Source organism: Maribacter algicola, assembly GCF_003933245.1.
GTDB lineage: Bacteria > Bacteroidota > Bacteroidia > Flavobacteriales > Flavobacteriaceae > Maribacter > Maribacter algicola.
Window position 1 is genome coordinate 691,789 of sequence record NZ_QUSX01000001.1, and the last position, 57,671, is coordinate 749,459.

Below are 57,671 nucleotides of genomic sequence, written 5' to 3' on the forward strand. Positions count from 1 at the left end.
CGGCGAATTTCAGATACTGTTCTATATATGGCAGTGCAGGGAATGTACCTCTTGGTCCACACACGTCTATAGTTTCAGATACCGGAAAAAAGCCTTTGAATTGGTGGCCTATTATGAAAATAAGGCCCAACGCGTATCAGCTGAGGATATAGCTTATGATATCGATTTTGAAAACAAAACAATGCATATCAGTACTAGCACAGTCAATGATGAAACAGATGAACAGGTACTGGAGACACAACCAACCATTAAATTTGAACTTAAAAAATTAAAGACCTTAAAATCATTGGTAAAACCCTTTGAATGGGAATTTCTTCGATTGCGCATTTAAGACCATTTCCCAATTAAAATCAGCCCAAAACAGTTGTTTTGATGATAGAATACGGGGAATTTAACTCTTTGGCGGTGCCAATAAATCCAAACTATTTCGGCATTTTATCCATTTCCATGTGCAGCATGCTCCAACGGTGCCCGTCCCTATCGATAAACCCCATGGCGTACATCCAACCATCTACTTCGGCGGGTTCGGCGAATATCCTTCCCCCTGCCTCTTTTACGCGTATCCTCATTTCATCTACCTCCGTTCTGGATTGTGCATCTATATTGATCAACACCTCAGAACCCTTAGTTGTATCTGAAATAACCGTCTGGGCGAAATGCTGAAAGGCATTTTCTGGAAAAAGCATTAAAACAAAGTCGTTTTCACCAATCAAAAAACTTCCTATATGATCGGCATGGGCATGCATGGGATTCTCCCTAAACCCAATTTGTTTAAAAAAAGTCTTGGAAACTTCAATATCCTTAACCGGTAAATTTAGCCATATTGATTTCATATTATTTAAAGTTAGGTGGTCATATCAAATATAAACAACATAAGGAAATGCAGGGGGCCATGGAGAAACAAGAATAGTTCCGACAAACATGATTACCCAAATTCTTAGAATTGACCATCAATATTCGCAAACAATTGGTCAAATAAATTGTGGAAGGCGCAAAAAATTTACCTATAAACTTCATTAATCACTTTTCTATCGATTTTTACATTTTTTTAACAAGCACATTTTGTAAGCAGTATTTTCTTGATATAATTTCGCCTCCCAAATGAAACAAAGTTTTTTTAAATATTCCTTGCCTTTTATGCTCACCTTGTTGTGCGGGCTTTGCTTTGTTCATTCCAATTTAAAGTTAGAGGATTCCATAAAACTGGATTCTAAGGAAACCTTTTCCCAATTCAAAGATGTAGACCAGCAAGCCCAGGTTGCCATCAACACATTATCCAGTGACAAAAAACTTGCGATCGAGGTTGCAGAAACCGAAGAGCAAGAGGAAGAGGTAAGACATTCAGATTCATCCAAAGAAAACAACAAACAGTTAGCGAACATCACCTATTCCTTTTTGCTACTGTCCCATATCCTGTGGTCCTTTCTCTACAGATCAAAAAAATCCAATGCCTTATCGAGTGCATTGGAAGCAACACTTCCATTTAGAAGATACATCAGGTATCAGGTATTTAGGCTATAGAATTTTTACCGTCAATAATTATAGGTATTGACATTCTTCAAAAAATCCATTCAACGGGGTTCCTAAAATAGGTTTATCCAATTGTTGGTTGACATCAAAATTCTAAGTTTAAATTATTTTCTAAATAAAAAATTATGAGGAGAATTCCCATGATTATAGGTCTTCTGGTTGTTTTAGGCCTATCTAGCTGTAACTCCAAAAAAGAAACCCACGAGGACCACACCAAATTTTTGGTTACCAGTCCCATAAAAAAAGACACTTCCATTACCAAAGATTATGTAGCGCAAATTCACTCCATTCGACATATTGAATTGAGAGCCCTTGAAAAAGGGTACTTAAAGGAAATTCATGTAGATGAAGGCCAGTTCGTAAAAAAAGGACAAAAGATGTTCAACATCATGCCCAATGTTTATCAAGCCGATTTACAAAAGGCAGAGGCCGAAGCCAAAATTGCCGAAATAGAGCTAAATAACACCCAATTACTGGCCGATGGCAATGTGGTCTCCGCCAATGAGCTTGCCATGGCCAAAGCGACTTTGGAAAAAGCAAAAGCAGAGGTAGCATTGGCCCAGACACATCTTGGATTTACAGATGTTCGCGCACCTTTTGATGGTATCATGGACCACCTTCACGTTCGGGAAGGTAGTTTACTTGATGAAGGGGAGCTATTGACCACCCTATCCGATAATTCCGAGATGTGGGTATACTTTAACGTACCGGAAGCCGAATACCTTGACTATATCATGAGCAAGGATAAAGGCGATAAAAAATCCGTAGGCCTTTTGTTGGCTAACAACAAACAGTTCAATCAAAAGGGTATCGTGCAGACCATTGAAGCCGAATTTAACAATGAAACAGGAAATATCGCCTTTAGGGCCACTTTTCCCAATCCTGATAGAATTCTTAGACATGGTGAGACCGGAAGCATTCTCATGACCATCCCTTTTAAAGATGCTATCATTATTCCCCAAAAGGCCACTTTTGAGATCCTGGACAAAAAATATGTTTTTGTAATCGACGAAGATAACGTGGTACATCAGACTGAAATTACCGTTGCAGCAGAACTTCCACACTTATTTGTTGTTAGTAAAGGCGTAAGTCCAAAAGATAAAATTTTACTGGATGGCATACGAATGGTCAAGAACAAGGAAAAAATCAATACCGAGTTTGCGGAGCCGAACGAGGTGATTTCCAAGTTGGCTGTTTATGCCGAATAATCAGAATTAATATAAATTATTATGTTCAGTAAATTTATCAAGAGACCGGTCTTGGCTATTGTCATATCGGTAATAATCGTATTTGTAGGCTTGCTTTCCATAAAGCAATTGCCTATTTCACAGTTCCCAGAAATTGCCCCTACCACGGTAAATATTTTCATTGCCTATCCAGGTTCCAGTGCGGACGTTCTGGTAAAGTCCACACTAATCCCCTTGGAAACGGCCATAAATGGGGTACAGGGTATGCGGTATATCGCTTCCGATGCTACCAGTGCCGGTGAGGCGACCATACGGATTATCTTTGAACCGGGCACAGATCCCGATCAAGCTGTTGTGCGGGTAAAGACCCGTGTGGACCAAGTGATGCCTAACCTGCCCGACCTCGTGCAAAGGGAAGGGGTTATCATAACTCCAATACAGCCCAGTATGCTTATGTACGTTAACCTTTACAGTGATAACGTGGATGACCATGAGCTCTTCCTCTACAACTACGCATATACCAAGATGATTCCAGAGATACAAAGAATTGACGGTATTGCGAGTGCGCAAATATTGGGTAGCCGTAAATACGCGATGCGTGTTTGGTTAAAGCCGGACCGTATGCGGGCATACAATGTTTCTGCCGAGGAAATCCTCACCGCAATGGAGGAACAAAGTATTTTGGCCAGACCGGGTAGGATCGGACAGAGCTCGGGTAAGACCTCGCAATCCTTGGAGTATGTGTTGATGTATCAAGACCGATATAACGAACCCCAACAATACGAGGAAATTATCATCAAGGCCAACGAAGAGGGAGAAATCTTGAAACTTGGTGATTTGGCCGATGTAGAGCTGGGAAGTGAATTTTTCGATATTTATTCCAATCTAGATGGTAAACCATCGGCATCCATAGTTTTGAAACAGACTTTTGGAAGTAATGCCAGTGATGTTATCGATGCCGTAAAGGACAAACTTACCGAACTGGAGAAGGACCTCCCTTCCGGCCTAGATTATAAAATCAGTTACGACGTATCCAGTTTCTTGAATGCTTCCATAGAACAGGTACTGCATACACTAAGGGATGCCTTTATCCTGGTGGCCATTGTGGTATTCCTATTCCTGGGCGATTGGCGTTCCACCTTAATACCCATTATTGCGGTTCCCGTATCCCTCATAGGTGCGTTTTTCGTAATGCAGCTATTTGGTCTGTCCATAAACCTGATAACCTTATTTGCCTTGGTTTTGGCCATTGGTATTGTGGTGGATGACGCCATTGTGGTCGTGGAGGCCGTCCATGCCAAAATGGAAGAAAAACATGTTGGCCCATTCGAGGCCGTTAAGGTGGTCGTCAATGAAATTGGGGGCGCTATCATCGCTATTACCTTGGTAATGGTTTCCGTATTTATCCCCATTGCCTTTATGACCGGACCAGTAGGCGTATTCTATCGCCAGTTTTCCATTACCATGGCAGGATCTATCGTCATTTCCGCAGTAGTGGCCCTTACATTGACACCCGTTCTTTGCGCCATGATCTTAAAAAACAACCATGGAAAGGAAAGAAAGAAATCCCCGCTGGACAAATTTATAGATTGGTTCAACCGTGGATTCGAAAAATTGACCGGTAAATATGGGAAGGTATTGGACCGTATCGTAGCCAGAAGGGTATTGACCTTTGGTATCCTTATTGCATTTTGTGTAGGTATATTTTTCACGAACAAAACCTTGCCCTCCGGATTTATACCCAATGAAGATCAAGGTATGATCTATGCGATTATCCAAACACCTCCAGGATCAACATTGGAACGTACCAATGATGTTGCCAGAAAATTGCAACAGATATGTGAGGAAACAGAGGGTGTGGAGTCGGTTTCATCCCTAGCAGGTTATGAGATTATGACAGAGGGCCGTGGTTCCAATGCGGGTACCTGTTTGATCAACTTAAAACCATGGTCGGAACGGCACCATTCCGTTCATGAAATCATGGAGGAACTGGAAGAGGAAACCAAGGATTTGGGAGCGGTAATCGAATACTTTGAACCACCTGCCGTTCCCGGATTTGGATCTTCCGGGGGGTTTTCCCTTCGTCTTTTGGATAAAACGGACGGAACCGATTACCATGAGTTTGAACGTATCAACAATGACTTCATGGAAGCCCTATCGGAAAGGAAGGAGATTATCGGACTTTTCACTTTCTACTCTGCCAACTATCCGCAATATGAATTGAAGATCAACAACAAAATTGCTATGCAGAAGGGAGTGAGTATAGACAAGGCCATGGAAAACCTGAACATTTTGATCGGGAGTACCTATGAGCAAGGTTTTATTCGTTTTGGAAGGTTCTTCAAGGTATACACCCAAGCCGCTCCCGAGTACAGAGCGTTGCCATCCGATCTGGAAAAATTGTTCGTAAAGAACGAGGAAGGCGAAATGGTACCCTACTCTGCGTTTATGACGATGGAAAAACGTTTGGGACCCAATGAAATTACCCGGTACAACCTTTACAATTCGGCATCCATCAGAGGACTTCCTGCAAAAGGATTTACAAGTGGCGATGCCATTGAAGCGATCAAGGAGGTAGCGGAAAAAACGCTTCCACGCGGATATGATGTAGATTGGGAGGGTCTATCCTATGATGAATCAAGAAGAGGAAATGAATCGCTTTATGTATTCATAGTAGTTTTAATTTTCGTCTATTTTGTTCTCGCTGCCCAATACGAGAGTTTCCTTTTACCTTTTGCAATTTTACTCTCACTGCCCGTAGGTATTTTTGGGTCCTTTGTAATGCTCAAGGCGATGGGACTTGCCAATGACGTCTATGCCCAAATAGGACTTATCATGTTGGTAGGTCTACTTGGAAAAAACGCGGTGCTGATCGTGGAGTTCGCCGTTCAGAAAAGGCGGCAGGGGAGTACTATTTTGGCCTCCGCCATTGAAGGGGCCAAAGTTCGGTTTAGACCCATTCTTATGACTTCCTTCGCCTTCATCGCCGGACTTATACCTTTGGTCATCGCACACGGAGCGGGCGCTATAGGTAACAGGACCATTGGAGGTTCTGCCATGGGCGGAATGCTGATGGGAACCCTCTTCGGTGTACTGATCATTCCTGGTCTTTACTATATTTTCGCCAAAATGGCGGATGGCCGAAGTCTCATTAAAGGTGAATCCAGCGAACCTGTTTCTGAGGAGTTCATGAGAATTTCTGAAGAAGAAAGCAGGACCAAAACGGCCCTAAGGGAAATGAAAAAACTCTTGAAAAAACTAACAAAAAGAAACGACGATGAATAACTGCAGAATACCTAAAATCAAAAGCTCTAGTTCGCTTTTCGTCTGTATAGTATTATTGGGCCTTTTACATTCCTGTGTTCCCAGCAGATCATTAAAGCAGGAGGACAAAAGCCTTCCAAAAACCTATCGCTCTTTGTCCAATGACACCTTGAACACCGCAAAAACAAAGTGGCGGGAATTCTTTTCCGATCCCTACCTTGTATCGTTGATCGATACTGCCTTGGTAAACAACCAAGAGCTGAATATTATGCTGCAACAGATCGATGTTGCACAAAATGAAGTGAAGGCAAGAAAGGGGGAATACCTACCTTTTGTTGATGTCAAAGCAGGTGCTGAAGTCGAAAAAGTGGGGGAATACACCCGAAACGGTGCGGTTGAAAAAAACCTGAACATTCGGGAGGATGAGAAATTTCCAGAGCCTTTGACAAATTATTCCACCGGGATTTTCGCTTCTTGGGAACTGGATGTTTGGAAAAAGTTACGAAACTCAAAAAAGGCAGCGGTCATGGAGTATTTGGCTACCGTAGAGGGCAAAAACTTTATGGTCACAAGTCTCATTGCAGAGATAGCCGATTCCTATTACGAGCTGATCGCTTTGGACAATCAATTGGCCATTATTGAGCAAAACCTTGAAATACAAGGAAATGCCTTAAGGATGGTACGTCTTCAAAAGCAGGCGGCAAGGGCAACCGAACTTGCGGTACGTAGGTTTGAGGCCGAAGTCCTAAAGAACCAAAGCCATAAATTTGAGGTGCAGCAGCAGATCGTAGAGACGGAGAACAAACTGAATTTTCTTATCGGTAGGTCACCCCAACGAATCGAAAGAAATTCCGAGGGATTCATAGAAAGTCCGATCGACCCGATTAATGCCGGTATACCTGCACAATTGCTTCAGAACAGGCCCGATATCCGCAAGGCGGAATTTGAGTTGGAGGCTGCCAAACTGGACATTAAGGTGGCGAGAGCCAATTTTTATCCTTCGATTGGGATAAAAGCCGGGGTGGGACTTCAGGCATTTAAACCCAAATACCTGACAGAAACCCCGCAGTCCCTTTTATATTCGGCGGTGGGCGATTTGGTTGCCCCCTTGATAAACCGAAATGCCATCAAGGCCGAATACAATACGGCGAATGCCAGACAGGTACAGGCGGTCTATGAATATGAAAAATCGATTCTTCAAGGCTACATTGAGGTTGCGAATCAATTATCCAACATTGAAAACCTCAAAAAAACCTATGATTTAAAGGCCCAGCAGGTAGAGGCCTTAACGGAATCCATAAACCTTTCAACCCAATTGTTCCAATCGGCAAGAATTGAATACATAGAGGTTTTGTTTACCCAAAGGGAGGCGCTTGAATCCAAAATGGAACTGGTGGAAACCAAAAGGGACCAGTTGGTGGCACGTGTAGATATCTACAAGGCCCTAGGTGGTGGATGGAATTAGCTGTCACCCCGAAACCATTAAAAAAGCCTCCGAATATCGGAGGCTTTTTCATTCAATCCCTCCATTTGCAGTCTTTACTTGCCCCATTCAAGTTAAACAACATATTAAAGAGCCTGTTGCCGCTGGCTCTTTTTTATTGATTTTTTGATTTTCGCTCAAAAGCAATCCTTTACAAGAACGAGGTACGTTACCCCTACTTTATGATTAGTTTAATTTAAAATGAGGTATGTGACCATCCATCCACACTTTTTGGTGTCCCAAAGAAGGAAAAATGGTTTTTACCGATTATTTCCCTCTGGTGTTCGAAGAGTTTGCCTAGAATGCGTCTGTTGTACCTACTTTAGTGGCATACTTAAACAAACACCAAATCCAATACATTATGAAAAAGTGTTTCATCCTTCTTGCCATTTATACTTTGTTACTTCTTTTTTACTAGAAGCGTTTCATTCCTATTTGTACTTTCTCTATTCCGGCTTCAGTTCCGAATGAGTAATTGAGTTCTTTTTTTCGGAAAAAACCCTATTGCTCGTTTTCATGTCCGCATAGCGCGGATCGGGAATGTAATCCTCCTTTCGCATCTTGACCACCTCGATGCTCAAAAAATCGAACTCGCTCACCACCTTTCCGTAAAAGCGATAAATGCCCCTACCCCTAAAAAAGTACTTGGCCGCTACGGGCGGAAAAAGGACCGTATCGAAAACCATCCCCTGCTGATCCACCAATGTGGCAAAATGCATGCGCTTTCCTGTATGGGTACTCGTATTTTTCACCGTAACCAAATACCCATAAATGTCTATATAACCGTTTACATAATTCATTAAATCTTTACTCCCGTTGGTGTTTTTTGGAGGTTCCGCCAAGAGTTCGAACGGACTGCACAGACAAAAACCCAACAGTTCCAATTGGGTAAAGGCGTCCTCTTGATTACTGGTATGCAATTGAGGAATCTTAAAATTTTGATGTACGGCCGGAAAAAGCTTTGGATGTTCCAACTTTGTTCCTTTGTTCAAAAACAAATGGGCCTTCCACAATAATTGATGCTTGTTGATTCCCGTAAACCGGAATGCATCGATCCGTATGAGAATACTTATCTGTTCTATGGATATGACCACACGATCCAAAAAATCCTCCAAGGAGGCAAACTTCCCTTCCCGAGTCCTTTCCCTTAGGATACGTTCCGCAACCCTGCTTTCCAAATCCCGCAAATAGCCCAGTCCCAAGTAAATAGATTTGCCATAAATAACATTGTTATGGTTGCTTTTATTAACACACGGTGGATGAATTGTCGCCCCCAGCATCCGGGCTTCGTGCACATAGAATTCCGCACGGTAGAAACCTCCTCCGTTATTGAGAACCGCCACCATATACTCCAACGGATAATAGGCCCTTAAAAACAGGGTTTGATAGCTTTCCACTGCGTATGAGGCAGAATGCCCTTTTGCAAAGGCATAGCCGGCAAAACTGGCTATCTGCTCCCAAACCTCAAAAATAACACTATCCGGTTCTCCCTTTTTTCGGCAATTTTCGATAAATTTTAAACGTACCTTTTCAAATTCTTCCCGCGAGCGAAACTTTCCGCTCATCCCTCGTCGTAACACATCGGCTTCGCCCAAATCAAGGTCGGCAAAATAATGGGCTACTTTGATTACATCTTCCTGATACACCATGACCCCGTAGGTCTCCGGCATAATATTTAGCATCACGGGATGTGCCTTCTCTGCTGTTCTCCCCTTTTCCCTATGCCTGAGTATATATTCACGCATCATACCGCTTTTGGCTACCCCGGGCCTAATGATGGAACTGGCGGCCACAAGGCCCAGATAATTATCCACCTCCAATTTTTTCAATAACATTCGCATGGCGGGGGATTCTACATAAAAACATCCCATGCATTGGGCCGTCTTGATAAGGTTGTTGATTCTGGGGTCCTTTTTGAACTTTTTGACATCGTGGATGTCGATTTCTTCGGTATTGCCAATACGGTTATAGGCGATGATCTCCAAGGACTCCTTGATCTTTGACAATCCCCTTTGACCCAAAATATCGAACTTATACAATCCTACATCCTCAGCTATGACCATATCAAACTGTGTGGTAGGAAACCCTTTAGGGGGCAAATGCGTGGCCGAAAACCAATGTATGGGCCTTTCACTGATCAAAATACCTCCAGCGTGAATGCTTAGATAATTGGGCATTCCCATGATCAACCTACCATATTTCAACACCAACCGTGCCACCTCATCAAGCTTTCCCGGATCGAACCTTCCTTCGGCGAGAAAATCGATTTCGTTTTTAGGAAGTCCAAATACCTTCCCCAACTCACGGATAACGCCCCTTTCCTTAAAAGTAACGTAGGTACCCAAAAGGGCCACATGCTCAAAACGGTCAAATATATATTGGGTCATCACCGGTCGATCATGGTGTGAAAAATCGATATCAAAATCCGGGGGGTTGGTTCGATAGAGGTTTATGAAGCGCTCAAAATATAGGTCGAGTTCCATGGGGTCCACATCGGTAATCCGCAATAAATAAGCTACAATACTATTCGCGCCACTACCCCTGCCCACATAAAAGAATCCGCGTTTTCGTGCATAGGAAACAATATCCCAATTGATCAGGAAATAGGAAACAAAACCTTTTTCCTTGATCAGCCCCAACTCCTTCTTCAAACGCTCCATGATTTCCTCCCCCACTTCCTGGTAACGATACGGCAAGCCTTCGAGACACAAGCGCTCGATCATCCGCTCGTCCTCTTCCTTGGAACCCGTGTAGGTTTGTAGGTTCTGGGAAATTCGTTCCTTGGAAAAATCAAAAGAGATGGAACAGGTATTCAACAACTTTTCCGTGTTTTCAAGAATAAAGGAGTATTCAGAAAAGGCCGCTACTAAATTTTTAATAGGATACATTTTTTCATCCTCGTTGCCTTCCTCCGTTTTGTCCAATTTGCTTAACAGCATATTATTGTCAATGGCCCTTAACAATCTATGGGCATTGAAATCGCCCTTATTCCGGAAGGTCACCGGTTGTTGCACCACCAACTTGTCCCTCAATTCCCTTATCCTCGAAAATGGCAACTTCCGTAAGTCGGCAATCGATATTCCTATAAACTCGTGTGCCTCAAAATGTACTAGTTCATTGAGCAGGACCTTTTCAAAAGGATATACCACATAGGCATTTTGAAAGCGTGGGGCCCGGAAGGGAAATTCCTTTTCCTCATGAAGATGTTTGGATAGGAAATTGTTCAATTCCAAATAACCTTCGTTGTTTTTGGCAATACCTATAAAACAATAATCCACACCATTCCTAAAATCAACCCCCAATAGGGGACTCACATCGTATTCAGGGGCCTTACGTACAAAATTCAGCGCAGCGGACGTGTTGTTGATATCTGTGAGCACCAATTTTGTTACCCCGTTCTTTTGGGCCAGGTCCAATAGTTCCTCCTCGGAAAAGGTTCCGTAGCGCAAACTGTAATATGTGTGACAGTTTAAATAGATAGTTGTTCGTTTTTCGTTGTTTGTTGTTGGTTGTTGGTTGTTGGTTGTTGGTTGTTGGTTGTTGGTAATCAATAACATTTATTTCTAAAAACTAACAACTAAAAACCAATAACTAATTTTTACTGTTTCCTGTGTGCCAGTACAATCGGTGGCCGGCCATCAAACGGATTGTGCATACGCCCAATGGTATTCTTTCCCATGGCGGAGGCACGGATGACACTTTTTTCCCCAAAGCGATTTCGAATATGGTCCATGGCATGGTACAAGTTCAACCGCTCCTCGGTATCGTCAAAAAGATTGATCTGATAATTGCCCGATACCAAATGACTGAACCGAATGCCAATAAGCCTCACCAATAACCTTCGGTTATACAATACCCTGAACAACTCCAAAATTTTGGGAATCAAAATGTGATCGGCACTGGTATAGGGTATCCGTAACTGTTTGGAGTAGGTGTTAAAATCGGAATAACGAATCTTTACCGTAATACAGGCCGTTAATTTTTCTCCCCTACGAAGCTGGTAGGCCAAATTCTCCGTCATGGCAATAAGGATACCCTTCAGCTTTGCCACGTCAATGGTATCCTGATCAAAGGTACGTTCAGTAGAAATAGACTTTCGCTCACAAAAGGGAACCACTGGGGAATGATCTATTCCGTTGGCCCTTTTCCAAATGACACGGCCGTTTTTTCCCAACACCCTCTGCATAACATCCATAGGCATTTCCTGTATGGTCCGTACCTTTCGCAACCCAAGGTTTCGAAGGGTCTGATACGTCTTATCCCCTACCATGGGAATCTTTTTTATGGAGAGCGGCGCCAAAAAAGGCTTTTCCAGTCCATAATCTATTTTTAATTGATTGTTGGGCTTCGCCTCGTTGGTCGCCACTTTGGAAACCACCTTGTTCACGGATAGGCCAAAGGAAATAGGAAGCCCTGTTTCTTTCGTAATCCTATGCCTCAATTCCGATGCATATTTATAGGCACCAAAAAAACGGTCCATCCCTGTAAGATCCGCATAGAATTCATCGATACTGGACTTTTCAAAAAGGGGCACACTCTCCTTGATAATATCAGTGACCACATCTGAAAATTGACTGTAGGTGCCTGCGTTTCCCCTAATCTGCACCGCTTCGGGGCAAAGTTCCTTGGCCATTTTCATGGGCATGCCGGAATGTACACCATATCCACGGGTCTCATAACTACATGCCGCTACCACGCCACGGTCACTCAGCCCGCCCACAAGAATGGGTTTCTTCAGCAGTTTACTGTCAAGCCTGCGCTCTACGGACACAAAAAACGTATCCAAATCCAAATGTAAAATCGTCTTGTCCATCATCAATCAAAAAGGAAAACTAATTTATGGATTAAATCCATATTATTGGAAATATTCCATAAATTATTTTTGTAGCTAGCGATAGATTATTGCTACATTTAAAATCAAATACTGAAACACAATGAAGTACATAATCAACCTTATTAAAACACTCTCATTTATAGGCCTGGTTTTTCTAACAAGCTGTAAGGAGAAAAAAGAGGAAAATGGAACTATGCAGCCTGAGGATGCCCAAAACCAATGGATACCTATTTTCAATGGTGAAGACCTCAACGGTTGGACCATGAAGATAAGCGGATATCCATTAGGAAAAAATTTCGGGAATACTTTTAGGGTGGAGGACAGTATCTTAAAAATACGCTATAACGCATACGGCCCCGAATTTGGCGAGCGCTTCGGTGCACTTTTCTATGATAAGGAATTGTCCAATTACCGGTTAAAAGTAGAATATCGGTTTGTGGGCGAAACCGCTCCCGGTGCCCCGGAATGGGGCTATAGGGACAGTGGGGTACAAATACACACCCAACCGCCCAGCACCGTTGAATTGAACCAAGGTTTTCCCATTTGTCTGGAGTACAATCTGCACGGGGGCAATGGTACCGATGAACGGCCCTTAGGCGCTATTTGCGGTATAGGTATGAAGGTAGAGATAGATGGGAAACGAAGCGACCTGTTCTGCAACCCGGCCAAAGTGGCCAAAACCTTCCACGGAGATCAATGGATAACGGTTGAAATTGATGTACAAGACGGAAAAATGAAGCATTTTGTGAACGGGGAGGAAATCATGAGCTATACAAATCCCGTATATGATCCAGAAAACGAATTTGCAAGGGCCTTTATCAAGGAAGGTGATTCCACGGTAAAAAGTGGCTATATTTCCCTGCAATCCAACAGTCACCCCATCGATTTTAGAAAAATAGAACTTTTACCATACAACTAGCCCAAAAACTACCGTCATGAAAGTATTGGTTTCCTTGAACTTTCCTCCCTTGGGTATAGACATGCTAAAAAAAGAAGGTTTGGATGTTACTGTTTGGATGAATGACATCCCCATGACCAGGGAACAACTCATCCAAGCCACCCAGAAACACGATGTATTATTGTCCTCAAGTATTTATACGTTGGATGCCGATTTTCTAGAACGGAACAAACATTTAAAGCTCATTTCACAGTTTGCCGTGGGCTATAACAATATCGATATAAAGAAAGCGGCAGAATTGGGCATTCCGGTTACCAATACGCCAAATGCCATGACCGATGCCACGGCCGACATCGCTTTTGGTCTGATGATGGCCGTCTCCAGAAAAATGTTCTATATGCATAAAAAAATCATATCAGGGGATTGGGGACATTTTAGGCCACAAGCCAATTTAGGCATAGAACTAAAGGGAAAAACAGTGGGCATTTTGGGGATGGGACGAATAGGAAGTGCATTTGCCAAACGTTGCCATGGAGCTTATGACATGAATGTCATCTATCATAACAGGACACCCAACCCGGAGATGGAAAAAGAGCTAGATGCTAGTTATGTATCCTTTGAGGAATTATTGAAAGAAAGCGATGTACTATCCGTTCATGCCGGGCTTTCAAATGAAACAAAAGGACTTTTTAATGCCGATGCCTTTTCAAAAATGAAACCATCGGCCATTTTTATAAATACGGCCAGAGGAGGTCTTCACGATGAGAAAAGTCTCATCGACGCTTTGCAAAATCATGTCATCTGGGGCGCCGGTCTCGATGTTACCAACCCAGAGCCCATGAAGAAAAACAATCCCCTATTGCATATGGAAAATGTGGCGATCACTCCCCACATCGGTTCCGCAACCATAGAAGCTCGCAACGAAATGTCACGATTGGCAGCTTTGAACATCATTCAATTTTCAAAGGGAGAACCGTTGACCAATCTAGTTAACCCTGAAATATAAATTCTGATTGATACCTCTCTTTTATGGGACCGGAAATAAATTTTAAATTTCGACCATAACTTTATCCCCACTTTTTGCCGCCTTAAAAATGGCATCGATGATTTTCATGTCCTTCACCCCTTCTTCCCCATCAACTGGCACTATAGGTTGTTTTCCCTCAAAAATAAGTTCCGCCATACCGTCCATTTGTAACGTTTGATGGGTATAGTGCGGCTGGTCCAGTTCACCCTTGTGAGTGCGTCCTTGAATGGGCCCGTACCCGGTGGATGGCTTCATTTCCATCCAGCCCTTGGTTCCAGTCATGAAGAATCGGTCCAAATTGTTCATGTTATAAGTAGACAAACAATTGGCAACCGCCCCACTTGGAAAACCCATTTGAAACTGAATCGTCTCATCTACCCCTTCCTTAAACTTCACCGGATCGGTCTTGGTTTCCTGTGCGGTCACCCAGATAGGGTCTTCACCAAGGATATACCTTGCCCCATTAATGGAGTAAATTCCAATATCCATCATGGCACCGCCACCGGCAAGCTCCTTATTTAATCGCCATTGTGTGGGGTCTCCGATCACAAATCCGGACTGACCTTGAAAAAACTTTGGCTGACCAAATTCGCCATCCTTCCGCATTTGGATAACATGCACCGTCTTGGGTTCAAAATGCATCCTATAACCGATCAACAATTTTACGTTGGCCGCCTTACAGGCATCCACCATTCTTTGTCCTTCCTCGGCATTCACTCCCATCGGTTTTTCGCAAATAACGTGCTTTCCAGCCTTTGCCACCCGAATGGTCTGTTCACAATGAAGACCGTTCGGTGTAATTACATAGACTGCATCTATATCGTCATTATCTATTATGGCGTCAAAATTTTCGTAATTGTAACAGTTCTTTTTAGGGATACCGTATTTGGACTGCCAATCGGTAATTTTTGACGGCGTACCGCTAATCACACCCACCAATTTCGCCTTTTTACAATCACGCATGGCTTCCGCGACCCTGGTTCCATAACTACCCAACCCCATAATGGCCACTCTTAAAACGGGACCATCATAATATTCTTTGGACGAAGCGAAAAGTTTTGTTGGATTACTCAGTAACGAAACGCCAAGGGATGAAACCGCTATATTTTCTATGAATTTTCTTCTTGTAGTCATTGTAAGGATGTTTATTTCTATGTCCCATAAAAATAGTGTTTTAAAAAATACAAGGCCATTATCCCCTCTCCAATATTTCCAACTGACAATAGACCAAACCTTTTAGGTTTAACCTGACCCAACATTTTTGAGGAATTGGCGTTATACTTACGACCAGATGTTTTTATAGCTTTATTCAACATAACAAAGTGCTACTATTTTGATTTTCAGATTATACATGAAATCCTTTCTAATTACATTATTGTTTTGTTTCAATTGTACTATTGGCAATTCACAGGAAGGCAAATCCAGCATTCAGATAACGAACCCAGACCAAAGCACGGTTTGGTCCATACCGCAGGAGGTTTCCTTGGAATGGATTACCCAAAATATTGGTCAGGATAAGTCCATTCGGTTTTTTCTAGTACGTAACGAAATGGTGGTACAGGAACTGGGGTCCTTTAAAAACACGGGTATGGCCAGCGGAATAGGACTGGCAAAGAATATTGGATCCGGAAACCAATATCAAGTAGTGGGCATTGAACTGTTTCCAGACGACAAATACAACATTGCCAAGTTCGTAACCCCATTTTTTTCAATTACTAATAAAGCATCGGACGAGCGGAATAAAAAGCGGGAAGAAGCGCAAGAGACAAAGCGGGAATTGACCCGAAAGGAAAAACGAGAACTTAGAAAAAAACAAAGGGATAAAAGAGATAAGATCCAGGCGATTTCCTCCAATACGACGAGTAATCCGCCTAAAAAGGAAAATCCGGTTAGGGCCGAGTTCGAGGGCAGGAAAATTTCCTACACTGAAGAGCTTTCCTTTGACAGTGAGGATATTACCATAAAAATTTGGGACCATGGAAGACAGGATGGGGACATTGTATCCATATACCTAAATGGTTCACCGGTCGTATCCAAACACTATTTGACCTATTACAAGCGCGAATTTAAGGTGAAGCTTAATCCGAATAAATCCAATGATTTGTTCCTTTATGCGCACAATTTGGGCGATGCCCCTCCCAATACGGTTTCCGTGGAAATTTCGGATGGGTCAAAATCCGAAAACTTAATTTTGAACTCGGACCTCCAGAGTTGTGAAGCTGTGATGATCAGCGTGAACAAGTAAAGCCAACTCTAACCCTTTATTCCCCTTTACAAACAAAACAAGTAAGGTTTCCTGTTTGGTGTAATTAAAATGTACTTTTATAAAAGGTACATAATACAGATTACCATGAAAGAAAACCTGAAATTTTGGGCAATATTGAAATTAGGGCCATTTCATAGTATTTTGACATCCCTTTTTGCTATGCTCTTTTGTACAGCAATACACTCCCAAAGGCAAAAGGACTCTTTAGAAATAATAAAACTCTTGGAAAAGGAAGGACTCACATGGCGACTGGGGGACAGGGAAGGACATGCAGAATGCTGGGAAGCTACTCCCAATGCCATCAATGTCATGTCCAGACCGGATGGCAGCTTTATTGATATTCCCGTATCTGTAATGATAGATCCGCCTTCAAATATGATGGGCAATGGAGGGTTTGCTTTTCACAGCAACCACAGAATACGTATTGATGGGAATTCTGCAACAGTAGGACATAATGAAGTTTCGGTGGACGTTCAAGGTAAAGAAAGCCTTTCCTATGAAGTCCGTTTTTTAGAAAAGTTCGATGGTGAATGGAAGATGGTTGGCCAGTCCATGCATTTCTACGATCATCCACCTGAAAACAAAATAGATACGACCAGCTACATACAAACCGTAGACATTGAAACGGGTCTCATCGAAACCGTATTGAGCATAAACAACCATTTTGAGGCTCCAAATTGGCATCCGGATGGCCATCTCATAGTAAATAGCAAAGGATTGCTATACACCTTGGATTTAAAAACAACGGATTTAAAAAAATTAGATACCGGTTTTGCCGATAAATGCAACAATGACCATGGCATTTCGCCAGATAATAAGTGGTTGGCCCTAAGCCACAACGACAAAGAAAACCCTTCCTCCAAATCCTATAAATCGGCCATCTTCATCATGCCCATAAAGGGCGGGGAACCAAAGCGCATAACCGCTAACGTTCCTTCTTATTGGCATGGCTGGTCACCAAACGGAAAAACACTTGCCTATTGTGCGGAACGTAATGGCAATTATGACGTATATACTATTGGTGTCAATGGCGGCAAGGAAAAAAGACTTACCACTGCAGAGGGATTGGACGATGGCCCAGAGTATTCCCCAGATGGAAAGTATATCTACTTTAATTCCTACAGAACAGGACACATGCAAATTTGGAGGATGTTGGCCAATGGTAAAAGACCGGAACAGTTGACATTCGATGAAAATTCTAATTGGTTCCCGCACCCATCACCGGATGGAAAATGGATTGTCTATATCGCCTATACTACCGACCAAAAACAAAGTCACCTGTTTGGAAAACAGGTCAAACTCAGACTTATGGACTTGAAAACCAAGGAAATTCGAGATATTACCCCCGTTTTCTTTGGAGGCCAAGGAACCATTAATGTTCCATCTTGGAGTCCGGACAGTAAAAAGTTGGCCTTTGTGAGCTATTCGGTCAATTAAAATCTTTGCTTTATCCTTCTATAATAAACTATTGCGCAAACACCTTATATCTTATGCGACCGTTCCTATTGTGCCAAAGGTATGGTGAAATTAAAAGTCGGCACTAATAGACTATGCTGTCCGATGCCACGGGTGGCAAGGTATAATTACCATACTCCAAAATTGTTTTTCCTTCCCCAAGGGTAAGTGTGCCGGTTTTATCCGCCACGGTATTGAACAAAAACACTTTTTTCAATTGCCCGAAATTACCTAGTTTGGGCAAATGTTCTTCCTCAAAGCTTGTATGGGAGATATTAAGGCTTTTTAGATGTGGCAAGGATGCCAATAGCCCTATTTGGTCTCCAGTTATAAGGGTATTGTCTAGCTTTAAAATGGTAAGGTTGGGTAGGGACGCTAGTTTATTGAAAATAGCGTCCGAAATTTGAGTGCCTCCCAAATCCAACACTGCAATCTGCTCCTTAATGGGCAATAGATATTCAAAATTGGAATCCTCGAAACTTGGTAGGTTCAACGCCGACACTTTCAAATAATTGGTAATCCCACTGATGGCTTCCACATGTAGTCCGGTTTCTTTGACTTTTAAAATACTGTCCCTATGGGCTTCTTCAACGGTTGTATCCGGATAATCGAACTCCTTCGTTTTGGGAAAAAAGGATGCAAACAGCGATTTTTCCAAACCCATTTCCCCAATGGTCTTGTCAAAGGACATGCCGTTTTCAATCCAAACTCCGATCAAAGCCACTTCTTCCTTGGTCGGTTGTCTTTTTCCGTCGGGGGGCATATGCTTGTCGTCTTCCTTTGGTAGTTCCATCCTTTTAAAAAGATCGCTGCTTTCTGGGTGGTTGGCCTTTACTACAGGGGCATTTTCACCACTTGTCTCAATGCCCTCCCGCGTATTCAAAAGCAGATCGCCCTTTGCCTTTTTGGGGTTATGGCAACTCACGCAATTGTTGTTCAAAATGGGTTGTACAACATCGGTATAGAGTATGGCATTTTGCCAATCCTCTTCGGATAGTACAATTTCCTTTTCCTCGAAAACTTCGTACCCAAGGGCAGCTTTTAGGGAATTGGGCAAAGGTTCTATCAAATAATCTTCTCCATGGGTAATGTTACCGCCCTGATGCCCGGTAAAGGATATCAGGATAAAAATAAGTCCGGCAAATGCGGCCGTAGGGATGTTTCCCAAGCGCTTAGCCAACGGAATTTCCCCAAGTCTCAGCCACATGATAAAACAAAATAGCGCAGTGGCGACACCGGACCAAAGATGCCATGCGACCGATTCGTACGAAAAGCCTTCGCCCTGATATTGTAAATACCCGGTAAGGCAGGCCATCACAGCGGCAAAACCGGCCCATAAATAGATGGTGGCAATGACTTTTCCCAATTGCTTACGTTTACGGTCATAGACCTGAAGAAGTAGGCCAAGAATGATGAAACCGATTGGCAAGTGTACTATGAGCGGATGTAGCCTTCCCAGAAGTTGTTTTAATATATCCATTCTTTATCTACCGAAGCCCCAATCGCTCCTTGATTATTTTCATCATATATAAATTCGCCTGCCATTGATCGGACACAGGTATTTTTGTATAAGGCAAGGTGGGCATATAGTTTGGAGGCCCAAACTCCGTTGTAAGCGTAAACGAATCGTGCGTTTTCCAATGCTTTCGAATCAACTCCTCCCAAATATCCAAATGTCTCTCCACGGCCAATTTCCATTCGGGTGCCCTGGGGTCGTTGACCTGCGGTCCTTCGGCATGGCCCACCCTAGCATGCAAGTGACCTGAACGTGATATCACCTCCTTTAAATCCTCCCCGTTGTTTTCCAACAACGACTCATGGACGACCATCCAGTGGCTGATATCAAGGTTCAATTTTAGTTCTGGGATTTGGGAAAGATAGTTTTGGGTATCGGGCAGGTTAAAACTGAATCGACCCCGGTGGGTTTCATGGTAAATTGGAATATCGTGCTTCTTGGAAATTTTATTCGCTACCTCTATAAAGGCCTTGTTCTGTTCAAATGAAAAAAAGTCGCTCCCAGTATGGCAATTGATGTACATAGGGGACAAAGCGACCAATTTTTCAAGATGATTTTCATACGCTTTTAGGCTTTCTTCAAATGGCAGGGACTTATTGGTTCCGTTCAGGAAACCAACCAGCAGCCCATGTTTGCTAAGGGCTTCCATAAGCTCCTTTTGTTCCTTTTCGGTACCCGGCAGCCAAACTTCTATTCCGTCATAGCCCGCCGCTTTTGTCCTTTCACAGAATGCATCCATGGTATCAGTGCGGCCCCAATCGGTTTGGAAGAAAAGTACCTTTTTTTCAACTTGGGCCATACCTTTCATACTAAGCAGCGATGATATTGCTAAAATTATGGCCAAGTAACGTGAAGCGTTCATAAACTCTAATTTATTGATTCCGAAATTTTCATTATCAGGCCAGGATTTGATGGATGACCTCGCCCTCCACATCCGTCAACCGGAAAGGCCTTCCTTGAAAATCGAAGGTAAACTGTTCGTGGTCGAAGCCCAATAGGTGCAAAATAGTGGCATGCACATCGTGCACCGATACCCTACCGTCCACACCAGAGAATCCAATTGCATCGGTCTGCCCGTGCGACGCCCCTTTTTTGATTCCGCCACCTGCCATCCACATGGTAAAGGCGTCGCCATGATGGTCCCTTCCTTTAAAGCCCATGGTCTTTCCTTCCCTGTTTTCCTGCATCGGCGTCCTCCCAAATTCACCGCCCCAAACGACCAAGGTGTCCTCCAACAAACCTCGTTGTTTCAGGTCCAACAACAACGCGCTCATCGGCCTGTCTATCTCCCTACACTTGTTTTTCAATCCTAGGTCCACGGCGGTACTTGGGTCCGTGCCATGGGCGTCCCAGCCCCAATCGAACAACTGGACGAAACGAACACCGTCCTCCACCAGTTTTCTTGCCAAAAGGCAATTGTTCGCAAAGGATTCCTTACCGGGTTCCACACCGTACATTTCCTTGATATAATCGGGCTCATTGTTTATGTTCATAACCTCCGGAACGGCAATTTGCATTCTGTAGGCCATTTCATATTGGTTGATACGGGCCAGAATTTCAGGGTCGGCATATTTGGCGTATTCCTTTTTATTGATCTCGTTGATGGCCTGTAGGGTCTTCTTCTTTAGGTCACGCGTGATTCCATCAGGATCTTCTATATACAGCACCGGGTCTCCTTTGGACCGGCATTGCACCCCTTGGTATACCGATGGCAAAAAGCCGCTTCCCCAAACACTTTTTCCAGCACTTGGTGCTTTTCCTCCCGAAGTAAGCACTACAAAACCGGGAAGGTTCTGGTTTTCCGAACCGAGACCATAGGTGACCCATGAACCGATACTGGGCCTACCCAACCTTGGACTGCCGGTATGCATGAACAATTGCGCCGGACCGTGATTGAACTGGTCCGTATGCACGGCCTTCAAAAAAGCGACCTCGTCAACTACCTTCTTAAAATGGGGCAGGTTGTCCGATACCCAATTCCCGGATTCTCCCTCCTGCTTGAAAGTTGCCTGTGGCCCCAATAATTTTGGGGTACCGCGGATGAAGGCAAATTTCTTTCCTTCCAAAAGCGATTGGGGACATTCTTGATTGTTCAATTTGGCCAGTTCCGGTTTGTAGTCGAACATCTCCAATTGGGAAGGGGCCCCGGCCATGTGCAAATAAATAACGTTCTTCACACGGGGCGAAAAAGGTGGTGGCAACGTAGCCAAGGGATTTAGATCACGTTCTGTGAAACCGGAGGCTGCGCCCGATGCTTTTTTTGGAGGGCCCAAGGGATCGCATCCCATAAAAATGGAGCCAAGGGCGAGACCGCCCATACCGGTGGCGCATTGTTTAATGAAATGGCGTCTTGTCTTGACCTCCAGTTCCCGTTGAATCTTTTCTGCTATAAGTCTATCGATATTGGGCTTCATATTCCTACTGATACATTTTAATTATGCCTTGGTCAAAAATTCGTCCAGGTTCATGATGGCATTGGCCACTACGGTCAAGGCCGCTATTCTGTTTGACGGTCTTTCGCTCAGGCCCAAAAAATTTAGTTCCGTTTCCATTCCCGATTCAAAATCCATCAGGGCATCGTCATAAAGAGTTTTCAGCACGACCAGTTTTTCTTGATCGATCTTGGAGAGGGTCGCCTTTTCAAATCCCCATGCAATTCCTTCTTCCACATTGTCCCTGTCCATCATTTTGGCAAATTCAAAGGCCGCTTCCAAATAAACGGGGTCGTTCATGGTGACCAAGGCCTGTAAGGGGGTATTGGTGACGGTTCTGCGGATGGTGCAGACCTCCCGGCTACCGGCATCAAAGGTTATAAAGGAAGGATACGGGCTGGTCCTTTTCAGATAGGTATAAATGGCCCTTCTATACCTGTCCTCGCCCTTGCTTTCCACCCAACTTTCATTGCTGTAAACGGATTGCCAGACACCATCGGGTTGCGGGGGCATGACACCCGGGCCGTACATCTTGTCGCTCAACAGGCCAGAAACCGCCAATGCCTGATCTCGTATCTGTTCTGCCGATAACCGTATCCTGGGGCCGCGGGCATACAATTCATTGTGGGGATCCTTTTGGTACATATCCGGTGTCGCAACGGAACTTTGTCTGTATGTACCTGACATTACGATTTCCTTGACGAGCAATTTGATATGCCACTCTTGTTCGTTCATAAAACGTAAGGACAGCCAATCCAGCAATGCCGGATGGCTTGGTGGATCGGACTGGGTTCCCATATCTTCCAGGGAAACAACGATCCCCCTTCCAAAAATCTGATGCCACACCCTGTTTACCAAGGTTCTGGCGGTCAAAGGATTCTCCTTGCTGACCAACCACTTGGACATCCCCAAACGGTTCTCAGGCCATTCCGGTGAAAACGGGTTCAAGGATTTGGGCGTTCCCGGTCGCACCGTATCGCCAAGGGTCATCCAACTGCCCCGCTCAAAGATCTGTGTCGCCCTCGCCATTTGTTCGTTATTTTCGACCATAATGGGCAGTTTATCGGTTTTGGCATTCAACAGATCCAAAAAGGTTTCGTTCACTTGGTCATGGCCGGGCTTGTTCGATCCGGGTATATCTTCCAAAAAGGCGAACCAAGTTATGAAGCTGGTGGAAACCTGCTCCTTTATGTTATCGTTCGTTGCCTCGATGTATAGATCGACCGGCCCATCGATTGGTTTGAAAGGTATCCTTCGGATAGACCTGCCCTCCATTTTATCGATTTTGAACCGGGCCAGTATTTGGCCCTGGGCATCGTTCTGCCGTACGGTCATTACAGTACCGTTCAAAGGGGCACTGTATTCCATATACATATAGGATGCCCCGTTGGTATGGATGTTTTTAAGTTCACAGGAACCGTCTTTCCAAAGGGCAAGATATTTGGTGTCCGCAAGCTCCCCCTTCACAAAGTTCTTGGCATTGTGCGCCAAATATTTAGGTTCCTTAAAAAGAAGAAAGTCGGCATACTTTTGGGCCGTTCTTTGGTTGCCGTACTCCTGTATCCAAGAAAGGACCTCCTCCCTGCTTTTTAATTGTGCTTCATCAAAAAAGCGGATGTTAGGACTTTCGTCCGGGGTATCCTCGTCCCGTGTATTGTTAAAAAAGGCGAGACTTTTATAATATTCCTCAAATTTGAAGGGGTCATAGGGATGGGAGTGACATTGTACGCACTCCATCGTAGTACTTTGCCAAACGGAATAGGTAGTGTTCACACGGTCCATTACCGCGGCCACTCGAAACTCCTCGTCGTCCGTACCGCCCTCATCATTGTTCATAGTGTTCCTGTGAAACGCCGTGGCGATCAATTGGTCCACGGAAGGATCTGGCAATAGGTCGCCCGCCAACTGCTCTATGGTAAACTGATCATAGGGCATATCTTTGTTGAAGGCGTCTATGACCCAATCCCTGTAGCGCCACATGGTTCTTCCATTGTCCTTTTCATAGCCCTTTGTATCCGCATACCTGGCCAGGTCCAGCCACCAGCTAGCCCATTTTTCGCCAAAGGTCTTTTGGGACAACAAGGTGTCCACCACATTCTCATAGCTAAGTTTTCCATCGATAAAATCGCTATATAGTTTTTCCGAAGGTGGCAGGCCCGTAATGTCAAAGGCCAGTCTTCTTATCAGGACATGTTCGTCGGCAGGGACATTTGGTGAAATTCCTTTATTTTCCAACCGGGCCAACACAAAGTTGTCGATCTCGTTTTGTAAAAAACCGTCCACGCCTTCGTCTACCATACCCGCTTTTTGCGTAATTGGCGGTACAGCCACTTCCTTTGGTAAGGAGTACGCCCAGTGCTCCCCCCATTTGGCACCTTGGTCTATCCATTTTGAAAGTAGTTCGATTTCCTCCTCCGTCAATCTTGGTTTCTCATAGGGCATCCTAAGTTCAGGGTCCTCTTCCTTCAACCGTTTGATAAATTCACTGCCGGAGGCATCCCCGGGGATTATGGCAGGTTTCCCGGATTCCGTAGCGGCAAAGGCCTCTTCCTCAAAAAGTAGGCTGAAACCCCCACTTTTCTTGACCCCACCATGACAGGTGATACACTTGGTGTTCAAGATGGGTTTTATCTGCGTGCTGAAATCAACCTGATCGGAAGCAGTATTACAGGAATACAAAAGACCACTAAGGATGCATAAAAATAACGCCCTTAACCCTTTATTGTATATACTTTGATTATGCATGTCTTAATCCGGTTAATTTACTAAAAGATACTAAAACTGTCGTTTAAACCTGTTTCAAAATCCAAGGTTAATATTACCAAATTATTCAAAAAAAAATATGGATAAATCAACTGCATGTATGGATAAGATGTAACCTATATAATTTAACCTGTTATATTTGACACCCAAAAAAATCCTTTTATTGTATTCAGCAATAAAATTAGCTCGTACCAATTGTATAAAGCCTATTTACTTAACTGCCTTAACTAAAATAGCCACATTTATTGTTATTCTTTACGAATAAAAGGTGAGCGACAAAAAAATATTAAGAAGTCATTGTAAATCCATTTTGGATACCCTCTAATAAAAAAAATTATCTGTTTGCGACTATATGGGTTAATATAAAAGCGAGTTTTGTTAACTAAAACTAACAAACTCCTACTTCAGGTACAACATTATTTCTAATAATGGATTTGTTATGCTGATAGTAAGCGCAAACAAAAAAGCCGAGACATAAATCTCGGCTTTTCCCTTGTACTCGAGGTGGGAAAATCAACTTCATACCATATGAAACCATATTGATACAAATTCTTGTAAATCAATATTTTAAAATGTTAAAAATTTGTTTCTCTTTACCTTTTACACCTATTTTTAGATGAAAACCGTCACTTTTATGTCTGTACATTTAATAAGTAGGAAGCTAAAATCTGGAGAACAAAGTTTGTATTGAGATTACATCACAATTGAGAATGATGGCGAGAATTTCTCAAAATACGATTATCGCCAAAAGATGCTGACAGATTTGAAAAGAATAGATTGGCCGACAAAATAAGAGCAAATCGGGAGTTAGAAATTCTATCAGACAAAACAGGTCATGTTACCCAACATCTTAAAAACCAAAATTTCAATTTATTCGCTGAACACTACATCAAAACACATAAGTTTAAAGACATACGAATTGTGGCCAGTGCTGTTGAAAAATTTAAACTTACAATAGACAACCCAAGGTTGAAAATTTCGAAGATTAACCCAACTATAATGGAAACTTTCAAAGACTATTTGTTACATGATGCGGGACTTGCTGGAGAAACGGCTCATAATTACTTTATACGATTCAAAAAAGTACTCAAATCAGCTAAAATTCAAGGATACTTGAAATTTATGCCTACGGATGATATCCAGTTTTCGAATCCAAATAAAGATGATTCCTTAAGGAAACAAGTTCTAGATGCAGAAGAATTGTGAATTCTTGCCAAAACACGCTGCGGTAATCCGGAAGTAAAAAAAGCCTTTTTATTCGCCTGTTATACTTCCTTGGGCTTCGCAGAAATATGAGAGTTAACTTAGGCAAATATCAATAAATGTCGTTTGATTACACATCGCAAAAAGGCAGGTGAACTCATCAACGACTGTCTAAACACTACTGCATTATCTATACTTGGTACCCCTCAACGGAAAGACGAATTTGTATTCGATGTACAAAATTTCAGTATAAATCGCCTCAACAAGACAATTAACTATTGGGTACAACGTGAGGAAATTAATAAACATATAACCTTCCATTGTGCTAAACATACTTTTGCCTGTTTACTTCTCTTGTATGGTGCAAACTTAAAGACCGTGGCTGATGCTATGGGACATAGCTCCACTAAAGCACCCTAAAAAATTTGAACTTAATCAATAAGCTACAAGATGAGGCCATTGATAACCTTCCAGCTTTAGAAATTGCTTAATCTTTGGTAAGGTCGGGCTTCGTGACGATATAATAGACAGATGGATTTTTCAGACTTTAATCTGTCATTGGAGGTATCTAACATAACTATTAACCTAGTGTAGAAACACATTCTAACTTGCGATTAAATTATTTCAGCTTTTTTTTAATGACGTGATCGTTTCTTAGTCCGCCCCATCCATTCTAGCGACATTAATGGTATATTGTGCCACATTTCTTCCCTGGTCCGTTCCTACGGTAGCATCGAAAGTCCAATGGATTCCTCCATATACCCTGGAGATTGCGGCTTCTTCGGCCCATCCTCGAACAAGACCCGCCTTTTCTGGAAAAATATAGGCCAACACTTCTGAGGCGGCAGCTGAAAACACACTATGCCCAGAGGTGTAACTCGGGAAATTAGGAGTACCCGCAATGGTCCTAAAACCAGGAATTGTTTGAATGGGTCTCGGATAATGGTAGTAATATTTAGCGTCCCAGCAACTTATGCCAGCATCCATAATCGCCATGTTCATGTAGGCCATGGTGCGTGCGCTGCGTAATGGGTTCATTTTGCTTTCCACTATAAATTCGTTCGCAAATCGGTTCCAATGCCCGGGTGGCGTATAGGTGCCCAGACCATCCTGCCAAAAATTTGCGATAGCCCTATATTCATCGGTCATGTTATCGGCATAATTTTTTAATATTTCAACGTCATCACGATACTCTTGGGAATCAAGAGATGGGGGAGGTATGGGACGTACACTTTCAACATCATCAATACTCCACATTTTGACTTTTCCAAACAACGGTGTCAATCCTACCGGCCTTACGGGAAGTTCAAGGTTTTCCCACTGCCAACCGAATCTTTCAAAGGCAGCGGCCTTAATGGAGTCCGAAACGGATTTTGGTGCTTGGGCATTTTTCATGCCGTCGTTTGCCGCTCTTTCCAAGGCTATTTCCGATACCGTATTGGCAATGATGACCCCGGCATCAATATCGCTTTGTACATTACTTCCGGACAATAAAAGACTTTCCAAATGTTCTTTTTCCATCTTCTCCAGATATGCGACCTCCAATGGGAACATTGTCGAAAGTATATTTTTTGAGATACGTGCCAATACAGCGCCATCGGAAGGGTAAGAGGGAATGTCGTTGGGTTCATAGGCATAACTTATGGATGCGTCATTTTGATAAGGTGCCCGTCTGTTGTATTCATATTTGTAATGCCATGCGGATATCAGGCCATCGAACTGCGCTACCGAAAGATAGGCCAGTGCCCTACTGGCATAAGGTGGATGTGAAAACGGAAATCCGGGAGGACCATCCGGTGTATTGGGATTAGGTAGTGTATAGGTATCATCATCATTAGGTCCTGGAATCAGGTTGTACTTTGCAATCAGTTCCAATGCAATTTCGTTCCATCTTACCACGGCATTGTTGGTCCAGTATTCTATGGATTTGCGTTGATTGTCATTGATGTTATCCATTTTAGATTTTATATCGGCTATCTCGGCCAAATAAGCGGTCGATGTGGTTGTTTCTGGAGGTGCAATATCGACAGCGGTAGCCCCATCCAATAAAATGGAAACCCAATTCCCTCCATTTTCATCATTGTTAGCGTAGGCGTAACTTTTGAACTCTGTATAGCGGGGAATGTCCTTCTCACAGGAATTGGCTAGAATCAACACCATAATTGCCCCGAAGAATATATATTTAGTTTTCATCCTCTATTTCTTTTTTGTCCATTAAGTAATTGAATTGATAGGTAATCCCAAATCCTGTATTCGCCATTTTTCCTGTGTTTCGCCCATTGACCACCCGGCTATGGTAGGCTACAAGTCCCAGACCATTAATCGAAGGAATGTAATACTGTAAAAAGGCCCCGATCCTCTCAAATTGCACTTTGTTTGTAGGTTGGGCGGCATTATAATCCCTTACATCATCGCCACTTGTGGATTTGATGGCCGAATAGCTTAATTCCGCCCTCAACGAATAGTTTAGGAACCATTTGCCAAAAATTCCTTCATAGTTCCATGCACTGGGAACATCCATGGTCGATGAATAATAACTACCATTGTTGTAGTAATAGTCCCGTTCAGCCTCTGTATAACCTCGCCATAGATAACCGCCCATACCTCGTACATAAAAACCGTTGTTCCAATCATATTGTGCAATACCTCGCAGGGAAAACTCCGGTGCCCCGAAACCTAAACTATAGGGCATATAATCGGAAAGATAGTTGGTGGCCGGGGTCGAGAATCCAACGGTTGACAATAGGCTCAATTTTCCTTTTCCCAATTGCTTTTCCAAAGCCCTATACTTTAGTGCCGCCATAAAATCCTGGAAACCATTGGCACCTTCAAACCTACCACCATTGGGTTCGGAAGATTCCGTTTTTACATAAGGTAGACCTATATATAGATTTAAGTCGCCAAAGATGCTGATAGCTGCCATGGGCAAGAAGGTGTTCCTATGTACCGTGGCAATGGTCTCATTACCTCTTAAATAATCCCCTTCCCAATAACGGTCGAACTGGCCCATGTCATAACTAAGTAACACACATGCATTTCTTGATGGCATCATCAATGCATCCGTAGGTGTTTGGGATAACAGATCGGAATGGGTAAAAAGACTCAATAAGGTGAGCGTGAGTTGTAGAAAAAACCGTCTTGGGTTAAAATCCTTGTAAATGGATTTCTTCCCAAAACTGGGCCTAGAATTATTTTCCATATTATTTAGTTGGTTTATACAAGTTTAGCGATAGTAGGATTTGTGATATGGTCTGTTAGGAAGGGCCAACAAAATTGCTTCACTATTGTTTGCGAAGATAGATATGGAATCAATCCCTAAGGATTAACGAAAAATTAAGGTGAATTAAGAATTGCTAAAGATGGATTAAGAGAACAATTCAGATATTAATTCAGAATTAATAGTTGGAAAACATGGGCCTTGGAATAAAATCGTGGTTCGCTATTTAAAGAATATTTACCGATTGGATAATTTCTACAAAAAAGCCTCTTGAATATCATGAGGCTTTTCTTGTAGGGAAACTAGACACGAACAAATGAGTTCAAGGATTTTCAACAAAAGAGAAATCAAAAACCCTAGCAATTTAGACTTATGGTTGGATGTCAATGGCGAACGCCTACAACATTCATCCACATCAGATTTTATTTTCAATGTCCAAGAAGTGGTTTCCTATATAAGTCAGTTCATGACCCTTTTGCCAGGAGATGTCATTTCAACAGGGACGCCTTTCGTTGTTGGCCTTGGTTTTGACCCATCCAGATACCTCTCGCCCGACGATACTATGGAACTTGGCATTGAAGGTTTGGGATCTTCCAAACAAACTTGTGTCGCTTGCAAAAAATAGAGGGAATTTCTACATCTTTTGATTACTGATAGTAATTTGATTCCAGCAATTTGATGGATTGACCTTTGCTTAACTACTTATAAAATCCCGTGCTGATTATTGATTTACCAATGCAGAAATCATCTTTTTCAATTGCCGCGAAACGGTTGGTCTTACATGTACCATACCAATTCAGATAAAGACTAAAAGTCCAAAAATTTGAATATCGGCCCGCCACTCACAGGGACCGTTTCGATTTACTATTGAAGGTTAAATTCAGGTAGGTACAGGATGCTATTTCAAGGCTTTCCTATTATCATTGAGATAAATAACATTATTGAATTACAAGAGGCAAAAGAAATCCGGATAATGGATATAAGAGCCAATTTTCAATTTCTTATGATGATTTAATATGCATACAAGTGTAATTGAAAGTTCTTAGACCAAAGTTTACTTTGAAAACTAGTTTCATATTATTTTAAAGTTCGGATTTCCTGTAAGTTTCACTTACCAAACCATAGCAGGTTTGTGGTTTCATAGATTCGAATTATACAAAAGTACACAGTGAACAACCTGTCCGAAATAAAATTCTGATAAGCCAACCAAAAGCAATTAATTATGTCGTTCTCTATAGGGGTTATACTTGTTACATTGGGAGGAATCCTGGAAGGATTGTTTTCCATTCCAGTGACCAAGGTGAAATCTTGGCAGTTTGAGAATATATGGGGCATTGGTTCTCTTTTTGCGCTCCTTTTACTGCCCTGGCCTTTAGCCTCTTTATATGTTGAAGACCTATCCCAATTATATTCCTCAATACCCAACACAGTCTTAATAGGAATTATTTTAAGTGGTGTTGCATGGGGAATCGGTGGAATATACTGGGGAAGGGCCATAGCCGCAATGGGCATGGCCCTTGGAGTTTCAATTCTAATGGGTCTCATCAATATTTTTGGCTCCATTGTACCATTGTCCGTCTTTGAGCCTTCGCAACTCGCAACGAAGGGAGGTTATATTCTAATTATCGCGGTCACAACTATGATTCTCGGGGTAGTCATCATGTCGGTGGCGGCTAAGCAAAAAGAGACTGTCCTAATATCCAAAGACAAAAGTACAAATACATCTCATGTTAAAGGGAGCTTTAAGTCAGGTATCCTTTTTTGTATTATATCCGGTATCCTTTCTGCCGGTGTCAACTTTGCCTTTATTTTTGGTGCACCCATCACCGATGAGGCCATAGCTATGCAAGTACCCGAATATGCAACGAGTTTTGCCCTATGGAGTTTGGTCTTTACAGCCAACTTTTTCATTAATACCGTTTATGGTTTTTATATGATGGTTAAAAAAGGAACACTCAAGAATTTGAAAAAAGGAAGCCTTACCATAGAATGGCTTGGTGCCCTTTTTATGGGATTGGCTTGGCCAGGAGGAATAATTATTTATGGAATAGGCGCAAACGCAATGGGAGATTATGGTGCTTATGCAGGCTTTCCTATGATGATACTCGCTTCAATTTTAACGGGTAATTTAGCAGGAGCTTTAGGAGGTGAATGGAAAAACTCAGGATCAAAACCTCGTCGCATAATGCTTTATGGTGTTTTGACCCTGTGCGTCGCTTTCATCCTATTGGGCTACTCCACTTATGTTATGAACGGCTAGTTGTTTTGTATGGAAAATTTATCAGTTGTTGATGCACATATTCACCTTTGGGATTTACAAAAGCTGAACTATCCATGGTTAATGAATTTCCCGAAAATAAACCGAAGCTTTTCCTTGTCTGATTATTATGAGGCATCATGTGGAGTTCATGTTGAAAAAATGGTTTTTGTACAAGCTGAGTGCAAGCCCTCACAATTTATGGATGAGATAAAATGGGTGCAGGCACTTGCCGATGAAGACAAAAAACTATCCGGTATTGTTCCATGGGCCCCACTCCACACCGGAAGCGTTGTGGCAAAGACGTTGGAAGCATTTAAAAAAGATAAACGAATAAAAGGGGTTAGACAGTTAATTGAACCAGAGAGAGACATCAATTTTTGTATTCAACCCAAATTCGTGGAAGCTGTACAACTTTTGGGGGATTACGGTCTTCACTTCGAACTTACCATTGGCCCAAAACATTTCCCTGCTGTGCTAAAACTCGTTGAAAAGTGCCCTGACACAAGATTTATTTTAGACCATATAGGCAATCCCAACATTCAGGAAAAACAGATGGAACCTTGGAAAAGCCATCTTAATAGTTTTGCCAATTCTGGACCTCATTATTGTAAATTTTCAAATCTGGTATGCAATGCCGATTTAGAAAATTGGAACATCGAAGACCTAAGGCCCTATACAGAAGCCGTAATGGATGCTTTTGGTCCCGAACGGCTTATTTGGGGAAGCGATTGGCCGCATGCCCTTCGTGCTTCGTCTTGGTCAAAATGGTTCAAAACGGCAACTACCCTAACCAACGGGCTCTCCCAAGAAAATCATTTAGCTATTTTTAAAAATAATGCTATTCATTTTTATAATTTATAATCCTCTGAGAAATGGAGAACAAATCCAATACAGATAAACATAGTTTTTATTCAAATCGTTTTAAAAATAAGGTAGCTATCATCACAGGTGGGGCATCTGGACTGGGACGTGCAATTTCAGAAGAGTTTTGTAAGGAAGGTGGCAAAGTCTTATTTACAGACATAGATGCTGCCGGAAAGAACGTACAGGAAGAAAATCAAAAAAGGGGATATCAGACAACTTTCCTAAAAGGTGATATGGGAGATGAAAAATTTTGTGAGGAAGCTGTGCTGGAAACCTTCAAAAGATACGGAAACATAAATTATTTGGTCAATAACGCCTTTTCGTTTACCGCTACAGGAATAAATGCAAAAACCGAAGATTGGATGCGCAGTTTTACAGTAGGGCCCTTGGCCTATGCCCGTATGGCAAAAGCGGTACATCCATTTATGAAAAAGTCAGGTGGTGGGGCAATTGTAAACATTTCTAGTATTTCCGCCCATATCGCACAAAAGGATAGATGGACGTACAATACATCAAAGGGAGCAGTGAACCAACTTACTAAATGCCAAGCATTGGATTTGGCAAATGATAATATTCGAGTGAACAGTGTAGACCCGGGGTGGATATGGACCCAAGAAACCGATAAAGCAGCCGACATAGATGGGGGTGGGCGTAAAAAATGGGACCCCATCTGGGGACGATTTCATATGCTAAAACGAATGGGATTGCCCATTGAAGTAGCAAGACCAGTTCTCTTCTTATTGAGCAACGATGCCTCTTTTATAACCGGTACCAATATAATGGTAGATGGAGGATACCTTTCCATGGGGCCTGAAGGTCTTGGCGAATATACGATCAATGCAGGCTCTCAGTAAATACATATTTGAACAAACAGCATGAAAGATAGATTCATAGAAGAAATCACAAAAAAAATTGGTGCTGAAAAAGTGCTTGTTGGATCAGAATTAAAGGATAGATTCTGTCACATTTGGGAAACGGAAAAACCTTTGATGGCCAAAGCGGTCTTCTTTCCAACTACTACAAGAGATGTATCGGATATCCTATCCATTTGCCACAAATACCATCAGCCCACGGTTGTTCATGGTGGTCTAACCAATCTGGTAGGTAGTACGGAGGTATCAAAAGACGAAGTGGTGATTGCCATGGAGCGAATGAACCAAATTGAGGAATTAGATCCGTCAAGTAGAACTATTAGCGTTCAAGCTGGTGTGATCTTGGAAAATATCCACCTCGCTGTTGAAAAAGAAAATTTACTCTTTCCAATGACTTTTGGAGCAAAAGGGTCGGCCCAAATAGGAGGTGTAATCTCAACGAATGCGGGTGGACTTCGGGTTTTTAAGTATGGAATGACGAGAAATTTGATTTTGGGCCTTGAAGCAGTCTTGGCAGATGGCACTATCGTTTCTTCCATGAAAAAAATCATCAAGGACAACTCAGGATATGATCTTAAACAATTGTTCATCGGTTCGGAAGGCACCTTAGGGGTTGTAACCAAGGCAGTTTTAAGGTTACAGGAAAAACCCAGAAGCAGAAATAGTGCCTTTGTAGGCATTAACGACTATAGGAATGTAGTTGCCTTTTTAAAATTTATGGATATGGAGCTTGGAGGAATCCTAAGCGGGTATGAGCTTTTATGGGAAGTTAATTTTAAGGAGATGACCTCATCCAGCACAAACATTCCCAAGCCCCTGCCCTATGGCTATACATATTATGTTCTTTTGGAAACTTTAGGGAGTGACCATTCCAAAGATGAGCAGCTATTGGAAGAACTCTTGGGAGAAGCACTATCCCAAGAATTGATTGATGATGCCACATTGGCCCAGTCATCACAACATCTTGACTTTTTTTGGAGAATACGCGAAGATGTAGATGTTCTCGTCGAAAAATGCAACCATGTACAGAATTTTGATGTAAGCCTTCCCATTAAGGACATCGGAAATTACGTGGATCAGGTCTTTGATGCATTTGAAAATCTGCCTGAAGTAGAAATCTACTTCGCACATGGGCATGTCGCCGATGGCAATATTCATTTTCTTGTCGGAAAATCCAATGGAACTACCGAACTAACCAAAAAAGTCAATGATATTGTATATGGTCCTTTAAAACAACTTAAAGGTTCCGTTTCAGCTGAGCATGGTATAGGAGTGCACAAAAAAGAGTATTTGCAACTCAGTAGGTCTACCGAAGAAATTGAATTGATGCGCTTATTGAAAGTTTCCCTAGATCCTAGAGGAATATTGAACTGCGGGAAAATTATTGATGCTTAGCCTATCTAACGAAAAATAGGTCTACTTACTCACTTTTTAAAGATAGGACAGTTCTAAACCCTAAATGTTCCATGCCCGAATCTGGACTTGTGGCCATTCTGGCAAATATTCTATAACTGGCACAATACGATGCGCTACATAGAAAGGACCCTCCCTTTATGACCTTCTCTTGAAGGTATGGATTATTTGGATTGTACGCTTAGGAAGCTCCTACAGGATTTCTGGCCACACCGTTTCCATTCGCCAACTCCTTGTAGTAATCTATGTTAAACCAGTCGCTGGTCCATTCCCAAACATTTCCTGCCATATCATAAAGTCCAAATCCGTTTTTTGGATAGCTCATCACAGGAGCTGTTCTTTCAAAACCATCATCCAGTGAATTGTTCAACGGAAATTCACCATCCCAAGTATTGGCGTGCTTACTCAACACGCCTATTTCATCTCCCCAGAAAAATTGGGCATCCTCCAAAGATATGCACCACTGGATGGTTCTCCCTCCCTTCTATGGTACTGTTGGGTCCGTAATGATGTTTCCAATTGGCTCCAATTTTCCATTCCCACCATTGGGAATAATCATCAAGATTGGGAACGCTCGACTATGTTTTCTTGAAAACCAACGAACCAGGCTGTAAAATGGAATCATGGGGCTTGGGTGTCCCTTGGGGAAGTTGCTTTTTTATTTCCTCCCAATCAATTTGCCTTTCAGCTACGGTAACATACCCCGTTTCTTCAACAAACTGGGAAAATTGGGCATTGGTAACCTCATGGGTATCGATAAAAAACCCATCAACAGCCACCTTATGCCTTGGTTTTTCGTGTGCCATGGCTAGTTTATCAAATTCGACTGCACCTTAATCAAAGCTGCCACCGGGTATCCATACCATCCCTTCCGGTATTGACTTAATATGATTTGGCATATCCACAATAATCTTATCCTATACTACTTTTTGAAGAGCTCCGCTCTGTTTTTTATCTTTTTTTATATTGTAGCAACCCAGAACAAAAAACGAAACAAAAAACAACACAAAGGCAGCATTGGCCCAATAAGATTTTAATGTCTGAACGTTATTGTTTTCCATACTTTAAATCAAACAATTATATGTTTGTAAGTCTAGTATGTTGTTCTATGCTGCTTTTAAAATTCAACATCCCTCTGGAAATTTGTCGATGAAGTTTTCCACGCGGTCCACAAGCTTTTTTGAACCACAGATCAATGGTGAGCGCTGGTGCAGTTCTTTTGGAAGGATTTCCAAAATCCTGTTCTTGCCATCAACTGCCTTGCCCCCGGCCTGTTCTGTGATAAATGCGATGGGATTGGCTTCATAAAGCAACCGTAATTTTCCATTGGGTGATAATGAACCTTGGGGGTATAAATAAATACCACCCAAGAGCATATTTCTATGGATATCCGCCACCAAAGAACCCGTATACCGCGCGGTTAAGGGCGTATTCTGTAAATTATCGGTTAGTTGCGCCCACTTGATAAACTTTTTTATTCCTTTAGGAAAATGTTCATAATTTCCCTCATTTACAGAATATATCTCAGCAGTATCAGGAAATTTTATATTAGGATGTGAAAGAAAAAATGATCCCACACCCGGATTAAAAGTGAATCCATTTACACCATTACCAACAGTGTATACCAATATAGTGGATGAACCATAAATAAGATATCCTGCCGCAATCTGGTTAATCCCTGGCTGTAAAAAGTCCTCAAGGGTCACAGGGCTTCCAACAGGCGATATTCTTCGGTATATGCTAAAAATGGTTCCAACGGTAACGTTTACATCGATATTGGAAGACCCGTCCAAAGGATCAATCAGCACCACGTATTTGGAATCCAGATTTATGGTTTCATCAAAAGAGATAAAACTTTCCATCTCTTCAGAGGCCAAACCACAGATTTCGCCCCTGTTTCTTAGTGTGTCTACAAAAACATCGTTCGCAATAATATCAAGTTTCGCCTGAATCTCACCTTGAACATTTTCTTTATCTAATTTACCAATGATATTGGCAAGTCCCGCCTTATTTATTTTCTCATTGACAACTTTTCCCGCCAGTTTAATGGAACTCAACAGCGCAGTGAGTTCTCCTTTGGCATAGGCAAAATCTTTTTGGTTCTCAACAATATACTCTCCAAGTGTAATTGGCCTTTCCATCTAAGAACCATTTTCAACAGTATACCCTCTTTGGAGCCTCTTGCTGAACACTAAAAACAGTATACCACACAAAATCCATGCAGGAAGGGTTACAAATGAAAGGAATACATCAAAATACAGGGAAATAAAATAGAAGACACCAAAACTTATGGCCCAAGACCAAAATACGGCTTTATTGAACCCAATACGTTCTTTGGCCGCATAGTCTTCAACAAGAGCAAAACGCTTTGCGAAGAAATGCTCAAATACAATGATGGCTCCAAACGGGGCCAAAATGAATCCATATAAAGCCACAAAGCCCAATAATTTCATGGCAAAGGCAGGAAATAGGCCCGCTACTGTCGCAATCATCCCAGCAATGAAAGTTACCTTGGCCGTGCTCAATTTTGGCATTATGGCCTGAAATGCAAGTCCAGCTCGGTAGATTGTGGGGTTGGCCGTGGTCCATCCTGCAAGGATGACCACTATGATTCCAAAAATACCGATTGCGTTATGGGCCAAAGGTCCGGGAGCCACTGGTGGTGCTTCTCCATTGCCTAAAAAAGTCTGTGCCTCTGGAGATTTTAGGTAAACGGCATACAGCAAAGCTGCTGCAATCCATGCCATGTAGTGTCCTACATACATCCCTGCAGCCGTGGTCCATCCGCTGGATTCATGCTTGGCATAGCGAAAAACCGATAAATCTGACATGCCCACGTGCATGGCCGCATTGGCAAACCACGACCAAATTACCACATGCCAGAATCCAAACTTAAGCTGACCAGGAAAGGGATCGGTTCCCTCGCCCCAAATATTCCAAAAATCTTCGAGGCTGCCAACGTTTAATTGTGAAAGGGCCACAATTCCACAGGCAATAAAACCTGTTACGATGATGGGCGACATCCAATTGGCTGCTTTTGACACTGTTTCATACCCCCTTGCCGCAATAATGGAAATTACCAATCCTATCAGTAGCACAATAATGACCCAGGTTAAACTATTGGGCACGGTATCCGTCAGCTTTGGCATTTCCATATCAAAGGGAACACCCACTGCTGTGGCCGAAACAGTAACCATGGCACCTGCTAAAAAGCAAAACAAGAATCCATTGGCCAGATTGTAAAACGTGACCAACTTTTTACCAGCTATTCTTTCCAACTGATAGTAGAGTGTCAATCTTCTTTTCACAGCAATGTGGGCCGTAAGAAAACGCCAGCTTAGCACGGCTAAAAGATTTCCCATCAATAGCCCTATGATCAAATCGAAAGCGCTTACGCCCGCCGTTAAGAACAATGGGCCTATCATGAATTCTGTGCCAGCGGCATGCTCCCCGGCATACATGCCCAAAAAGCTTTTCCAGCTTTTTAATTTTGATTTTGGTACCGGTTCTCTCTCAAATTCACCTGAAGCGGAATTCTCCTGCTCATTTTCAATATTGTGCTTGGTCATTTCAAATTGGTTATTTAATTAGATGATTTGGCAAGTCTTCGATTTTTTTACAACATAGCTGATCCATGACTTGACCCAACTGTCTTTTGAACATGGCAATGGCATGATTGCCGCCCCTATTGCCCAAAGCACCGACACTGTACATAAAGGACCTGCCCATAAAGATGAAATCAGCGCCACTTGCCAAACTTCTGGCAATATCTGGTCCGGATTGTATACCGCTATCCATCATTATGGTCAATTGGTCTTTATATTTTTCAGCAATTCGGCTCAAGGGCGCAATAGTGGATTCCGCCGCATCCAATTGCCTGCCTCCATGATTTGATACAATAATCCCGTCAAACCCCATATCTATGGCATCTTTTGTGTCTTCTTCCGAAGCCACACCTTTCAACACCAGTTTTCCTTTCCATTTATCCCTTATGGGCATTATTTTCTCACGGTTCAATTTTCCTGAAAAGGTCTTGTCCATGAACAATCCCAACTGTTTTAAGTTCAATCCCTCCGGTGTGTAGGGTTTGAGTGTTTCAAACGTAGGTTGGCCATAGCGCAATGTTTTGATGGCCCACTCGGGCTTGCCCAGAATCTGTAAAATATTTTTAACCGACATTTTTGGAGGAAGCGCAAGACCATTCTTAATGTCCCGGGGGCGATATCCAAAGGTGGGCACATCGCACAATAACACCAAAACGGGGCACCCTGCACTTTCGGCCCTACCAATAATATCATTTCTTACATGATCATCCACAGGGTTGTACAACTGAAACCAAGCTTTGCCCTCCGTCAGTTCACTTGCCCTTTCTATGCTCATAGTGGTGACCGTGCTCAAAATAAAGGGAATATTGTGCTCAAAAGCTGCCTTGGCCAAAATTTCCGGTGAATTGGGCCACATCAACCCTTGAAGGCCAACTGGCGATATACCGAAGGGAGCATCATATTCAATTCCAAAAAGTGAGGTTTTCAACGAACTTTCACCATAATTTCGAAGGTATCTGGGTTGAAGTTTTACGTCCCGTATATCTTTAGTGTTTCTTACGATATTGATGTCTTCATTGCACCCACCATCAAGATACTCAAATGCAAAACCGGGTACCCTTTCCTTGGAACGCAGTCGTAAGTCTTGTGTGGATGGATATCTACTATCTATTTGTGCTACAAGGTTCATTTTATAACGAATGGAACGTGTTTTTTTAGTGCGTAGTTCTTGCTAAGAAATTTTGAATTCAGTTTCTTGTCAGAAACTGCTATTGCAGCCCCTATTGATGAGCCCAATGCCGAATCAGTGGTCATTACCTGTGAATTTCTCAAATAGTGGGCCAACAACTTTACATAAATATCATTATCAGTGAAACCACCATCAATATAAAGATTGTTTACAACCCTATCATCCATGACCCTCTTGATGATTTTCACCTGTATCATGGTAAGCTCGATCATTAAATGATGGTAAGCGTGTTCAAACGTATTATATGGAATATAAGTTTTATCGGGCATGTTCTCGTCCGAAAAGCTTTGCCATCTAAAAAGATGCATAAAATCTTTGTTGATTTCAAAAAAGGTGTCGAAATCGAACTCCACCTTTTTGTGCCTATCCTTTTCTACTCCATAATGTTTGTTTAGAAAATCAATCTGTAGCTTGTATTCATTCCCCAGAAATATTCTTGAGGCCTTAACCGGCTTACCATTGATGCGCATATAATTAATACAATCATTTTTGATGTCCTGTTCGGATAGATTTCCGTTGATAAATGGATTGAATGCGATGCTCCAGGTACCTGTTGACACCAATACAAACTTTTCTTTTGCACCCCTTATGTATGGCAGAAGTGCTGCGGAACTATCGTGTATGCCCACCCCGACCTTTATTCGATTACCGTTGTAGTTCATGTTTATACTGGTTTCCGAAGGTACCAATGGCGCCAATATTTTGTGGAAACCTTCTTTATACACCCAATCATGATAGTCCTTCTTTTGGTAATTCCATAGCAGGGTATGAGAACCCAAACTGGTATATTCAGAAACTGGAACACCAGTAAATACATAACTAATGTATTGGGGAAGGTGCAATGAAGTCTTAATTCTTTTGAAGATTTCAGGCTTATAGTGTTTAAGCCAATACAACTGCATTCCCGAATTCAATAAACCTGCATCGTCTGAACCTGTCAAGGCCAACAGTTGCTCTTTTGGCCCGTATCTGGCAAAAAAACTTTTGGTGACCTCTTCTGGTATAGGCTTGGTATAGTTGTACATGGGCAACAAAGGATTACCATGTTCATCTAAATGTACCAAACTGGCACCATACGTTGAAAAATTAAGTGCTTGCACATCATAGGTGTTCAAGTTGATGGTGTTTTCAAAAACACTCTTTAGCCAAACTTGAAGCTCCTCTATATCTTCGCAAGGATGGTTTTCTTCGTCAACCTTATTTTTAAACTGGCGGTATTCCCGATGCACTTCCTCATAATTCTCATCAAAAAGGAAGAATTTTTTATTTGTTTTACCAATATCAAAGACCGCGGTTACTTTTTTCTTGCCCATTCAATCATAATCCTGTTGCAACCGTGTGTTTTCCACGCTCTGCGATTAATTTATTTCTTACTTCCATTGCCCTGTAGATCTTCAAGGGGTTTACAGCTCCGCCTAAGTCGACCCGTGCTTTTGCAAGCAAGGGCCTCACATCCGTCCTGAAGGCATCTTGCAGAATTTCTTGGCACTGGACCACATCACCCTTGGACTGCGCTTCTAAAAGACTTTCTTGGTCAATTAGCATAGCTTTGGCATAGGATTCCTGTATAGCCTCTAATGATTGTAGCAAATCTTCCAAAGGATCCTTTATATTATGGCTTGCATCGATCATCCACGCCAATTCCGGATTTTGTTTGTTTCTTTCCATTCCATTGACCAATTCGTTGAAAATTAAAAACAAGCTATAGGGTTTTATGCTTCCTACGGTAAGGTCGTCATCCCCATATTTGCTATCATTGAAATGAAATCCGCCCAGTTTGCCCTTGAGCATCAAGGTGGCCACAATTTGTTCAATGTTCGTGTTTGGCAAATGGTGCCCCAAGTCCACAAGGGTATAGGCCCTCTCACCACAGGCATTGGCCAACATAAATGAGGTGCCCCAATCCTGAATAACGGTACTGTAGAAATTGGGTTCGTAGGGTTTGTATTCAATGAACAGCTTCCAATCATCCGGCATATGACCATAGATTTTCTTTAAACTGTCCTCAGTATTGAGAAGGGAGCTCTGAAAATCTCTCTGCCCAGGAAAGTTGGTTCCATCCGCCAACCAAACAGTCAAGCTTTTAGATCCCAATTTTTTACCTATATCTACAACATCGTTGTTATGCTGAACTGCCATTTGCCTCACTTCTTTATCCATACTGCTGAGTGAACCATGGCGATAACTCAACTGGGCATTGGATTGATCTTGAAAGGTGTTTGAATTTACGGCATCGAAGAATATCCCGTGTTCTTTTGCTTTCTCTTTTATTGCAGCATAGTCGTTAGGTATGTCCCAGGGTATGTGCAACGAAACAGCTCCCGCCGTTTTTGTGAGTGCGTGCAGAATTCCGATATCATCAATCTTTTCTTCCAAACTGGTAGGCTCCCCAAAGAACCCAAATCTACCAAAACGGGTACCTCCTGCCCCTAAGGCCCAACTTGGTATGGCCACTTGAAAGTCTTGTAGCCTTTGAAGTAATCTTTGTATATTAACTCCTTTTTTAGTGAGTTTTTCCGCTAATCTGGAAAAATCATCTTCAAGGTCTTGAATTTGCTTATTATTTTGTTCTTGAAGTATATCCTTTCTAATTTCCATATTTCCTTATCAAATATGTTAGGAAATCCATGGGCCGCTGTTAAACGGCCTCATAGACTTCACAAACTAACTCAAACCAACTCTAATTAACTGTAACTTAATTTTTCCTATCGAACAAAGGCGTTGGCCATGCCTCCATCAACATTGATAATATTACCAGTGGACTTATCTAGCAAACCTACAAGCGCAAATACACCATTTGCTATATCCTCCGGATAAATAATCTCGTTCAATAAATTTCTTTTGGCATAATGGGCCGGTAGTTCTTCCACGGTTATACCATAGGCTTTTGCCCTACCTTCTGCCCAGTCACCTTCCCAGATTTTACTGCCCACAATCACGCCATCAGGATTAACCGTATTGACTCTAATCTTGTCTGATGCGAGTTCGGATGCCAATAGGCGCACCATATGCTGTTGGGCTGCCTTGGCGGTACCATAACCCACATTATTTGGGCCAGCTACCAATCCGTTTTTACTGGCAATTGATATAAAATCTCCGCCTTGTGCTTGTTTTCTCATAATTTCCACACCCTGCTTTGCCAATTCAAATTGACCTTTCACCAAAACATCTTGTAAAATATCCCAATCCGCCTCGGATGTCTCCGCCAATGGCTTGGATATGGCCAGGCCTGCGCTATGGACAACAATATCCACACCTCCAAACTCAAGACATGCTTTTTTGTAAGCGTTTTGTATGGAATCCATTTTAGTTACGTCGCAGACTTCATAGGCGGCTGTATCTTTTTTATAGGTCTGGACGGCTTCTTGCAATCTATTCTCGGCCACATCGGTCAAGACAACATTTGCCCCTTCTTCAGCCAATTTATCGGCAATGGCTTTTCCAATACCGCCCCCTGCTCCCGTGACCAAGGCAACTTTCCTTGACAATGGTTTTTCTTTAGGCATTCGCTGGAGTTTTGCCTCTTCCAACAACCAGTACTCAATATCAAAAGCTTCCTGCCTTGGAAGTGAGGTATAAGCCGAAATGGCTTCGGCCCCCCGCATTACATTAATAGCGTTAATGTAGAATTCACTTGCCACCCGTGTTGTCTGCTTGTTTTTGGCAAAGCTGAACATACCAACACCGGGATACAAAATAATCACTGGGTTTGGATCTCTCATTGCGGGGCTATTGTCCCTTTTGCACGAATTGTAATACGCTTCATACTCTTTCCTATATTGCTCAAAAGCAGGCTTTAGCTTTTTTAATGTCTTTTCCGAATCAGTAATATCCTCATTAGGGCTCAAGTTCAAAACCAAGGGCTGAATCTTTGTTCTTAGAAAATGGTCAGGACATGAGGTGCCCATAGGTGCAAGGCGCTCTAAATCATGGCTGTTGATATATTCCAAGACTGTATCCGAATCATTGAAATGACCTATCATTCTGCTTTCTGATGAACAAAGCCCCCTTAATAATGGCATCAACTGCGCCGCTTTTTCTTTACGCTCATCACTTTGCAGCGATTTTACTGTTGCTCCGCCAAACACACTCCCCTTCTCTTTAACTTTTTTGGCAATGTATTCCGAGGCCATTTCGATTACTTCAAGGCTATTAATATAACATTCATAAGAGGTGTCCCCCCAAGTGAAAAGCCCATGGCTACCCAAGACAATGCCGCGAATTCCAGGGTTTTCTTCCAAACATTTTTCCAATTGCAGACCTAAATCAAACCCTGGTCTTTGCCATGGTACCCAGCCCATGGTATCACCCCAGATTTCTTTGGTAACCTTCTTGCTGTCTTTTGCGGCAGCTACGGCAATCAGTGCATCTGGGTGCAAATGGTCAATATGCTTGAACGGTAACAGACCGTGTAATGGTGTATCTATTGACGGGGCCCGGCTGTCTAGATCATATATGCAATGATTGAAGAGGCCGACCATACGATCTTCGTCTTCAAGCCCTTGGTACACATTTTTCAACCTTCTAAGTCTTTCCGTATAGAGACCTGCAATTCCACTCTTGTCCAAAGTCCCTATATCACCTCCAGAACCTTTAATCCACATCACCTCAACTTCTTCATTTGTCAACGGATCTTTTTCTGTTGTTTTACAGCTTGTGTTGCCACCGCCATAATTGGTAATTCTTAAATCTGATCCCAATATGTTGGATCTGTATAAAAAAAGTGCAACTTGATCATCACCAAATGCACCTGCTTTTTTATTGTCCCAAAGGTAGTTTACGTATTTAAAAGCTTTAGGTTTAGTGCTCATCTTGTAATTTTTGTTATTTATTCAGCTAACATACTCAAAGATTAAATAGTCGGTATCCTGTACTGTACCGTGGTACTATATTTTTTCCTGTTTCTGTTTTATTTCGCATCTTTGAACACTATTACTTCCGTAAAATTTGAATTCATGCTCAACCAAATAAAGATAAATCCTAAATCACGTAAACCAAAATATCTGCAGATAGTTGACAGTATAATCGAAAACATAGCTTCTGATAATTTTAAAATTGATCAAAAGCTTCCTTCAATAAATAACTTGAGTGAGGAATTTTACTTGTCCAGGGATACTGTGGAAAAAGCATATAATATTTTGAAGGAGCAAAAAGTAATTGTATCAATCAAAGGAAAGGGATATTTTGTTAACCGGACGCCCCTAATTGCAAAAACCAACATCCTGTTTTTAATAAATAAGCTGAGTAACTATAAAATGAAGGTTTACAATTCATTTGTAGCTCATGCCGGTGCCAAGGCTTATGTTGACCTTCAGGTCTACCATTGCGACGAAGGGCTCTTTCTGAACCTTTTGAATAAAAATTTTGGCGCCTACGACTATTACGTAGTAATGCCCCATTTTAAAACCGATAGCCTAAACCACGTAAGTACAACACCAGATGTTGAAAAAGCGTTAGCCAAGATATCTAAAGACAAATTAGTGCTCCTTGATAATAACAAAGGACCTTCAGAGGACATTTTTTTGCAGATTTACCAAGACTTTCAAGAAGATATCTATAACGCTTTGAACGATGGTATTGAAAAAATCCTGGGATACAACAAATTGGTATTGGTCTATCCAGAAAAGTCAGTATATCCATATCCAAAAAGAATTTTACACGGTTTTAGAAAGTTTTGTGTGCAGCATCATCTAGATTTTGAAATTTACGATGAGATATACGATGAAATGATACTAAAAAAGGGGGACCTTTTTATTGTTATTGAAGAAAACGATTTGGTTAACCTTCTAAAAAGAATCCGAGAAAAAGACTTGGTTTTAGGCAAAGAAATTGGTGTAATATCCTATAATGAAACTCCGTTAAAGGAATTATTGGGCATCACCGTAATATCGACCAATTTTGTTAAAATGGGGCAACACGCGGCAGAAGGGATTCTAAATAAAAAAGGAGGGAATTTTAAAAATGAATTCAATTTCATAGATAGGAATTCCATATAACCCCTAATCTTTTAAAAACTTCGCCCTTAAGTCCTTAATCTCATTTTCTTTGATTGGGTTAACAACGCCAAGTGCTTTACTATCGATAATAGACTTTGCACTGAATTCTGCCACTTCCAAGCGGTCAAAAGCTTCCAAAAGATTTGACCCTGTAACAAGAATGGAATTGTTTTGAAAAAGCCCTATTGGCGTATGCTTGCCCAGAACCTTAACGGCATCACCCCCTCTTTTTAATGGTTCGCCATAAGGAAGCAGAGGTATGTCTTCCAATAGGACATAGGATTCTGGAATGGTCCTTGTATCCATTTTTGAATGTGTAATGGCAAAGGCCATTGCGTTGGGTGACTGTGTAGAAATTATACAGTTAATATTCTTATGATTTTTGTAGATTTCCTGGTGCATCGGTGTTGCCCTACTGGCTTCTTTTTGTGCCTCTTTTGTTTCTTTATCTATAAACACCAAATCTTCAGGAACTATTTCCCTTCTGTTGAAATTTGTAGGATTGATTAAAAAAGCCGTCTTGGTCAACCTGCATGAAATAGTACCGAATGAACTGACCATAAGTCCTTGCCTGCATGCCCGCTGTATAATATTTGCCATTTCATGGCGAAGTAACAGTTCTTCTTCCGAAGGATTGTGTTCTGGAATGGCTCCAAAACCATTCTTTAAAGCTTCAAATGCGCCCAATTGCGTATTACTAAGAGTTTTACTCTCACCTAGCATCTTAGAACGTATCAATGTTTTTGCGCAAAACTCCAGGGTCTCAAATCGCATGAAAGCCTCTGAAAGGGTACTTCCTCCGATCACTATACCATGGTTTTCCATGATGACCGAATTGAAACCTTTTTGAAATTCTTCAGCTATACTCTGGCCCAAAGCTTCACTACCTGGCAAGCGGTAAGGTGCAAAACCTACCGAACCACAAAGTTGCTTTGCTTGCGGAATGATTGTGGTATCTGGAATTTGTCCTACTATGCTAAAAGCAACACATGCAGGAGGATGCGCATGAATAATTGCCTTAATATCAGGTCTTTTATTGTATATTGCCGCATGAAATGGAAATTCAGATGAAGGTTTGTGCCTACCTTCATAATCGCCATTAGTATTTACTTTAACGATGTCCTTTCTGGATAGTGAACCCTTGTCCACTCCAGCAGGAGTGATCCAAACAACATTATCTTCTCCCTTGATGGATATATTGCCACCTGATGTGGTAGTCAGTCTTGATTTATAGATTTGCTCCAATGCATTTGCAATTAAAATGCTTGGATGTGTACTGGAAACTTTCATATGAATTTTCTGCTAAAGTTTAAAGGGACTCTAAGTCAACCTTGATAAATCTATTTTTACTCATTTCCGGAACAAGCAAAATGCCTCTTTTTGGATCAATGCCCAAATCCGCCATTTGCACAAATCCGGTCAAAACTTCGTTAACTTTTCCTGTATTTGATATTTTTAAAAGCCTTCCGCCAACCCAATCTGTTGCATAATAAAAACCTTTGTACTTGACCACACCGTCAAAATTGGCAATTGGCAAACCTTTCCCTACAGCCAAAATCTCTTTTGTTTTTAAATTTACTGTCTTCAGAGTACCCTTTCGACTCGTTTCAAAAGTAGCCTCATTGGTCATTGGACCCCACGTGGCCACAATGAGGTCATTACCATCCACCCACAAGCCATTGGGACATTCCAATTCCTCATTTTGTAGAAAAATTTCCACATTCCCTTTATTGTCTATTCTATAGATACTGTTTTCATACGTATCAGACACGTAAATATTTCCGTCAGGGGTGGCTGCGACATCATTGGCAAAACGGGATCCAGGAAGCGGTATTTTTTTTACAATTTTGCCGTCTTCAATGTGTATTTTTACCAATACCCCTCTGTCGGCAACATACAAATGTCCATCATGTGAAGACATGCCAGTGGGCGCATCCAAATCTTCTACCCATCTATTTTTTAAAACATTTCCATTTTCATCGAGACGGGTAATCCAACCATAGCCATCTTTTTCAATAGTAACCTTTTCACCACCCAAGTTTGATATAAACCAGGATTTTGACACCGCGTCCCAATAGGCGTTTTCTGGAGTATCCAAAATCTGGTCCAAATCATTGTTAAATTTGGTATATGTTGCTTCTACCATATCTTTCCACTTGAACATGGAACGTGACAAATGGTCTTTTGGCTCTTCCTCAATCCCAAAAGTGTGTAGTATAGTCTTACCCTTAAATCCAATTTTCTGAAGTACGGAAACAAATTTATCCACCTCAAAATCCCCTTTATCCAGTGGCTGTATGGCATCGGACCAGTCTGCCTTGTCGTTTTCCCGCATGGTCACATCTGTTCCTGAGATTGAAGCAAACTTTACGTACGGAGCTGTTTTAATGGCCACATCCAACAACCTATTTCCATTTCCCGCACGCATTTCATGGCACAAGTGAAGCGTTGTATATAGGTTATTGGAATTCAAGGCTTCAATGTACTTTAAAGATTCCTCGGCAGATTCAATAAAGGTGTTATCATGGGGATAGAGCACAATATCCTTTCCAAGGTTTTTAGCCTCAGTGGTCATCTCCTTTAATAGTGTAATCACTTTTTGATCTGTGGCATTTGGCTCAAGTATAATGACCCACAATGAAGCGTTTTTAGGCAAGGCATTCAATGTCTTTTTCCATAGCTCCCCTTCACTTTCATAATCTTGGCTAAAGTCAAAAGGAAAATAGACTATTGGGATTGATAATTTACCCGATGAAAATTCAGGTGAACCTAGATATTCCTGCAGCTTTTGTCTTTGCCCATCATTTTTAACCGCGAAGGTAACACCCTTGTAACCCAAATCAGCGAACAATTTTGACCGTTCAGGCACTGACATTCCATCCATTTCAAAATCGAATGCATACAACGATTTCTCTATTCCTTGGGCATTGGACAATATTACAGACAGGATAGCTAATGCAACAAATATGTTTTTTCCTTTTATCATTTTTATTTAGTTTTTAAAATAATGTTAATACCACTTCCTCTCACTACCATTTTCACCGGAGTTATTTACATGGTTTTTGAGTTCAGTACCCCAATCCGTCAAGGATTTTCTCATAGTCTTGGACATTTCAAGATATTTCTGGATCAATTTTTTTTCATGTTCTGAAGTAGAAACATCGAACAGATTCTCCATATCTTCGGTTTTTATGAATATATAGTTCCCCAATCTGACAGCCTGTTGGCTCCAAAAACACCAATAAATTGCTTCATGTGGATTTTCTTTTCTTTCTCCATTAAATATGATATTAGGTTAACGCCATCAAGCTCATCCACTGTTCCCAATCCTGCAAGGGCAACACAGGTCGCTGCTACATCAAGGGAATTAACTGGTCTATCATAAATTTGTCCCCCTGGTATGCCCTTGGGCCAGTTAATGATGAAAGTTACTCGGACACCTCCTTCGGATAGCATTCCCTTTTCACCTATCAATGGAGTGATTAAGGAACCATCCCAAGCTCCTCCTTTAAAAGAGACGGGCTTGTCTTCAATGGTTATTTTTAATGCAGCACCGTTATCGCTGATAAAAAATATGATTGTATTCTCTTCCACTCCCATTTCTCGAAGGGTTTGTTTCATTTTGCCTACACCATGATCAATTGCCGACATCCTGGCCAAGCAGGAACGACGGCGTACCGGCATATCGTCAGGAAATCGGTCCAAATATTTTTTGGTAGCCTTTAACGATACATGAGGAGCAAAATAGGAGACGTAATAGAAAAATGGTTTGTCACCGTTCTTTTTAATGAATTCAACAGTGGCATCAGTCTGTATATCCAAGCGATAACCTTCTTGTTTTATCCTTATCGGGTCTATTGCATCGCCTTCTAAAGTATAGGTAGCCCAAAAGTTAGTCCCGCAACCTTGAAACTTTTTGTCAAAACCCCGATTGAAACTCATATACGATATTTTCTTTTCAAAAGGAATGTCTTCTGGCAGGTATTTTTTCTTATGATTGAGTTCCAGTAAATTCTCAACAATCCACTCCTTTGATTGGTGGTTGTGGTCTAAATGCCATTTACCCGTCATCCCTGTTACATAACCTGCTTTCTGCATACGTCCGGCAATCAGGTCTTCACTTAATGGAAGCGGAACAAGTCCATTATGATCAAGACCGAATCTTTGTTGGAAACGACCTGTCAACAATCCAGCTCCTGAAGGAATACCTTGGGGCGCGGTCACGTAACCTGATGTCATCCCTGCTCCGTTTTTGGCAAGCAAATCAAGATTCGGGGTTTTATTGTCACTTACCTGGCCATAAGGGCACACATTGGCGTACCCTTGGTCAACAGTGAATTTCAGGATGATATCTGGTCTATCCTGACCAAAAGACAATGAAGTCATCCATAGCACTAATACTAAAATGATATCCTTGGATTTTATGGGTTTAAAGATTAAATGATAGTAAATGTATTCTTGTTGAACACATTCATCATCCTGCACTTTCCTGATGTAAAAATTATCAAGCATTATAGGGCAGGATAGTTTACCCAAAATCTCAAGGTAGTTTTAGAGTATTGTTGATAACTAAACATACAATGCAAAAATTTCTATTCTTTCTTTTGATTTCTCCTTGGGCCATACTTTCACAAAACTCAAAAACGCCCTTGTCCTTGAATACCGAAAAAGTCAATGATATTACTGTTGAAATTTTGGAAAGCGCAACGTTCAGCCTTGAAACAACTGGAAAAGACCCCCATATATATACTAATGCCCTTTCATTTAACGTAAACATATCACACAACAGATTGGCTTTTGAGTACTTCTGCCCAACGGGAGTGGATTTTATCGAATTGCACTTTTATCCGGAACGTGAAGGACTGAAACCCAAAATTGTGAGGGACGTAGGTTCAACAGAGGGCTGGGTGGAATTTAAAATCGATTTAAGTGCAGAATTAAAGGAATGGGGCAAAAAAGGGGATTACCTTCGTTTGGATTTTGGCGCTGCCCCAGCATTGAACATTCAGATTAGAGATTTGGTGCTCAGACCACAGACTTTTCGAGAAAAGGAGTTGGAAGCCAAGAAGGAAATCCAAAAGAAACAGGAAGCCCTTCTAGAAAAAAATTTGGCATCCTATTTGGACAGGGAGTATCAAAACTCCATTTCAAATGTTTTGGTAACCGATGATAACGTGCATATAGAGGGAGAGGTTGCCAATAGTGGAAATTTATTCTTGGCTGAAATCAGCCCTTATGAACACGCAACGGAATTAGAGAAATTTGAATTCATTGTACCTGTGGAATCCGAAAATGAAAAATTCAAAATTTCCGTTGACCGGACCATACAGCGCCATGGATTTAATCAAGACCGAGTACTTTCAAAATGGATGATTGTACAGAAAAAAGGAGAAGATTACCTGCCGGTTTCGCATGCTCGCTACGCGGATTCCATCGTTCCTAAATATACCTATTCCTTTGTAAAACCTTCCACTAAAAAAGGGCTCGGTGGATATAGCGCCAACAGACAGGCACCTATCTCCGATCTCGACGATTTGGGAATCACCAGTGCTACGGTGAATATTTGGGTCACCCATTTTTTCCGCTCTGGACCATCTCAAGAAAACCTGCCCTTTGAATATATGGGCAAGACATATTATGTTGATAAAAAACAGGTGGAGAATTACGACAAGACCCTGCTTACCACTGCGGAAAGGGACATAGAGGTCTCTGCCATACTTTTAGTGGATAAGGCTTCAAAAGCAAAAGATCCCGAGATAGGACGTATTCTTCAGCATCCAGACTGCGATCCCGCTGGAATCTACAGTATGCCTAACCTAACCACCCCTGAAGGGGTACAGTATTATGCAGCGGTTCTGGATTTCTTAGCGGACAGATATAGTAGACCTGATAAAAAATATGGGAGAATACACCATTACATTATCCACAATGAAGTAGATGCAGGCTGGGTGTGGACAAACGCCGGAGAGAAGACCCCTTTGGTGTTCATGGACCTCTACCATAAATCCATGCGCATGTCCCACAATATAGCTCGCAAATACAATCCAAATTCAAAAGTATTTATTTCCTTGACCCATTATTGGAACTGGACTTCCAATCCAAAATTCTACCATTCCAAAGAACTTTTGAAACAACTTCTCCAGTTTTCAAAAAAGGAAGGTGACTTTGAGTGGGCCATTGCCCATCACCCCTATCCCGAATCACTGCGCGAGCCAAAGACTTGGTTGGACAAAAAAGTCAGTTTTGATTTTGACACTCAACTTATCACCTTTAAAAATACGGAGGTTTTGGATGCCTGGGTAAAACAGCCAGAAGTGCTTTTCAAAGGAAAGACGAAACGCCTCGTTTACCTTTCGGAAAATGGTACCAACTCACCTACCTATAGTGATCAAGACTTAAAAGAGCAGGCCGCTGGTATGGCCTATGCCATGAAAAAAATAAAATATCTGGACGGTATCGATGGTTTCCAATATCACAATTGGCAAGATAACCGAAAAGAAGGCGGGCTGCGCATTGGATTAAGGCGTTTTCCAGATGACAAGGAAGACCCCAGCGGTATAAAACCCGTTTGGAAGGTCTATCAGGCCTTTGGAACGGAACAGGAAGATGAAGTGTACGACCAATACAAACCAATGATCGGGATAGACAGTTGGGATGAAATCAGCTACAAGGGTAAAATCGAAAAAAAAAAGCTAAAATCCTCATCGAACGTTAGCAATCCAAACTGGACTGCTACCGATGCCCTGGGTCGAAAATTGCCCGATTACAAAGAAGTCGGTGCCCCTAAAAAAAATCGGTATGTGGGCATGTTCTATTTTATGACGCACAACAATACCGATGCCCCAGGTCCCTTCAACGTAACCGAAATTTTAAAAAAGAACCCAAAAAACCCACAATGGGGCAATGGCAGCCACTACTGGGGAGAACCTGAGATTGGATATTACCTAAACCAAGAAGCGTGGGCCATTCGCAAGCATGCGTATCAATTGGTGGATGCAGGTATAGATGTCATCATTATGGACGTGACAAATAACAAAACCTATACAGAGACCTATCTTAAAATATGTGAGGTCTTTGCTGCAATGCGAAAAGAAGGGGAGCAAACGCCCTACGTTGCTTTTTTGGGAAGCGAAATTTCGGTCAATACCCTGTGGAATGAATTCTATTCCAAAGGCTTATACCAAGACCTCTGGTTTTATTGGAAGGGAAAACCGCTCCTATTATATGGACAGCATGAAATGCCCGGCAGGAATAAAGTGAATGATATAACTTTTTCAGAAGAAATACGGTCTTTTTTCAATTTAAAACAAAGTTGGGCTTGGACATCTTTGCCCTGGTATGATCAAAAAGGTAAGGATGAATGGCCATGGATCGATCATTTTCCACAAGCCATAGCCTGGCACAATGACCCGCAAGAAAAAGAAATGGTACCTGTTGCCGCTGCACAACATCCTTTATCCAATATTGGTCGTAGCTTTCATCATTTCCATCAGCCAGAAATCAATATGTTTGATGTTACTCCAGATACTGACAAAGGATTGTTCTTTCAAGAACAATGGGATAGAGCCTTGGAGGTTGACCCAGAATTTGTTTTTGTGACCGGATGGAACGAGTGGTCGGCGGGTAGACAACAAATGGGAAAGAATATAAGCAAGGATCTTCAGAAGTGGAGTTTTTATCCGGGTGCGCATTTAGGTAAAGTGGGAAAAAAGCTGCAGGAAGGCGATGTATACTTTATCGATCAATACAATCAGGAATACAGCAGGGATATAGAGCCCATGAATGGCGGACATACCGATAATTATTACTATCAATTGATGGCGAATGTCAGGAGGTATAAAGGTATGCCCAAACCTATAACACCAAAAGAAAAAAGAAGCATTTATATAGCTGAAGATTTTAATCAATGGAATGAAGTGGAAATAACTTTTTACGATCACACAGGTGATACCGCACACAGGAATAGTCAAAAACAGGGTGCTGCCGGACCCTATATCAATACTAAAGGAAGGAACGATATTGTCGAAACAAAAGTGGCAAGGGACGAAAGCCAAGTTTATTTCTATGCAAAGACCCTAAATCCCATTACCAAACCAGAAAATCAAAACTGGATGTTGTTATTCATTGATGCTGACCGTGACAAGGCCACCGGTTGGGAAGGGTATGATCTTTTGATAAATCAAGAGTTGATGACAGATGGAAAAACCACCATCAAAAAGTTCCATCCAAGAAAGGGATGGGAAAACAGTGGCGAAACGCCATTTACAGTTAAAGAAAACCAATTAATGTTTTCAATACCAAGAGCCCATTTTCCCAAGGATAACCATTTAAATTTTGAATTCCACTGGATAGACAATCCACCAAAACTGGAAAGCATTTACGATTTTTTTACTGCTGGCGACAATGCACCAAACAGAAGGGCGAACTATATCTATTCAGAATGAGACAAGTCATTTTAAGTAAAAAACAGTTTCTGGCATTAGTGCAGGTATTGTAATTCTAATGGATACAAATCAGAAGTCGAGCAAGAAATAGCAATGTCCAATAAACGCCCAAATATCGTATTTATCCTTGCCAATGACTACGGCATTATGGACTCGCAAGCGTATGCGCAAAAATTTACCGGCGTTGAACCATCCAAAATGTTTTATGAAACAACCAATATTGATCGCTTAATCAATGAGAGCACCGCCTTCTCCCAAGCTTATGCCAATCAATTGTACTCCCCTACCCGGGCAAGTATCATGACAGGAAAATATGCCGGGAGGTTGGATTGTACTACTGTAATGCCACCGCGGGAAACATATTACAATCAAAATCCAACCACACCAGAAGGCTCTTATGCCCATGATGTATTGGGGAATAAGGACAATTTTCTAATTGAAGAAGTTAGAAGCGTACCAATTAAAGATATGTTCTACGAATATTTCGTTTAAAATTAAATGTAAAAAAATGGTAGGCGTAAAAACCACATCGATTGTAGTTTATATTTCACTTCTGATTGGATTGATTGCATATAAAAACAAGAATCCAATAAATACTAAATCTATAGAGCCATCATCTAAAAATGATGGGTTCATTTCAATTTTAATGGTGAAACTTTATACGACTGGGATGGTAACCCCATTTACTGGAGTGTGGATAATGGCAGCCTTATTGGTAGAATTACACCAGAAACACTGTAAAACAAAAATATGTTCATTATTTGGCAGGGTGGCAAACCCAGTAACTTTGAGCTAAAATTGGATTACCGCATCAGTGAAGACAGTAATAGTGGAATAAATTATAGGAGTGAGTCCATAAATACAATTCCAAATACTTTTAAGGGATACCAAGTCGATATTGATGGAAAAAACGACTATACCGGTCAAATTTATGAAGAGAGAAAAAGGACCGCCTTAGCGTTTCAAGGTGGAAAAGTATATGTGAATCCGCTAATAAATTTGAAAAAAAAGTTCTTTGGCAGCTAATAATGAAAAAATTGCTGGCAAAATAGAGAAGTTACCAAATCGTTGGGCGGTAAAGAGTCATTGCTGACGCACATATGAAAGATGATTGGAATCTAGTTCTTTTAATAGTCAATGGTAATAGGATGAAACATTATGTGAATGGCGATATAATGAGCAATGTAACTGAGTAATGACACAATAAATAGCACCATGTCCTGTAAGATAGATGTTCAGGTGTATGTTGGGCCACCTATGAAGGTTGAGTTCCGGGACATCAAATTAAAGGAAATAGCAAATTGAGTAATTGTATTGTTATACATAACATGGGGCGATTAAAAAAATCGCACTCCAACTAACAAATTCAAACAAAGTCCACTTATCTCTGAGTAAAATGAACATAACCCGAATCACAACCAATTCTGTACTAGCCTGCAGAAAGTTTTGTCTTAGCCGCATGATAGGATACTGAAACAGGGCACAACAATTTAGATCACAAAGTTTATGTATACCCCGTAAATAAGAATATTACATATACTGACAGCCATGAGTGGTTAACAGGCAAGTGCCCAAATCTTGAAAACAAGCAACAATAGAAAAACTGTCAATAAAAATCAAATTACATGAAACGCAGAAAATTTTTAAAAAAGACCTCAAATTTTGCTTTAGCGACCGCCCTAACGCCTAACACTCATGCCATGGAATTATTAAGTCTGCAAAAAGATTTGAATATACCAATCATTGACACCCATCAGCACCTTTGGGATATTAATCGTTTCAAATTAAAATGGCCTGTTCCTCCTATCGACAATCAAAGTTTCTTGATTCCGGAATATAAAAAAGCTGTCGAAGTTCTGAACTTTGTAAAGTCCATCTACATGGAAGTTGATGTTCCATCCCATCAGAGAAGGGAAGAAGCCATTTTTGCTCAAGAAATATGTAAAGACCCGGATAATAACACACTAAAGGCCGTGATTTGCGCCAATCCCTCAGAAGCAAGTTTTAGGGTTTTTATGAAAGAATTTATTGGTAATAGGTATATTAAGGGCGTAAGATGCAGGTTCGCTTCGGTTGGCGACATGGTTTCATCAACAACTATAGCAAACTTACAATGGTTGGGAGACCAGGGTCTGTCCTTTGATTTGGGCATTTTGCCTGCCTGGTTGGGAGAAGCTGAAAATTTAGTCAAAGCCTGTCCAGAAACCACATTTATCCTAAACCATTGTGGAAATGCGGACCCTATCGCTTTCTTTCCAAACAACGTAAAACGACCCAGACCCCCAAGATGTGATGCCAAGGCATGGAAAAGGAATATATTAAACCTTGGTTCTTACAGCAATATCTATTGCAAGATATCAGGGATTATTTCTCATGTTCGTGAATTTGAACTTTCGGCTGAATTACTTAGAATTCCAGTAGAACACTGCCTTGATTCCTTTGATGATGACAAAGTTATTTTTGCCAGTGATTGGCCCGTTTGCCTTTATAATATGAGCCTAGAAAAATGGGTAAATACCCTGAAAACCATTGTAAAATCTAGAACTGTTATCCAACAAAGAAAACTTTTTCATGACAATGCAGCTTATCTTTATAAAGTCTGAGTTTTAGTTTTTTTTCCTCTCGCCATATCTACAATGACACCCAGTCAAAGTGGCTTTTCTGAAGCCAGTAAACCGACGGTTTAGGCAACCTCAATAAGGCTTTTATATTGTTACAGCCAATCCCTAAACCCTGCATTTGTAGAAATTTATCCAATAACGGTACAGTGCAGGATATGGTTTGTTGTGATTATTGTTTTATTGCAATAATAAAACGTAAGATGAACAAAACATATTTTTTAGCCAAGGCACTTCTATTAATTATCTCTGTAGTAAGTCTAGCCCATTGTTCCCGCATAAACAATAAAACGTCGGTTTCAATTCAAGGTGACCAATTTTACATCAATGGAGAAATAACATACAAAAACCGGTACTGGAAAGGTAATAAAATTGAGGGGCTTCTAATGAACTCTAGAATGGTTCAAGGGATATTTGATGACCTAAATCCTGAAACTGTCAAAAATTTTGGTTACCCCGATACCCAAAAATGGGATGCCGATCGCAATACCGATGAGTTTGTTTCCGCAATGGAGGATTGGAAAGAGCATGGCCTTTTAGCCTTTTCTTTAAATCTCCAAGGTGGCAGTCCTTTGGGGTATGGGAACCACGGATGGATCAATTCAACTTTTGATGAAAAAGGAAACCTTCGTCCTGCTTACATCAAAAGGTTAACACGAATTTTAGATCGGGCCAATGAGTTGGGCATGGTTGTGATTCTGGGATACTTTTATTTTGGCCAAGATCAATATTTGGAAGATGAAAAAGCAATATTGAATGCAACTGACAACATCACCCGCTGGATTCAAGAAAAGGACTACCAAAATATCCTCATTGAAATAAACAATGAATGCAATGGTTCCTACGACCATGAGATCCTTACCTGTTCAAGAGTTCACGAACTAATTCAAAGAGTAAAAAACATAGGAGGTGAAAATCTGTTGGTCAGCACAAGCTACGCAGGTAGTGTAATTCCCCAACAAAATGTTTTGCAAGTTTCAGATTATGTACTCATTCATGGAAATGGCGTTGATGAACCCTCGGGGATTACTGAAATGGTGAGAAAAACTAAAAACGTAACCGGGTATAGCGGCCAGCCTATCTTGTTCAATGAAGATGATCATTTCAATTTTGATGCAGATGATTACAACTTTAAATCAGCCATTGAATCCTATACATCATGGGGCTATTTTGACTATAGAATGAGTGGTGAAGGGTTTGAGGACGGTTTTCAGAGTATTCCCGTTGACTGGGGCATCAATTCAACCAGAAAAAAGGCCTTTTTCAAAAAACTCAAAGAAATTACCGGCTATTAGTCAGCAGTAAACCAATTTTAAGACAAAATGAAAACAAATA

43 protein-coding genes and 2 pseudogenes (1 of these 45 running past the window's edge) are annotated in these 57,671 nt (G+C 41.6%); 22 read left to right on the plus strand and 23 right to left on the minus strand.

Translation table 11 applies throughout. The features are described 5' to 3' along the window. A protein-coding gene (locus tag DZC72_RS02945) for a hypothetical protein (protein WP_125221401.1) crosses the window boundary here: on the plus strand, positions 1 to 331 show its 3' end. The gene continues 410 nt to the left of window position 1, outside the view; the window shows 331 of its 741 coding nt (coding positions 411-741); its start codon lies off the left edge, out of view; the stop codon is at positions 329 to 331. A 91-nt stretch (positions 332 to 422) separates the two neighbouring features. Here the strand turns inward: DZC72_RS02945 and DZC72_RS02950 are convergent, their stop codons facing one another. Beyond that, a complete protein-coding gene (locus tag DZC72_RS02950) occupies positions 423 to 833 on the minus strand; it encodes a VOC family protein (protein ID WP_125221402.1) in 411 nt (136 codons plus the stop codon). Positions 834 to 1,101: 268 nt separating this feature from the next. Between DZC72_RS02950 and DZC72_RS02955 the strand changes: the two genes are divergently transcribed. From DZC72_RS02955 to DZC72_RS02970, 4 genes are all read left to right on the plus strand, one after another. After that, positions 1,102 to 1,521 carry a hypothetical protein gene (locus tag DZC72_RS02955; RefSeq protein WP_125221403.1) on the plus strand — a complete coding sequence of 140 codons (420 nt, stop codon included), beginning with the start codon at positions 1,102 to 1,104 and terminating at the stop codon, positions 1,519 to 1,521. Between the two features lie 134 nt (positions 1,522 to 1,655). Further along, a complete protein-coding gene (locus DZC72_RS02960; protein WP_125221404.1) occupies positions 1,656 to 2,738 on the plus strand; it encodes an efflux RND transporter periplasmic adaptor subunit in 1,083 nt (360 codons plus the stop codon). A gap of 21 nt (positions 2,739 to 2,759) precedes the next feature. Continuing rightward, complete coding sequence (locus tag DZC72_RS02965; RefSeq protein ID WP_125221405.1) at positions 2,760 to 6,002, plus strand: efflux RND transporter permease subunit; 3,243 nt, start codon at positions 2,760 to 2,762, stop codon at positions 6,000 to 6,002. Continuing rightward, positions 5,995 to 7,446 (plus strand): TolC family protein, encoded by a 1,452-nt coding sequence (locus tag DZC72_RS02970; RefSeq protein ID WP_125221406.1) that lies wholly within the window; start codon positions 5,995 to 5,997, stop codon positions 7,444 to 7,446. The genes DZC72_RS02965 and DZC72_RS02970 overlap by 8 nt, the downstream gene beginning before the upstream one ends. A 464-nt stretch (positions 7,447 to 7,910) precedes the next feature. Here the strand turns inward: DZC72_RS02970 and DZC72_RS02975 are convergent, their stop codons facing one another. Both DZC72_RS02975 and dinB read right to left on the minus strand, forming a co-directional pair. Next, positions 7,911 to 10,943 carry a DNA polymerase III subunit alpha gene (locus DZC72_RS02975; RefSeq protein WP_165869298.1) on the minus strand — a complete coding sequence of 1,011 codons (3,033 nt, stop codon included), beginning with the start codon at positions 10,941 to 10,943 and terminating at the stop codon, positions 7,911 to 7,913. Between the two features lie 119 nt (positions 10,944 to 11,062). Then, a complete protein-coding gene (gene dinB, locus DZC72_RS02980; protein WP_125222577.1) occupies positions 11,063 to 12,277 on the minus strand; it encodes a DNA polymerase IV in 1,215 nt (404 codons plus the stop codon). Positions 12,278 to 12,398: 121 nt separating this feature from the next. Here dinB and DZC72_RS02985 point away from each other — a divergent pair, with 121 nt between their 5' ends. Further along, positions 12,399 to 13,217 carry a 3-keto-disaccharide hydrolase gene (locus DZC72_RS02985; protein ID WP_125221408.1) on the plus strand — a complete coding sequence of 273 codons (819 nt, stop codon included), beginning with the start codon at positions 12,399 to 12,401 and terminating at the stop codon, positions 13,215 to 13,217. Between the two features lie 16 nt (positions 13,218 to 13,233). Next, positions 13,234 to 14,202, plus strand: coding sequence for a 2-hydroxyacid dehydrogenase (locus DZC72_RS02990; protein WP_125221409.1), 969 nt, complete (start codon positions 13,234 to 13,236; stop codon positions 14,200 to 14,202). Between the two features lie 42 nt (positions 14,203 to 14,244). On the opposite strand, the gene DZC72_RS02995 is transcribed toward DZC72_RS02990, so the two are convergent. Next, positions 14,245 to 15,357, minus strand: coding sequence for a Gfo/Idh/MocA family protein (locus tag DZC72_RS02995; RefSeq protein WP_125221410.1), 1,113 nt, complete (start codon positions 15,355 to 15,357; stop codon positions 14,245 to 14,247). Between the two features lie 217 nt (positions 15,358 to 15,574). Between DZC72_RS02995 and DZC72_RS03000 the strand changes: the two genes are divergently transcribed. Beyond that, positions 15,575 to 16,468 (plus strand): hypothetical protein, encoded by an 894-nt coding sequence (locus DZC72_RS03000; RefSeq protein WP_125221411.1) that lies wholly within the window; start codon positions 15,575 to 15,577, stop codon positions 16,466 to 16,468. A gap of 105 nt (positions 16,469 to 16,573) precedes the next feature. Then, on the plus strand, positions 16,574 to 17,926 hold the full coding sequence (locus DZC72_RS03005; RefSeq protein ID WP_243641631.1) for a hypothetical protein: 1,353 nt from the start codon (positions 16,574 to 16,576) through the stop codon (positions 17,924 to 17,926). Between the two features lie 103 nt (positions 17,927 to 18,029). Here DZC72_RS03005 and DZC72_RS03010 read toward each other — a convergent pair whose 3' ends face one another. The 4 genes from DZC72_RS03010 to DZC72_RS03025 are packed head-to-tail and all read right to left on the minus strand — an operon-like array spanning position 18,030 to position 24,637. After that, positions 18,030 to 19,424 carry a c-type cytochrome domain-containing protein gene (locus tag DZC72_RS03010; protein WP_125221412.1) on the minus strand — a complete coding sequence of 465 codons (1,395 nt, stop codon included), beginning with the start codon at positions 19,422 to 19,424 and terminating at the stop codon, positions 18,030 to 18,032. A 7-nt stretch (positions 19,425 to 19,431) separates the two neighbouring features. After that, a complete protein-coding gene (locus tag DZC72_RS03015; RefSeq protein ID WP_125221413.1) occupies positions 19,432 to 20,322 on the minus strand; it encodes a sugar phosphate isomerase/epimerase family protein in 891 nt (296 codons plus the stop codon). A 34-nt stretch (positions 20,323 to 20,356) separates the two neighbouring features. Continuing rightward, entirely contained in the window at positions 20,357 to 21,874 is a 1,518-nt protein-coding gene (locus tag DZC72_RS03020; protein WP_125221414.1) for a DUF1501 domain-containing protein, read from the minus strand. A 21-nt stretch (positions 21,875 to 21,895) separates the two neighbouring features. Then, complete coding sequence (locus tag DZC72_RS03025; RefSeq protein ID WP_125221415.1) at positions 21,896 to 24,637, minus strand: PSD1 and planctomycete cytochrome C domain-containing protein; 2,742 nt, start codon at positions 24,635 to 24,637, stop codon at positions 21,896 to 21,898. A 795-nt stretch (positions 24,638 to 25,432) separates the two neighbouring features. Here DZC72_RS03025 and DZC72_RS03030 point away from each other — a divergent pair. Continuing rightward, a complete protein-coding gene (locus DZC72_RS03030) occupies positions 25,433 to 25,861 on the plus strand; it encodes a phage integrase SAM-like domain-containing protein (RefSeq protein WP_165869254.1) in 429 nt (142 codons plus the stop codon). Between the two features lie 123 nt (positions 25,862 to 25,984). Next, positions 25,985 to 26,278: a tyrosine-type recombinase/integrase gene (locus DZC72_RS18090; RefSeq protein WP_165869255.1), complete on the plus strand. Its 294-nt coding sequence runs from the start codon at positions 25,985 to 25,987 to the stop codon at positions 26,276 to 26,278. Positions 26,279 to 26,512: 234 nt separating this feature from the next. On the opposite strand, the gene DZC72_RS03040 is transcribed toward DZC72_RS18090, so the two are convergent. Continuing rightward, positions 26,513 to 28,051, minus strand: coding sequence for a phosphatase PAP2 family protein (locus DZC72_RS03040; protein ID WP_125221417.1), 1,539 nt, complete (start codon positions 28,049 to 28,051; stop codon positions 26,513 to 26,515). After that, positions 28,041 to 29,057, minus strand: coding sequence for a transporter (locus DZC72_RS03045; protein ID WP_207891699.1), 1,017 nt, complete (start codon positions 29,055 to 29,057; stop codon positions 28,041 to 28,043). Before DZC72_RS03045 ends, DZC72_RS03040 begins: the two co-directional genes overlap by 11 nt. 346 nt (positions 29,058 to 29,403) lie before the next feature. On the opposite strand from DZC72_RS03045, the pseudogene DZC72_RS03050 reads away from it, so the two are divergent. The 5 genes and pseudogenes from DZC72_RS03050 to DZC72_RS03070 all read left to right on the plus strand — a co-directional run. Beyond that, a pseudogene (locus DZC72_RS03050) lies at positions 29,404 to 29,700 on the plus strand (fumarylacetoacetate hydrolase family protein); the annotation flags it as partial. A gap of 597 nt (positions 29,701 to 30,297) precedes the next feature. After that, entirely contained in the window at positions 30,298 to 31,335 is a 1,038-nt protein-coding gene (locus DZC72_RS03055) for an L-rhamnose/proton symporter RhaT (RefSeq protein ID WP_125221419.1), read from the plus strand. A 9-nt stretch (positions 31,336 to 31,344) separates the two neighbouring features. Then, positions 31,345 to 32,196 (plus strand): amidohydrolase family protein, encoded by an 852-nt coding sequence (locus tag DZC72_RS03060; protein WP_125221420.1) that lies wholly within the window; start codon positions 31,345 to 31,347, stop codon positions 32,194 to 32,196. 11 nt (positions 32,197 to 32,207) lie between these two features. Continuing rightward, positions 32,208 to 33,053, plus strand: a complete 846-nt coding sequence (locus DZC72_RS03065) for an SDR family oxidoreductase (RefSeq protein WP_125221421.1) — start codon at positions 32,208 to 32,210, stop codon at positions 33,051 to 33,053. 21 nt (positions 33,054 to 33,074) lie between these two features. Further along, a complete protein-coding gene (locus DZC72_RS03070; RefSeq protein WP_125221422.1) occupies positions 33,075 to 34,466 on the plus strand; it encodes an FAD-binding oxidoreductase in 1,392 nt (463 codons plus the stop codon). A 25-nt stretch (positions 34,467 to 34,491) separates the two neighbouring features. On the opposite strand, the pseudogene DZC72_RS17910 reads toward DZC72_RS03070, so the two are convergent. The 9 genes and pseudogenes from DZC72_RS17910 to DZC72_RS03105 form a co-directional block, all read right to left on the minus strand. Then, positions 34,492 to 34,896: pseudogene (locus tag DZC72_RS17910) on the minus strand (formylglycine-generating enzyme family protein). 2 nt (positions 34,897 to 34,898) lie between these two features. Next, positions 34,899 to 35,021: a hypothetical protein gene (locus DZC72_RS17915; RefSeq protein WP_243641632.1), complete on the minus strand. Its 123-nt coding sequence runs from the start codon at positions 35,019 to 35,021 to the stop codon at positions 34,899 to 34,901. 41 nt (positions 35,022 to 35,062) lie between these two features. Next, a complete protein-coding gene (locus tag DZC72_RS17920; protein ID WP_243641633.1) occupies positions 35,063 to 35,290 on the minus strand; it encodes an SUMF1/EgtB/PvdO family nonheme iron enzyme in 228 nt (75 codons plus the stop codon). A 318-nt stretch (positions 35,291 to 35,608) separates the two neighbouring features. Next, a complete protein-coding gene (gene fbp, locus DZC72_RS03080; RefSeq protein ID WP_125221423.1) occupies positions 35,609 to 36,625 on the minus strand; it encodes a class 1 fructose-bisphosphatase in 1,017 nt (338 codons plus the stop codon). Further along, on the minus strand, positions 36,626 to 38,053 hold the full coding sequence (locus tag DZC72_RS03085; protein WP_125221424.1) for a purine-cytosine permease family protein: 1,428 nt from the start codon (positions 38,051 to 38,053) through the stop codon (positions 36,626 to 36,628). Positions 38,054 to 38,063: 10 nt separating this feature from the next. Continuing rightward, complete coding sequence (locus DZC72_RS03090) at positions 38,064 to 39,218, minus strand: alpha-hydroxy acid oxidase (protein WP_125221425.1); 1,155 nt, start codon at positions 39,216 to 39,218, stop codon at positions 38,064 to 38,066. Beyond that, positions 39,215 to 40,591, minus strand: coding sequence for an FGGY-family carbohydrate kinase (locus DZC72_RS03095; protein WP_125221426.1), 1,377 nt, complete (start codon positions 40,589 to 40,591; stop codon positions 39,215 to 39,217). The genes DZC72_RS03090 and DZC72_RS03095 overlap by 4 nt, the downstream gene beginning before the upstream one ends. Positions 40,592 to 40,595: 4 nt before the next feature. Then, positions 40,596 to 41,876, minus strand: a complete 1,281-nt coding sequence (locus tag DZC72_RS03100; RefSeq protein ID WP_125221427.1) for a sugar isomerase — start codon at positions 41,874 to 41,876, stop codon at positions 40,596 to 40,598. Between the two features lie 107 nt (positions 41,877 to 41,983). Further along, positions 41,984 to 44,089, minus strand: a complete 2,106-nt coding sequence (locus DZC72_RS03105; protein WP_125221428.1) for a bifunctional aldolase/short-chain dehydrogenase — start codon at positions 44,087 to 44,089, stop codon at positions 41,984 to 41,986. 144 nt (positions 44,090 to 44,233) lie between these two features. On the opposite strand from DZC72_RS03105, the gene DZC72_RS03110 reads away from it, so the two are divergent. After that, positions 44,234 to 45,274 carry a GntR family transcriptional regulator gene (locus DZC72_RS03110; protein WP_125221429.1) on the plus strand — a complete coding sequence of 347 codons (1,041 nt, stop codon included), beginning with the start codon at positions 44,234 to 44,236 and terminating at the stop codon, positions 45,272 to 45,274. Between the two features lie 3 nt (positions 45,275 to 45,277). On the opposite strand, the gene DZC72_RS03115 is transcribed toward DZC72_RS03110, so the two are convergent. From DZC72_RS03115 to DZC72_RS03125, 4 genes are read right to left on the minus strand one after another with little or no spacing between them, the layout of a single operon-like run. Then, positions 45,278 to 46,564, minus strand: coding sequence for a class II aldolase/adducin family protein (locus DZC72_RS03115; protein WP_125221430.1), 1,287 nt, complete (start codon positions 46,562 to 46,564; stop codon positions 45,278 to 45,280). 19 nt (positions 46,565 to 46,583) lie between these two features. Continuing rightward, positions 46,584 to 48,260, minus strand: coding sequence for a TIM barrel protein (locus tag DZC72_RS03120; RefSeq protein WP_125221431.1), 1,677 nt, complete (start codon positions 48,258 to 48,260; stop codon positions 46,584 to 46,586). 24 nt (positions 48,261 to 48,284) lie between these two features. After that, positions 48,285 to 48,452, minus strand: a complete 168-nt coding sequence (locus tag DZC72_RS17685) for a hypothetical protein (protein ID WP_165869256.1) — start codon at positions 48,450 to 48,452, stop codon at positions 48,285 to 48,287. A gap of 11 nt (positions 48,453 to 48,463) precedes the next feature. Beyond that, a complete protein-coding gene (locus DZC72_RS03125) occupies positions 48,464 to 49,786 on the minus strand; it encodes a sulfatase-like hydrolase/transferase (RefSeq protein ID WP_125221432.1) in 1,323 nt (440 codons plus the stop codon). Between the two features lie 68 nt (positions 49,787 to 49,854). On the opposite strand from DZC72_RS03125, the gene DZC72_RS03130 reads away from it, so the two are divergent. The 5 genes from DZC72_RS03130 to DZC72_RS03150 all read left to right on the plus strand — a co-directional run bounded on the left by DZC72_RS03130 (position 49,855) and on the right by DZC72_RS03150 (position 57,631). Then, the gene (locus DZC72_RS03130; RefSeq protein WP_125221433.1) at positions 49,855 to 53,718 is read left to right on the plus strand and encodes a DUF5722 domain-containing protein; all 3,864 of its coding nucleotides are present in this window, start codon (positions 49,855 to 49,857) and stop codon (positions 53,716 to 53,718) included. A 93-nt stretch (positions 53,719 to 53,811) separates the two neighbouring features. Continuing rightward, positions 53,812 to 54,210, plus strand: a complete 399-nt coding sequence (locus tag DZC72_RS03135) for a sulfatase-like hydrolase/transferase (RefSeq protein WP_125221434.1) — start codon at positions 53,812 to 53,814, stop codon at positions 54,208 to 54,210. A 258-nt stretch (positions 54,211 to 54,468) separates the two neighbouring features. Further along, positions 54,469 to 54,744, plus strand: coding sequence for a family 16 glycoside hydrolase (locus tag DZC72_RS17870; RefSeq protein WP_207891700.1), 276 nt, complete (start codon positions 54,469 to 54,471; stop codon positions 54,742 to 54,744). A gap of 599 nt (positions 54,745 to 55,343) precedes the next feature. Next, entirely contained in the window at positions 55,344 to 56,321 is a 978-nt protein-coding gene (locus DZC72_RS03145) for an amidohydrolase family protein (protein ID WP_125221435.1), read from the plus strand. Between the two features lie 401 nt (positions 56,322 to 56,722). After that, the gene (locus DZC72_RS03150; RefSeq protein WP_207891701.1) at positions 56,723 to 57,631 is read left to right on the plus strand and encodes a hypothetical protein; all 909 of its coding nucleotides are present in this window, start codon (positions 56,723 to 56,725) and stop codon (positions 57,629 to 57,631) included. Positions 57,632 to 57,671: the final 40 nt, after the last annotated feature.

Excerpts from the sequence above, each read along its gene's own strand:
- DZC72_RS02950 (WP_125221402.1), bottom strand. The coding sequence starts at position 833 with ATGAAATCAATATGGCTAAATTTACCGGTTAAGGATATTGAAGTTTCC.
- DZC72_RS02955 (WP_125221403.1), top strand. The coding sequence starts at position 1,102 with ATGAAACAAAGTTTTTTTAAATATTCCTTGCCTTTTATGCTCACCTTG.
- DZC72_RS02960 (WP_125221404.1), top strand. The coding sequence starts at position 1,656 with ATGAGGAGAATTCCCATGATTATAGGTCTTCTGGTTGTTTTAGGCCTA.
- DZC72_RS02965 (WP_125221405.1), top strand. The coding sequence starts at position 2,760 with ATGTTCAGTAAATTTATCAAGAGACCGGTCTTGGCTATTGTCATATCG.
- DZC72_RS02970 (WP_125221406.1), top strand. The coding sequence starts at position 5,995 with ATGAATAACTGCAGAATACCTAAAATCAAAAGCTCTAGTTCGCTTTTC.
- dinB (WP_125222577.1), bottom strand. The coding sequence starts at position 12,277 with ATGGACAAGACGATTTTACATTTGGATTTGGATACGTTTTTTGTGTCC.
- DZC72_RS02985 (WP_125221408.1), top strand. The coding sequence starts at position 12,399 with ATGAAGTACATAATCAACCTTATTAAAACACTCTCATTTATAGGCCTG.
- DZC72_RS02990 (WP_125221409.1), top strand. The coding sequence starts at position 13,234 with ATGAAAGTATTGGTTTCCTTGAACTTTCCTCCCTTGGGTATAGACATG.
- DZC72_RS02995 (WP_125221410.1), bottom strand. The coding sequence starts at position 15,357 with ATGACTACAAGAAGAAAATTCATAGAAAATATAGCGGTTTCATCCCTT.
- DZC72_RS03000 (WP_125221411.1), top strand. The coding sequence starts at position 15,575 with ATGAAATCCTTTCTAATTACATTATTGTTTTGTTTCAATTGTACTATT.
- DZC72_RS03005 (WP_243641631.1), top strand. The coding sequence starts at position 16,574 with ATGAAAGAAAACCTGAAATTTTGGGCAATATTGAAATTAGGGCCATTT.
- DZC72_RS03010 (WP_125221412.1), bottom strand. The coding sequence starts at position 19,424 with ATGGATATATTAAAACAACTTCTGGGAAGGCTACATCCGCTCATAGTA.
- DZC72_RS03015 (WP_125221413.1), bottom strand. The coding sequence starts at position 20,322 with ATGAACGCTTCACGTTACTTGGCCATAATTTTAGCAATATCATCGCTG.
- DZC72_RS03020 (WP_125221414.1), bottom strand. The coding sequence starts at position 21,874 with ATGAAGCCCAATATCGATAGACTTATAGCAGAAAAGATTCAACGGGAA.
- DZC72_RS03025 (WP_125221415.1), bottom strand. The coding sequence starts at position 24,637 with ATGCATAATCAAAGTATATACAATAAAGGGTTAAGGGCGTTATTTTTA.
- DZC72_RS03040 (WP_125221417.1), bottom strand. The coding sequence starts at position 28,051 with ATGAAAACTAAATATATATTCTTCGGGGCAATTATGGTGTTGATTCTA.
- DZC72_RS03045 (WP_207891699.1), bottom strand. The coding sequence starts at position 29,057 with ATGGAAAATAATTCTAGGCCCAGTTTTGGGAAGAAATCCATTTACAAG.
- DZC72_RS03055 (WP_125221419.1), top strand. The coding sequence starts at position 30,298 with ATGTCGTTCTCTATAGGGGTTATACTTGTTACATTGGGAGGAATCCTG.
- DZC72_RS03060 (WP_125221420.1), top strand. The coding sequence starts at position 31,345 with ATGGAAAATTTATCAGTTGTTGATGCACATATTCACCTTTGGGATTTA.
- DZC72_RS03065 (WP_125221421.1), top strand. The coding sequence starts at position 32,208 with ATGGAGAACAAATCCAATACAGATAAACATAGTTTTTATTCAAATCGT.
- DZC72_RS03070 (WP_125221422.1), top strand. The coding sequence starts at position 33,075 with ATGAAAGATAGATTCATAGAAGAAATCACAAAAAAAATTGGTGCTGAA.
- DZC72_RS17915 (WP_243641632.1), bottom strand. The coding sequence starts at position 35,021 with ATGGAAAATTGGAGCCAATTGGAAACATCATTACGGACCCAACAGTAC.
- DZC72_RS17920 (WP_243641633.1), bottom strand. The coding sequence starts at position 35,290 with ATGGCACACGAAAAACCAAGGCATAAGGTGGCTGTTGATGGGTTTTTT.
- fbp (WP_125221423.1), bottom strand. The coding sequence starts at position 36,625 with ATGGAAAGGCCAATTACACTTGGAGAGTATATTGTTGAGAACCAAAAA.
- DZC72_RS03085 (WP_125221424.1), bottom strand. The coding sequence starts at position 38,053 with ATGACCAAGCACAATATTGAAAATGAGCAGGAGAATTCCGCTTCAGGT.
- DZC72_RS03090 (WP_125221425.1), bottom strand. The coding sequence starts at position 39,218 with ATGAACCTTGTAGCACAAATAGATAGTAGATATCCATCCACACAAGAC.
- DZC72_RS03095 (WP_125221426.1), bottom strand. The coding sequence starts at position 40,591 with ATGGGCAAGAAAAAAGTAACCGCGGTCTTTGATATTGGTAAAACAAAT.
- DZC72_RS03100 (WP_125221427.1), bottom strand. The coding sequence starts at position 41,876 with ATGGAAATTAGAAAGGATATACTTCAAGAACAAAATAATAAGCAAATT.
- DZC72_RS03105 (WP_125221428.1), bottom strand. The coding sequence starts at position 44,089 with ATGAGCACTAAACCTAAAGCTTTTAAATACGTAAACTACCTTTGGGAC.
- DZC72_RS03110 (WP_125221429.1), top strand. The coding sequence starts at position 44,234 with ATGCTCAACCAAATAAAGATAAATCCTAAATCACGTAAACCAAAATAT.
- DZC72_RS03115 (WP_125221430.1), bottom strand. The coding sequence starts at position 46,564 with ATGAAAGTTTCCAGTACACATCCAAGCATTTTAATTGCAAATGCATTG.
- DZC72_RS03120 (WP_125221431.1), bottom strand. The coding sequence starts at position 48,260 with ATGATAAAAGGAAAAAACATATTTGTTGCATTAGCTATCCTGTCTGTA.
- DZC72_RS17685 (WP_165869256.1), bottom strand. The coding sequence starts at position 48,452 with ATGGAGAATCTGTTCGATGTTTCTACTTCAGAACATGAAAAAAAATTG.
- DZC72_RS03125 (WP_125221432.1), bottom strand. The coding sequence starts at position 49,786 with ATGCTTGATAATTTTTACATCAGGAAAGTGCAGGATGATGAATGTGTT.
- DZC72_RS03130 (WP_125221433.1), top strand. The coding sequence starts at position 49,855 with ATGCAAAAATTTCTATTCTTTCTTTTGATTTCTCCTTGGGCCATACTT.
- DZC72_RS03135 (WP_125221434.1), top strand. The coding sequence starts at position 53,812 with ATGTCCAATAAACGCCCAAATATCGTATTTATCCTTGCCAATGACTAC.
- DZC72_RS17870 (WP_207891700.1), top strand. The coding sequence starts at position 54,469 with ATGTTCATTATTTGGCAGGGTGGCAAACCCAGTAACTTTGAGCTAAAA.
- DZC72_RS03145 (WP_125221435.1), top strand. The coding sequence starts at position 55,344 with ATGAAACGCAGAAAATTTTTAAAAAAGACCTCAAATTTTGCTTTAGCG.
- DZC72_RS03150 (WP_207891701.1), top strand. The coding sequence starts at position 56,723 with ATGAACTCTAGAATGGTTCAAGGGATATTTGATGACCTAAATCCTGAA.